Annotated in this window: 49 protein-coding genes, 1 tRNA gene and 1 pseudogene (2 of these 51 running past the window's edge); 3 read left to right on the forward strand and 48 right to left on the reverse strand. The window is 40.2% G+C overall.

Annotation, left to right across the window (positions count from 1 at the left end; translation table 11 throughout):
• Both GT641_RS07925 and GT641_RS07930 read left to right on the forward strand, forming a co-directional pair.
• Positions 1 to 34: the end of a GTP pyrophosphokinase family protein gene (locus GT641_RS07925; RefSeq protein ID WP_347562872.1), read on the forward strand. The gene continues 707 nt to the left of window position 1, outside the view; the window shows 34 of its 741 coding nt (coding positions 708-741); its start codon lies beyond the left edge, outside the window; the stop codon is at positions 32 to 34.
• A 69-nt stretch (positions 35 to 103) separates the two neighbouring features.
• Positions 104 to 177: transfer RNA gene (locus GT641_RS07930), tRNA-Arg, on the forward strand.
• Positions 178 to 330: 153 nt separating this feature from the next.
• On the opposite strand, the gene GT641_RS07935 is transcribed toward GT641_RS07930, so the two are convergent.
• The 19 genes and pseudogenes from GT641_RS07935 to GT641_RS08025 form a co-directional block, all read right to left on the reverse strand.
• Positions 331 to 4,143 (reverse strand): EAL domain-containing protein, encoded by a 3,813-nt coding sequence (locus GT641_RS07935; RefSeq protein WP_161117251.1) that lies wholly within the window; start codon positions 4,141 to 4,143, stop codon positions 331 to 333.
• Positions 4,144 to 4,433: 290 nt separating this feature from the next.
• The gene (locus tag GT641_RS07940) at positions 4,434 to 6,272 is read right to left on the reverse strand and encodes an ABC transporter ATP-binding protein (RefSeq protein ID WP_119962609.1); all 1,839 of its coding nucleotides are present in this window, start codon (positions 6,270 to 6,272) and stop codon (positions 4,434 to 4,436) included.
• 38 nt (positions 6,273 to 6,310) lie between these two features.
• Positions 6,311 to 8,470, reverse strand: a pseudogene (locus tag GT641_RS07945) (ABC transporter ATP-binding protein); the annotation flags it as partial.
• Between the two features lie 156 nt (positions 8,471 to 8,626).
• Entirely contained in the window at positions 8,627 to 12,235 is a 3,609-nt protein-coding gene (locus GT641_RS07950; protein ID WP_161117253.1) for a chitobiase/beta-hexosaminidase C-terminal domain-containing protein, read from the reverse strand.
• A gap of 28 nt (positions 12,236 to 12,263) precedes the next feature.
• The gene (locus GT641_RS07955; protein WP_161117254.1) at positions 12,264 to 14,537 is read right to left on the reverse strand and encodes a chitobiase/beta-hexosaminidase C-terminal domain-containing protein; all 2,274 of its coding nucleotides are present in this window, start codon (positions 14,535 to 14,537) and stop codon (positions 12,264 to 12,266) included.
• Positions 14,538 to 15,191: 654 nt separating this feature from the next.
• A complete protein-coding gene (locus GT641_RS07960) occupies positions 15,192 to 16,223 on the reverse strand; it encodes a branched-chain amino acid aminotransferase (RefSeq protein WP_008401102.1) in 1,032 nt (343 codons plus the stop codon).
• Positions 16,224 to 16,322: 99 nt separating this feature from the next.
• A complete protein-coding gene (locus GT641_RS07965; RefSeq protein ID WP_161117255.1) occupies positions 16,323 to 18,116 on the reverse strand; it encodes a glycerophosphodiester phosphodiesterase family protein in 1,794 nt (597 codons plus the stop codon).
• A 415-nt stretch (positions 18,117 to 18,531) separates the two neighbouring features.
• Positions 18,532 to 19,857 (reverse strand): phenylacetate--CoA ligase, encoded by a 1,326-nt coding sequence (locus GT641_RS07970; RefSeq protein ID WP_161117256.1) that lies wholly within the window; start codon positions 19,855 to 19,857, stop codon positions 18,532 to 18,534.
• Positions 19,858 to 20,071: 214 nt separating this feature from the next.
• The gene (gene rplA / locus GT641_RS07975) at positions 20,072 to 20,764 is read right to left on the reverse strand and encodes a 50S ribosomal protein L1 (RefSeq protein ID WP_008401097.1); all 693 of its coding nucleotides are present in this window, start codon (positions 20,762 to 20,764) and stop codon (positions 20,072 to 20,074) included.
• Between the two features lie 60 nt (positions 20,765 to 20,824).
• Positions 20,825 to 21,250 (reverse strand): 50S ribosomal protein L11, encoded by a 426-nt coding sequence (gene rplK, locus GT641_RS07980; protein ID WP_008401096.1) that lies wholly within the window; start codon positions 21,248 to 21,250, stop codon positions 20,825 to 20,827.
• 57 nt (positions 21,251 to 21,307) lie between these two features.
• The gene (nusG, locus tag GT641_RS07985; protein WP_008401095.1) at positions 21,308 to 21,832 is read right to left on the reverse strand and encodes a transcription termination/antitermination protein NusG; all 525 of its coding nucleotides are present in this window, start codon (positions 21,830 to 21,832) and stop codon (positions 21,308 to 21,310) included.
• Between the two features lie 22 nt (positions 21,833 to 21,854).
• The gene (gene secE, locus GT641_RS07990; RefSeq protein WP_008401094.1) at positions 21,855 to 22,058 is read right to left on the reverse strand and encodes a preprotein translocase subunit SecE; all 204 of its coding nucleotides are present in this window, start codon (positions 22,056 to 22,058) and stop codon (positions 21,855 to 21,857) included.
• Between the two features lie 29 nt (positions 22,059 to 22,087).
• Positions 22,088 to 22,237, reverse strand: a complete 150-nt coding sequence (gene rpmG / locus GT641_RS07995; RefSeq protein WP_008401093.1) for a 50S ribosomal protein L33 — start codon at positions 22,235 to 22,237, stop codon at positions 22,088 to 22,090.
• Positions 22,238 to 22,412: 175 nt separating this feature from the next.
• Positions 22,413 to 22,643, reverse strand: coding sequence for a hypothetical protein (locus GT641_RS08000; protein ID WP_021943590.1), 231 nt, complete (start codon positions 22,641 to 22,643; stop codon positions 22,413 to 22,415).
• 89 nt (positions 22,644 to 22,732) lie between these two features.
• Positions 22,733 to 23,209: a small multi-drug export protein gene (locus GT641_RS08005; RefSeq protein WP_119962601.1), complete on the reverse strand. Its 477-nt coding sequence runs from the start codon at positions 23,207 to 23,209 to the stop codon at positions 22,733 to 22,735.
• Between the two features lie 9 nt (positions 23,210 to 23,218).
• Positions 23,219 to 24,016, reverse strand: coding sequence for an enhanced serine sensitivity protein SseB (locus GT641_RS08010; RefSeq protein ID WP_008401089.1), 798 nt, complete (start codon positions 24,014 to 24,016; stop codon positions 23,219 to 23,221).
• 2 nt (positions 24,017 to 24,018) lie between these two features.
• Positions 24,019 to 24,840, reverse strand: coding sequence for a zinc ribbon domain-containing protein (locus GT641_RS08015; RefSeq protein WP_243143720.1), 822 nt, complete (start codon positions 24,838 to 24,840; stop codon positions 24,019 to 24,021).
• A gap of 95 nt (positions 24,841 to 24,935) precedes the next feature.
• On the reverse strand, positions 24,936 to 26,219 hold the full coding sequence (locus tag GT641_RS08020) for an O-acetylhomoserine aminocarboxypropyltransferase/cysteine synthase family protein (RefSeq protein WP_161117258.1): 1,284 nt from the start codon (positions 26,217 to 26,219) through the stop codon (positions 24,936 to 24,938).
• A 208-nt stretch (positions 26,220 to 26,427) separates the two neighbouring features.
• Entirely contained in the window at positions 26,428 to 26,952 is a 525-nt protein-coding gene (locus tag GT641_RS08025; protein ID WP_008401085.1) for an HD domain-containing protein, read from the reverse strand.
• Positions 26,953 to 27,227: 275 nt separating this feature from the next.
• On the opposite strand from GT641_RS08025, the gene murI reads away from it, so the two are divergent.
• The gene (murI, locus tag GT641_RS08030; protein ID WP_119962597.1) at positions 27,228 to 28,007 is read left to right on the forward strand and encodes a glutamate racemase; all 780 of its coding nucleotides are present in this window, start codon (positions 27,228 to 27,230) and stop codon (positions 28,005 to 28,007) included.
• Positions 28,008 to 28,287: 280 nt separating this feature from the next.
• On the opposite strand, the gene GT641_RS08035 is transcribed toward murI, so the two are convergent.
• The 29 genes from GT641_RS08035 to GT641_RS08185 form a co-directional block, all read right to left on the reverse strand.
• Positions 28,288 to 29,454, reverse strand: coding sequence for a DUF3810 domain-containing protein (locus GT641_RS08035; RefSeq protein WP_161117259.1), 1,167 nt, complete (start codon positions 29,452 to 29,454; stop codon positions 28,288 to 28,290).
• A gap of 258 nt (positions 29,455 to 29,712) precedes the next feature.
• The gene (locus GT641_RS08040; protein WP_008401081.1) at positions 29,713 to 29,934 is read right to left on the reverse strand and encodes a phosphopantetheine-binding protein; all 222 of its coding nucleotides are present in this window, start codon (positions 29,932 to 29,934) and stop codon (positions 29,713 to 29,715) included.
• Between the two features lie 4 nt (positions 29,935 to 29,938).
• Positions 29,939 to 31,414 carry a class I adenylate-forming enzyme family protein gene (locus tag GT641_RS08045; protein WP_008401079.1) on the reverse strand — a complete coding sequence of 492 codons (1,476 nt, stop codon included), beginning with the start codon at positions 31,412 to 31,414 and terminating at the stop codon, positions 29,939 to 29,941.
• Between the two features lie 7 nt (positions 31,415 to 31,421).
• Entirely contained in the window at positions 31,422 to 32,507 is a 1,086-nt protein-coding gene (locus tag GT641_RS08050) for a hypothetical protein (protein ID WP_119962594.1), read from the reverse strand.
• Positions 32,508 to 32,518: 11 nt separating this feature from the next.
• Positions 32,519 to 34,060 carry an MBOAT family O-acyltransferase gene (locus GT641_RS08055; protein ID WP_243143721.1) on the reverse strand — a complete coding sequence of 514 codons (1,542 nt, stop codon included), beginning with the start codon at positions 34,058 to 34,060 and terminating at the stop codon, positions 32,519 to 32,521.
• 102 nt (positions 34,061 to 34,162) lie between these two features.
• Positions 34,163 to 35,584 carry an SLC13 family permease gene (locus GT641_RS08060; RefSeq protein ID WP_008401075.1) on the reverse strand — a complete coding sequence of 474 codons (1,422 nt, stop codon included), beginning with the start codon at positions 35,582 to 35,584 and terminating at the stop codon, positions 34,163 to 34,165.
• Positions 35,585 to 35,710: 126 nt separating this feature from the next.
• Entirely contained in the window at positions 35,711 to 37,099 is a 1,389-nt protein-coding gene (locus GT641_RS08065; protein WP_161117260.1) for a HAMP domain-containing sensor histidine kinase, read from the reverse strand.
• The gene (locus GT641_RS08070; RefSeq protein ID WP_161117261.1) at positions 37,093 to 37,761 is read right to left on the reverse strand and encodes a response regulator transcription factor; all 669 of its coding nucleotides are present in this window, start codon (positions 37,759 to 37,761) and stop codon (positions 37,093 to 37,095) included. The genes GT641_RS08065 and GT641_RS08070 overlap by 7 nt, the downstream gene beginning before the upstream one ends.
• A gap of 148 nt (positions 37,762 to 37,909) precedes the next feature.
• A complete protein-coding gene (gene clpB, locus GT641_RS08075; protein WP_044945146.1) occupies positions 37,910 to 40,486 on the reverse strand; it encodes an ATP-dependent chaperone ClpB in 2,577 nt (858 codons plus the stop codon).
• A 228-nt stretch (positions 40,487 to 40,714) separates the two neighbouring features.
• Positions 40,715 to 41,935, reverse strand: coding sequence for a tyrosine-type recombinase/integrase (locus tag GT641_RS08080; RefSeq protein ID WP_055157120.1), 1,221 nt, complete (start codon positions 41,933 to 41,935; stop codon positions 40,715 to 40,717).
• A 104-nt stretch (positions 41,936 to 42,039) separates the two neighbouring features.
• A complete protein-coding gene (locus GT641_RS08085) occupies positions 42,040 to 42,234 on the reverse strand; it encodes a hypothetical protein (RefSeq protein WP_004614488.1) in 195 nt (64 codons plus the stop codon).
• 434 nt (positions 42,235 to 42,668) lie between these two features.
• On the reverse strand, positions 42,669 to 42,917 hold the full coding sequence (locus GT641_RS08095; RefSeq protein ID WP_004613734.1) for a helix-turn-helix domain-containing protein: 249 nt from the start codon (positions 42,915 to 42,917) through the stop codon (positions 42,669 to 42,671).
• 1 nt (position 42,918) lies between these two features.
• Positions 42,919 to 43,338: a sigma-70 family RNA polymerase sigma factor gene (locus GT641_RS08100; RefSeq protein WP_054752756.1), complete on the reverse strand. Its 420-nt coding sequence runs from the start codon at positions 43,336 to 43,338 to the stop codon at positions 42,919 to 42,921.
• A gap of 293 nt (positions 43,339 to 43,631) precedes the next feature.
• Positions 43,632 to 44,636 (reverse strand): sensor histidine kinase, encoded by a 1,005-nt coding sequence (locus tag GT641_RS08105; RefSeq protein ID WP_055267763.1) that lies wholly within the window; start codon positions 44,634 to 44,636, stop codon positions 43,632 to 43,634.
• Positions 44,633 to 45,292 carry a DNA-binding response regulator gene (locus GT641_RS08110; protein ID WP_015530206.1) on the reverse strand — a complete coding sequence of 220 codons (660 nt, stop codon included), beginning with the start codon at positions 45,290 to 45,292 and terminating at the stop codon, positions 44,633 to 44,635. The genes GT641_RS08105 and GT641_RS08110 overlap by 4 nt, the downstream gene beginning before the upstream one ends.
• A gap of 58 nt (positions 45,293 to 45,350) precedes the next feature.
• A complete protein-coding gene (locus GT641_RS08115) occupies positions 45,351 to 47,318 on the reverse strand; it encodes an ABC transporter permease (RefSeq protein WP_161117262.1) in 1,968 nt (655 codons plus the stop codon).
• Positions 47,308 to 48,078 carry an ABC transporter ATP-binding protein gene (locus tag GT641_RS08120; protein ID WP_055056266.1) on the reverse strand — a complete coding sequence of 257 codons (771 nt, stop codon included), beginning with the start codon at positions 48,076 to 48,078 and terminating at the stop codon, positions 47,308 to 47,310. Before GT641_RS08120 ends, GT641_RS08115 begins: the two co-directional genes overlap by 11 nt.
• 166 nt (positions 48,079 to 48,244) lie before the next feature.
• On the reverse strand, positions 48,245 to 48,475 hold the full coding sequence (locus GT641_RS08130; RefSeq protein ID WP_054752748.1) for a hypothetical protein: 231 nt from the start codon (positions 48,473 to 48,475) through the stop codon (positions 48,245 to 48,247).
• 15 nt (positions 48,476 to 48,490) lie between these two features.
• Entirely contained in the window at positions 48,491 to 48,820 is a 330-nt protein-coding gene (locus tag GT641_RS08135; RefSeq protein WP_003061243.1) for a DUF3784 domain-containing protein, read from the reverse strand.
• Between the two features lie 14 nt (positions 48,821 to 48,834).
• Complete coding sequence (locus GT641_RS08140; RefSeq protein ID WP_005342572.1) at positions 48,835 to 49,044, reverse strand: helix-turn-helix transcriptional regulator; 210 nt, start codon at positions 49,042 to 49,044, stop codon at positions 48,835 to 48,837.
• 1 nt (position 49,045) lies between these two features.
• Complete coding sequence (locus GT641_RS08145; RefSeq protein ID WP_055267761.1) at positions 49,046 to 49,360, reverse strand: DUF6442 family protein; 315 nt, start codon at positions 49,358 to 49,360, stop codon at positions 49,046 to 49,048.
• A gap of 144 nt (positions 49,361 to 49,504) precedes the next feature.
• Entirely contained in the window at positions 49,505 to 50,407 is a 903-nt protein-coding gene (locus GT641_RS08150; RefSeq protein ID WP_161117263.1) for a conjugal transfer protein, read from the reverse strand.
• Between the two features lie 16 nt (positions 50,408 to 50,423).
• Positions 50,424 to 51,431 carry a bifunctional lysozyme/C40 family peptidase gene (locus tag GT641_RS08155; RefSeq protein ID WP_117628732.1) on the reverse strand — a complete coding sequence of 336 codons (1,008 nt, stop codon included), beginning with the start codon at positions 51,429 to 51,431 and terminating at the stop codon, positions 50,424 to 50,426.
• Positions 51,428 to 53,623, reverse strand: coding sequence for a YtxH domain-containing protein (locus GT641_RS08160; RefSeq protein WP_117628731.1), 2,196 nt, complete (start codon positions 53,621 to 53,623; stop codon positions 51,428 to 51,430). The genes GT641_RS08155 and GT641_RS08160 overlap by 4 nt, the downstream gene beginning before the upstream one ends.
• Complete coding sequence (locus tag GT641_RS08165) at positions 53,623 to 56,073, reverse strand: ATP-binding protein (RefSeq protein WP_117628730.1); 2,451 nt, start codon at positions 56,071 to 56,073, stop codon at positions 53,623 to 53,625. Before GT641_RS08165 ends, GT641_RS08160 begins: the two co-directional genes overlap by 1 nt.
• Complete coding sequence (locus tag GT641_RS08170; protein ID WP_003061368.1) at positions 56,051 to 56,449, reverse strand: conjugal transfer protein; 399 nt, start codon at positions 56,447 to 56,449, stop codon at positions 56,051 to 56,053. The genes GT641_RS08165 and GT641_RS08170 overlap by 23 nt, the downstream gene beginning before the upstream one ends.
• A gap of 118 nt (positions 56,450 to 56,567) precedes the next feature.
• The gene (locus GT641_RS08175) at positions 56,568 to 57,071 is read right to left on the reverse strand and encodes an antirestriction protein ArdA (RefSeq protein ID WP_002323345.1); all 504 of its coding nucleotides are present in this window, start codon (positions 57,069 to 57,071) and stop codon (positions 56,568 to 56,570) included.
• Between the two features lie 17 nt (positions 57,072 to 57,088).
• Positions 57,089 to 57,592, reverse strand: a complete 504-nt coding sequence (locus GT641_RS08180) for an antirestriction protein ArdA (RefSeq protein WP_161117264.1) — start codon at positions 57,590 to 57,592, stop codon at positions 57,089 to 57,091.
• A protein-coding gene (locus GT641_RS08185) for a hypothetical protein (protein ID WP_054752736.1) crosses the window boundary here: on the reverse strand, positions 57,511 to 57,671 show its 3' portion. It continues 136 nt past the right edge of the window; only the last 161 of its 297 coding nucleotides appear in the window; its start codon lies off the right edge, out of view; its stop codon occupies positions 57,511 to 57,513. The genes GT641_RS08180 and GT641_RS08185 overlap by 82 nt, the downstream gene beginning before the upstream one ends.

The raw sequence follows: 57,671 nt of genomic DNA on the forward strand, positions 1-57,671 counted from the left end.
ATTGTGTCTTGAAAAAAATACAGAAATTTTTTAAGAAAATCTTAGATTTTGTTTGACAAATTTATAGAACTGGTATAGAATACTATCTGTTGTTGAACAACGTGTGTATGTAGCTCAGCTGGATAGAGCACTTGGCTACGGACCAAGGTGTCGGGGGTTCGAATCCTCTCATGCACGTAGAAAAAGACAAAACCATTTCGGTTTTGTCTTTTTTATTTACTACATATGCTCATCGGGTAGAAACGAAATGTGTCATTGTTTATTATATGCACAATCAATCTGTAGGGGTGTATTTTTTACAGCCCTCGCTTTTTGGCTGTGTATATCCTCTTATAACCTTGCCGCAAGAATCTGACGTTTGACCTCCTGTCCATTCAGGATAAACTCTGCACGACCGTTCTCCAGTTGTATATTCTTTTCAAGTGCTCCGATATCTGAATTGAACTCTGTAACGGCATTCGTTCCAATATCAGCATTGGAACAGTACAGCTTGGCAGACATGACCGAATTACCAAAGGCAACCGCCGCCTTGCCCTGTACCACGCTTTTAACTGCCGCATATCCGATATAGATATTCGTTCTTCCTGCACGGCATCCGATGCCATAACATTCCTTTGCACGGATATTCGACGAGATATTTACATTTTCCAGACGAACGATACAGCTGTTACCGGCAATCGTTCCGATACCGGTTATAATATTACCTGCCCCCTGAAGCTTTGCCGATATATTCTCAAGCTTAATATCTGCATCACCATTTACAGATCCAATGATCGTACCGTTTGATATACCTGAATAAATATCCATATCGCAGTATTCTATAAACAATTCGGAATCACCATTTACAGATCCGATACAGGCTCCTTCCTGACCTTTCATATCAAACTCATAATGTCCGCGTTTGATGTTGATAACACCGCCAAGTCCGGAACCAATACCAATGCCCTTCATACCATTTGCATTAATGATGATTCCACCATCCTGATAGAAGTTGAGTTCGCCATGATACTCATCCAATGAATTACCAATGCCAAAGTATTTTCCCGAATTCAGATTGATCGTCAGATTACCGTCTCCTACAACCGTAAGCACTGAACTATCCGGAACTCTGATACCTCCTGTACGTAGTTCGTTTTCTCCGGTAATCTGAAGATTTACATTACACTTCTTACCGATATCAATACACGGAATTCCGCGTTCTCCCGCAAGACTGACATTCTCAAGTATGATGGTGCCACGGAATCCATCTTCTACAGACATCAGTATATTCGGCTGGAAACCGACAGAACCTTTGATTATGATCTTTTTATTGATTCCCCGTGCTTTCTTAACCTTAATGCTTGTATATTTATTAGCGGCAAGCTGAACCATGGAAACCGTATCATTATAATCCGTCTCATATTCTTTCTTATACATTCTGGCATTCAGACTCTGATTATATTGAACAATTTCATTCATCACACGTTCATCGATCGAACGCACAACATACGGCTGCGGCCTTGATGTATAATAACCCTGAATCAGATCAACGCCCAACTTAATAACCTCCCGCAGCTCCTGCGTCAATTCAATTCCCTCTGCCAGGGTCAGAATATCATTATCATGCGCAAATTCTATAATATCCTTTACAAAATGCTGTTTCTGGATATCTTTGTGTATATCTGTCATAAGCATACGATCGATTTTTACAAACCGAGGCATGTATCGAAGCAGATTATTTACATTGGAATAACCGGAACCATAATCATCAATGGCAGTCTCAATGTTCATCTTTGCAAAGGAGTTCTTCAGCTCCTTTAACTGAACATCCCCCATCTCTGTTTCTTCTGTAAATTCAACAACAAGCTCTCCTGCATGCTGTTCCATAATCTCAGTTAATTTCTTCTTATCCTTACCTGTCAGCTGACACCCCGGAATACTGTTAATAAATACTTTCTTACCCTCAAAATCCTGAGAGTGTTCCTCTATGTAATCAACCACATTAAAAAATGTCGCTTTTTCTATATCATATAAACGGTTCAGACGATCTGCACTTTCCAGCATATCAAGCGGCGAAATCTTACGCTCTGTGTCCGCACGCATTAGAGCCTCATATGCATAAACATCTCCTGTTCTGGCATTGATAATTGGCTGGAAATGATAAACAAACCGGTTATTATCCAGAATAAATTCCATCAAATGGTCATCCGCTTTCTGTTTATCCGTCAGAACACCTGCCCTTTCCTCTTTTCCTTGCTCTATGGCCTTCTTATTGTTCTTCACATTGATAGTTTCATTGATCAGATGATCCAGGGCTTCCGAACCGGAGATCATATCACAACGGATACCCGTGCAGATTTCAATCTCATATGCCTCTTTGCGCAATTCATTATACTGCTTTATCTTATCCGACAGACGTTTGATAAACGCCTCTCCGCATGTTTCATCAGATGCTTCAACCGGGAATGCAACAACGAATTCATCATTACTGATACGGGCACATATAGCATCATCATCCTGACTTTCCGATATCAGCTGCGCCAATTTCAAAATAGCGGCATCCCCTGCCTTTCTTCCATAGCTTGCATTGATATCCTTTAATTTATTAATATCAATCGCGATCACTGCTATTGATTTACCATCAAATGTCGCATTTTCGCAAAGCTCATTTCCCTTCTGTAAGAAGCCCTTATAATTATACAAGCCGGTCATTGCATCACGAATCTGTGTTGCTTCCATCTGACGCAACAACTCCCGCAGACCATTCTGACGATAAAACGCTTCCATACTCTGCATAATACTCTTTAACCAGTTTATGTAAACCTCTGTAAACTGTGCTTCTGTATCTGTAAAACCAATAACTGCATAACCAAAGCTTCGGTTATCAAAATACAATGGTGTAAAGAAAAATGTCTCCGGACACTCTCTTTGCTCAGATAGTTCCGGTATCATCTCTTTCATTTCAAATATGTCATCAAAGCTGATACGATTGTCTGTGTGTTCACTCGGTCCACATTTTATGATACGATATATCTTGTCCGTATAGCCGTTAGAACGCATTGCATCCTCACTGATCATAACCTCCGATGAATTCCAGTAATCATTCATGCATATACTAAGCGAATGGAATGGCCGCACCTGATATACATGCTGAAATATTGTATTGAAAAAACTTCTGTGATCCCGTTCAGATAACAAATCCTCCATAAACTTGTTATAATAAGAAGAGTATCCCGTCTTCGCATGATCCGTATTCCAGAAATTCTCTTTTTCATCAAAATATTTTTCTGGCTGCATTTTCCTTTCGCATCCGCAGCTTGTCCCCTGAAAGATCACGGATTCTGATTCAAATTCCGGTATCGGTTCTTTCTCAAAGGATGCATGGATATATTTCGCACAATATCTGCCGCATTCTCTGGCCGGAATATCAGCGGATGTTAACTTGCATTTCAGGTTTTTCCCTTCTTCGGTAGAATCGTAACCGATCACTGCTACCTGCTCCGGTACATGAATATGATTACTGAATAATTCCGCCGCTACCCCGATCGCCATACAGTCATTTGCACATGCGATCGCCTCCGGAAGTTTCTCTCTGGAATCCAGAATCAGCTTCACAACCTCTTTGCCGGAATCATACCAGTAATTTCCATAATAAATATTATTCGGATCAACCGGAATTCCATGCTCCGTCAGACTGTCTCTATATGCCTGTTCTCTCTGTATGGAATGAACATGATTCTTCCACCCGTCTAAAAACATAATATCGGAATAATGATGAACCTCGATCAAATGATCGATCAATTTCTTATATGGTTTATAATGATTTATCTTTACAGTTGGGAAATAACGACTGTCCTTATCTACGAAAAGAACAACTCCTGAGAATACCTCGTGAATTTTGTCTTCTAACCGGGTTGCTATATCGGTTGCCTGAATGGTATCCGGAAGAACAATGATCGCATCAAATGCATCCCATTGAATCAGATTATAAATATTCGAATCCCCAATCTGCCTATACAGCGTATCCTGAAATCTTAAGTACATGGAAAATACACATATATCGTATCCATAGACATATGCCTCCTCCATTAATCCTTTCATAAACAGGCTCTGTGAATTCTCTTCCGCCTGCGCGATAATAACTCCAATTTTTCTGCGCTCCATACATGCTCCCCTCTAAAATACAAAATCCTTTTTTCAGTTTAGCATAATTAGGCAGAAAAGTATATAAAAATGACTAAAAAAAGTTTACACCGCGTTATTTTCTGTACATTTTATACAATTTCGACATATTGTCATACAAAAAAACATTTTTATCATATTATAAACAACAGTCCTGCAAAGTAAAAACAGTCCTGTTCTTATCCGAATAAAAGAAGTTCTTATAATCAGATAAGAAAAGCAAGACTGTTCTGTACTTGTTCATATTTTGTTGTTATATCTTATATACTACACTAAGATACCTGTTCAAACTGTGAATTATATAGCTCTGCATAAAATCCGTTCTGTGCCATCAATTCCTCATGATTACCCTGTTCAATGATATCGCCATCCTTCATGACCAGAATAATATCTGCATTCTTGATCGTAGATAACCGGTGCGCAATAACAAAGCTTGTTCTGCCCTTCATCAGATTATCCATCGCGCGCTGAATGCTGTGTTCTGTTCTGGTATCAACGGAAGAGGTCGCTTCATCCAGGATCAGAACCGGATTATTTGCAAGGATTGCTCTTGCAATCGTAAGAAGCTGTTTCTGTCCCTGTGAAATATTCGTCACTTCTTCATTTAACTCCATCTGATAACCACCCGGAAGTGCCGAGATAAATCGATGTGCATGAGCTGCCTTTGCTGCCGCAATTACTTCCTCATCCGTCGCATCCAGTCTTCCATAACGGATATTCTCCATGATCGTCCCCTTAAACAGCCATGTTTCCTGAAGAACCATACCGAGAGCATCACGAAGCTCTCTTCGATTATATTCTTTAACATTGTGACCATCTAACAGGATGGCTCCTTCATTTACATCATAGAACCGCATCAGCAGCTTAACCATAGTGGTCTTACCTGCTCCGGTCGGACCAACGATCGCTACCTGTTTGCCCGGATCAACATGAACACTGAAATCATGTATAATGATCTTCTCAGGATCGTATCCGAACTTTACATGACGGAAATCTACTTCACCCTTTATATCCTCGACAGAAGCAGGATGCTCAACAACCTGAACCTCCTCTTCTTCCTCTAACAGTTCAAATACACGTTCCGCCGCTGCTGCCATCTGCTGCATCATATTTGTAACCTGTGCTACCTGCTGGATCGGCTGTGTAAAATTCTTCACATATTGGATAAATGCCTGAATATCACCGATCGTGATCGTACCACGAATGGCAAGAGCCGCACCAGAAATAGCTACGCCTACATATCCGAGATTGCCGACAAACATCATAACCGGTTGCATCAGACCGGAAAAGAACTGGGCTTTCCATGCGGATTTGTATAAGACTTCATTTGTCTCATGGAATTCCTTTAAGGTTGTTTCCTCTTTGTTAAATGCTTTGATTACCGTATGTCCGCCATAAACTTCTTCAACCTGTCCGTTGATATGTCCGACATACTCCTGCTGCTGTTTAAAGAAACGCTGTGACTTCTTAATGATGATACCCATTAATGCCACACTGATCGGCAGGATGATAATTGCGATCATCGTCATAAGCGGGCTGATCGTAAGCATCATGATAAATACACCGATAACAGTCGATACCGAAGTAATAAGCTGTGTGATACTCTGATTTAATCCGTTTCCCATCGTATCAATATCATTTGTAATACGAGATAATACCTCACCATAGGTTCTGGATTCAAAATACTTAAGTGGCATACGGTTGATCTTCTCAGATACATCCTTACGCATCTTGTAACATAGCTTCTGGGTTACACCTGTCATGATGATACCCTGTGTAAAGTTAAATAATACACTTAACAGATACAGTCCCATACAGAACAGGAGAATCTTACCGATATAGGTGAAATCGATTCCACCGATTCCGTTTATCTTCCGCATAATGCCTTCTGATAATGCTGTCGTTGCCTTACCGAGTACCTTCGGGCAGACAACATTGAATACTGTACTGAACACCGCAATGACCATGACCACGATCACTGCCGGCAGATATTTCCTTGAATAACGAACCAACTTCGATATGGTTCCTTTAAAATCCTTTGCTTTCTCGCCGCCTCCCATTCCAGGAGGTCCCATATGTCGTCCACCACGTCTTGGTCTGTTTCCTTCCATGTCTGTTACCTTCCTTTCCTGAGTTCTTACGCTATGCTCGCCGCAATCTCTTTTTCAGATAATTGCGAACGGGCGATCTGTTCATATACCGGACAATTCTCCATCAGCTCTTTGTGTGTACCCTTGCCTACGATCTTTCCTTCATCCAGTACCAAGATCTGGTCTGCATGTAAGATCGTACTGACACGCTGGGCAACGATGAATACCGTACTGTCTGTCATATCTTCACGAAGTGCTTTTCTGACTGCTACATCCGTCTTGAAATCAAGAGCGGAGAAGCTGTCGTCAAATATATATATCTTTGCATTCCGGGCTACTGCTCTGGCGATCGCAAGTCTCTGCTTCTGACCGCCGGAAACATTTGTACCACCCTGTGAAATGCTGCTGTCATACTGTTTATCCTTTTTCTCGATGAAATCTGTTGCCTGTGCGATCGCTGCCGCTTTCTTCATCTGTTCATCGCTTGCATCCTCTGCACCAAACCGAATATTAGATGCGATCGTGCCGGAGAACAGCACACCCTTCTGCGGCACATAACCGATATTCTCCCGAAGGCTCTCAATTGATACATCCCGGATATCCGTTCCGTCGATCGTGATCTTACCACCTGTGACATCATAGAATCTTGGCATAAGCTGCACCAGGGAAGATTTACCGCAGCCGGTACTTCCTATGATTGCTGTCGTCTCGCCCGGTCTTGCTTCAAAATCAAGATCTGTCAGAACATCTTCATCCGCTCCCGGATATGCGAAGCTTACATGTTCGTAACGGACAACACCCTTTACAGCTTCTAACTTCTTACAATCCGGCTTGTCACAGATCGTACTCTCTGTATCAATAACTTCCTTGATTCGGTCTGCTGCCACACCTGCCCTTGGAAGCATAACGGATAACATACCGATCATTAAGAAGGACATAATGATCATCATCGTATAAGTAATAAACGCTGTCATGGATCCAACCTGAAGCTCACCCGAATCGATTCTGTGAGCCGCAACCCACTCGATCAGGATCGTAACCGCATACATAATAAACATCAGAACCGGCATCATAAATGTCATTACGCGGTTTACAAATAATGATGTCTTTGTCAGATCCTTATTCGCCTTATCAAAACGTTCTTCTTCGAACTTCTCTCTGCCAAATGCCCGGATAACCGGAATACCGGTCAGGATCTCTCTGGACACAAGATTAACACGGTCAACCAGATCCTGCATGATCTTGAACTTTGGAAGTGCAATTGCCATTAACACTCCGAGAACAACCAGGATGCCTGCTACCGCAACTACGATCACCCATCCCATGCTGGCGCCGCTCTCTACAACCTTTATGATACCGCCAACTGCCAGAACCGGTGCATATAAGACCATGCGGAGCAACATAACCGTAACCATCTGAATCTGTTGAACGTCATTTGTCGAACGCGTGATCAGGGATGCAGTCGAGAACCGATTGATCTCTGCATCTGAGAATGAAATAACCCGTTTAAAAATGCTTTCTCGCAGATCACAGCCCACACCTGCAGCTACTCTTGCGGCTACCAGACCGGTAAGTATCGCCGATGCAACCATCAACAATGTCATAAGGATCATCTCTACACCAACACGTTTCAGATAGGACATCTGGATATCCTTATAATTATAATCCATACTGTCATAACAGGTTCTTGTACAGGTAATGGCAGATGACATCATCATATCATCCCCCATACTGTCACGCATGGAATCGATCATCTGCTTCATCTGCGTTCCCATCTGACTCCACATCTCAGGCGGCAGCTCGTCCAATGTCATACCGCTTGCTGCAAGCATCTGCTTTAACTGATTATCTTCATCTGAATCCACCATCGTATATGGATAATAATACATCATCATCGGCTCCATACACGCCTGATCGATCTCATCTATATGATCCTTGCCGTCATCTGTCATATGGTATATGCCATCATCCGACTGCTCATAATACTTTTCCCACACCGTCACATCATCTTCATCCATAAACCCTTTAATAATGGTATACGCTTTTTCCGGAATCTGCAACGGACTACAATGTTCAATGCCGTAATTCTGGATACCGGTATCGATCAGCTTCGACGTATAATCCGGTAATGCCAGATCACAATATGCCTGAACGATCAATAACAGAACAATGATCAGAACCGATTTCCAATATGGCTTCAAATTCTTAATTATCTGCATAGTTTCACCTCTCTATAATTTTCGCATGTAGAGGTATTCTATCACTACCTATATAAAAGTCAATTAAATTCCCATAAAAAATGAATGAAAAAAGACCCGCCTGCCGATTGACAAACGGGTCTTCCTGTATATTAATACTTTGTATATTGGGAGGCTTTATTTTACTGTAACCTTTAAGACCTTACGCGCACCATTCTGTGCTATGGCATATACATAGCATTTTCCTTTCTTCTTGCCCTTGATCCTACCGGCCTGAGTAACTGTAGCTATCTTCTTATTTGTTGAAAACCAGCGAATCTTCTCGCAATGTCTCTTTAATTTTTTGCCCTTTGGCATTTTTACAGTTGCTTCAAGCAGTACAGATTTCTTCTTTTTCACTGTTACCTTTGAAACAGTCTTTTTCTTAGTTGTTTTAACTACAACAGCTGTCGGATTGCTGTATTTGTACTTTTTGGTAGCAGTAATTGTATGAAGCTGGTATGATTTACCAATTGCCTTCTTTACAGTCTTTCCTGTTTTGGCATCCTTCACATTCTTGTATGCTATTACCTTAAACTTATAGAATGTATTTTTCTTTAATTTCTTACCACCTGCAATTTTGGTAACCTTACAGCTGACATTCTTTTTGTTCTTAAATTTCTTAGCGCTTACAGTTTTAATCTTGTTGTATTTGTATACTTTCTTTTTGGTATTACAGTAATTACCATAAATTATATATCCATCTGCTCCCTTTACATTTTCCCAACGTAAAGTAACTGTCTTTGTTGTGGCAGATGCTCTACCGGTTAACTGTCCCATTGTATACTTATCAACAGCATCGCTCTTAACCCAGTTATCAAATTTCTTTGTTCCCGGTACATAAGAACTTACCGAAGTTGTCTCCTGCTTCTGAGCAGGTGTATCAGGCTTTGATTCACCCGGCTTCGGATCTTCAACAACTGTAATCTGTGTAATCTTGCCTGCAACCTTCAGAACAATAACCTGAACGATCTTACTGTTGTTCATTCCGTCTTTTCCGGCTATTGCCGTAATTGTAGTACTGTCTTTTGTTAATTTAATCGGTCCGTTATATACTGTTCCGTTTGAGGCTGATGGTGTTGTTCCATCTATTGTATATATAATTGTAGCACCTGCCGTCTTACTTGACAGAATCAACGAGGTACCATCTGCTGATTTTTCTGCAACCGGCATCTCAACCTGCTGCTGTTTGCTATCATCTGCCGATACCGGATTTGATAAGATCACCGGCATACTTGCATAATCTGTAAATAAGGATTCATCGATTCCCATAGTCGCCGGATCATCCGTACTAATATCTTCTGCAACAATATATACTTTATAACTCTGGAACAGATTATCTGCTGTACATCCATTTCCAATCTTTGCGGCAACTGATGCAAGATCCATCTGCAGGCTTCCTGTCTGGTTAGATGATACATCTGTTAGCTTACCATATGCCTTAATCTTTGCTCCGTCGGCATTATATACCTTATCGGTAACAAAATACGAAAGCTGTGAAACATTATCTTTTTTCTTTCCTGTTATCTCGTATGGAATAGTAATCGTATTACCTGTCTTTGTAATTACACTGTCGGTAATTTGTACATTCATGCCGGAATCCAGTAATGTAAATTTGTAAGAAGCGCCGGTCTTACCTGCTGTTCCGTCTACAAGGGTTGTAAATAAAATATCTTTCTTATCTATATTGAAAGCAGGTGACGGATAAAATGGTGACGCCGTTACACTCATGCTTACAGCACCTGTATTTGAATATCCAAAAGCATATGGGAATGAATTTGTAGAACTGGCACTTATCCAACGATAAGATGTACGACATCCCCAGCCATTTCCCGGTTTACTTCTCTGAGCAGCATTTTTATAAGTATTTGGATAACCGTAGCTTGTGTTTGCTGCTTCCGTAAGGTCAAGAGCAAATACCTTTTCGTTTGTAATCGGCATATAGCTGATCTCATCTTTATTCCAGAAATATGTATCTCCATCCTTAGCATTTTTGCCGGTTTTTGTAGATGCAACAATCGTCTCCTTCTCTGTATCCGAGAAGCCATACAGGAATCCGTCTATCTTATCCGAGATACAGTTAACCGGTGCATTCGCATCATTTTTGGATGATTCGTTATTTAACCATTTATACATATTACTGTCTTCCCATGAAACAGTACCTGATGAGAACAGGATCGGAACTTTAATGAGCTGTTCGTCACAGTCAAGAAGCATACTATCTGTTCCTGTCTTAAAATCTTCTCCTGATGCTGTATCAAGTACACGATATTTTACAGGTTCTCCATTATACTGACCATAGTATACATAACTGCCCTTCCATTCCTCATTCACATCAAGCGTTTCTCCCGGATGTGAACCATATGGTGTATCGATACCTGAAGTACCATTCTCTATTACAGTCTTATCATCATCTGCTACCATACCTTCATTTGCCGGTTTTGACAATAATACCGGTGTACTGGCCAGATCAGTAAATAAACCTTCGTTTATATCTGTTGTACGATCCCTATCTGTCTGTACACTCTCTGCAACAAGATAAACCATATAATTATCAAAGAGTGTATCAGCTGTACATCCACCGCCAACCTGTTCTGCAATAGCTGCAAGATTCAACTTTGCATTACCGGCTTTACCGCCACTGACAGAAGCAATCTTGCCATATGCTCTTATCTTTGCACCCTCAGCATCAAACTGCTTATTTGTGACAAGATAAGACAACTGATTTACACTTGTGCCATTTGATCCATAGATATTATATGGAACAGCCACAATATTGCCTGATTTCGTTGTACTGCTTGATGTAACAGCAAGCTTAATGTTATTATCAAGCATTGTTAACTTATAGGTCGCACCATATTTTCCGGCAGTTCCTTCTACAAGTGAATTGAACAACACCTTATTGGTGTCAATATTAAATGCCGGATTTGCATAACCAAAAGTTTTACCGTCTGCTGCGCCTGTTAAGGTTACATCACAAAAAGCTCCCTCACACTCTACACAATTTACCTGATCATAAAAATGATACTTTGTTGATGTGCTTCCGTATCCTGATCGAAGAAAATACCAACCGACATTATTTTTGCCTCGTTGTTTCATGGTTGAAAGTGAATTCGGATATCCATACGATTTATTTGTTATCTCTGCTTCATCTAATGCAAATACTTTTTCGCCTGTCAATGGTACAAATTTATAGTATTTGATCGCACCGGGAGCAAACTCACCCTTTCCGTCTTCACCGGAACGTACCTGCTTGTTACTGCTTACAATCGCAGCTTGCTCTGCATCTGAAAAGTATCTTAAAAATCCACTCATATTTCCCTGAGTATATGCATTATATATCGCTGGGTCTGTGCTATTCATCCACTTATAAACATCACTGTTTTTCCAGTCATTCGTATACGCATCTACATCATAATAGAGAATCTCAACTCCGGATTCGCAGTCAAGAAGCATACTGTCTGTTCCTGTCTGGAAGTCTTTTTTCGAATCTGTATCTAATACACGATAACGGATAGGACTTTCCTTGTATTTTCCGTAGTATACATAGTTGCCCTTCCAGTCGTCAGAACTTGTATCTGAACCATATGGATTGATGATGCCATCAATTCCAAGACCCGAAACCGTTTTTGTCTTCTGTACAGCGGCTTCTACCTTTGGTATCGAAGCAAGCGGCGGTAAGATGCTGATAGTCATAACAGCTCCCAGCACAAGCGCTGCACCTCGCTTAAATATTTCTTTTTTCATAATTTCCTCCATGTGAATTTAATCATTTCTACTTAACTGTAACTTTGATCTTCTTTCTTGCCCCATTCTGCGCAAGCGCATATACGTAACACTTACCCTTCTTTTTAGCTTTGATCCTTCCGGCCTGTGTTACGGTTGCAATCTTCTTATTTGTTGAAATCCAACGGATTTCCTCACAATGTTTTTTCAGCTTCTTTCTCTTCGGCATACTTGCACGGGCATCTAAAAGAACAGATTTCTTTTTCTTTAATGTGACAGCTGATATCTTCTTATTCTTTGTGGTTGTCACAATAACGCCCTTTGGATTTCCGTATTTACCGGACTTAGTCTCAATAATTGTATGAAGCTGATATGATTTTCCTATTGCTTTTTTTACTGTTTTTCCGCTCTTGGAATCTTTAACATTCTTATATGCAACTACCTTAAATTTGTAAAATGTATTCTTTTTAAGCTTCTGTTTGCCAACTACTTTTGTAAGCTTACAGCTGGCAGTGCTCTTATTCTTAAATTTTTTTGCACTAATTGTTTTAATCTTTTTGTATTTGTATTTCTTAGCCTTTGTATTGCAGTAATTACCATAAATAATATAACCGTCTGCATCCTTCAGATTCTCCCAACGAAGCGTAACTGCCTTTGTTGTTGCAGATGCTCTACCGGTCAACTGCCCCTTTGTCAGAGAATCTACCTTATCACTGGTCAGCCATTTTTCATATTCGACTGTTCCTGGCTTATACTGTTCTTCTGTTTTTTTCTGATCAGTAGATGGTGTCGGATTTGGTGTTGGTGTCGGATCTGATGTTCCATCAGTCTTAATTACAATAGTACCATCTGCTCCCTTGATAACGATCAACTGTATAACCATACTGTTATCCATACCATCCTTTGCAGCAATGGCTGTTATAGTGCTGGTTCCGGTCGGAAAAGATATTGGCCCTGTATATTTGGTTCCGTTTTTCTGATCAGGAATGCTTCCATCCAAAGTATAATAAATATCTGCGCCCTCTGTTCCTGATGAGATTATCAAAGAGGTCTTATCATCCGAAACTTTAGCAACCGGCTGTTTTACGGTCTCGCGCACCCCTGTCTCCTTACTAACAGAAGTCAGACAATATGGCAGGCTTGCATAATCAGAATAATTTCCATCTGTTACACACTCAGCAAGAAGATATACCTGATAATCTGTTCCCCAAGTACCTGTCAATGTCTGTGGTAAAGTAAATGTACCGGTGCCTATTGACTGTGTTGTATTTCCGGATAATGCTCCATAATATAACACCTTGGCATCCTTATCGGTATATGCCTTATCCGTTATTAATACAGATACCTGATTAACCGGATTTTGTGAATTTCTACTATCTGAATATGTGTATGGAATCGTTACTGTTCCATCAGCAGCAAGAACCGCTTCTTTTCCTGATGTTAACTGTATTGTTTTATTTGTATCTTTCAAAGTCAAAGTCCAATCATTTACCGCACTCTCTTTTATCTGTGCGGAAGATGCTGTTATTGCTTTCTTCTTATCAAATCCGACTGCAGTTGAAAACAGGGCTCCACTTGTATTCATATTAAATGCCGGACAAACACCAATGTTACCATCCATACATTCGGCATCTATCTGAAAATTACCCACTGAATCCAACCATACCACTTTCATTGAATTAGCCCTAGAAGACCGTAACCACCAATAATCTCCCGATACATTCTTATTGGTAGACTGCTTGTCTGCATATAGATTCCGAATCTCCTTTGCCGAAAGAATAAAGATATAATCTTCAGCTGCCTCATCCTTTACAGATTCAGTTCCTGATTCACCTTCCAGATAAGTTCGTATCGTATATGTATTTTCTTTTAATGTCGTAGGCATAAGCAGATTCGCTTCTACTTTTGAAAACAACGCACCCTGCTCTGCATTTCTTGAATCAACATATTTGCTGTTCAATAATCTCTCCAGATAACTACCATTCCATCCACCCGATGATTCATCAAAATAACTACGGTATAAAATAGAATCTGAATCAAGCAATACATAATCCTGTGCAGCACCTACACTCTGTGTCTCAGTACTTTTTCCAAGCACACGATATGCAACAGGACTTTTACCGGTCGCATCAGTAAGATTTCCATAATATACCTTTGCTCCTGTTGATTTACTCCATGATGTTGAATCCGTATACAAAGATGACATACCGAGATTCACTTCATTCTTCACCGGGCTTGCATCCGAAGCAGCTCTTGCTGTTGATCCTGTTCCCAATGGCGGCACAATGCTGACTGCAACTGCAGTACTTAATGCAAATGCCATTCCTCTCCTGAAAACATTTTTTTCATAATTAAATTCATTTTTCTGCTCCTTTATTGTAATTTTAAAGATATCAATCTACATATTTGAAGTATATATTGTCATATTTTAAATATCAAGTGTTATCAAGCATATATTTTCATTTTTGTATATATGCACAGAAAATATATGCTTTCTACAAAAAACTGAGACACTTTTATGTAAGTCAACTAACCATATGGTTAGATTAAGCCCTTTCTATAATTATCGTTTTTATCTTTGTATTTTAAATGTCATATTTTTAATATCAGTTGTTATATCATGTGCTTCGCACATTCTATGCATTCCGCAAAATCAGCACCCTTGCAAGCAAATAATTTTGCGTTCATTATATCATGTCTAATTTATATTTTATAGAAATATACATAAAATATATGGTTGAGGTGATTAAAAGAGCTTGCAGAAAAACTGGACATTTCAAGACAACATCCGGGAGCCGTCGAAGGCCCTAACATCGTTCGATCCGTTTCGCTGGATCCGCTGTTTAATATTACAGATGCACTTGAGGTAGACGTTCGTGAGCTTCTGGATTTTCATGGAAATGCCTAAAAAAAGATATGACGTAGATTCCGAATGGAACTTACGCCATATCTTTTTATTTATAAGAACTCTTTATAATTAGTCTACTTTGATCTCTTTGATCCATCCTTCTGGAGCTTCGATTCTGCCCATCTGGATACCTGTTAATGTATCATAGAGCTTCTGAATAACCGGTCCCATCTTCTCCATTCCACTTGGGAAGCAGATCTCTTTGCCATGATCAACAATCTTACCTACCGGCGAAATAACGGCTGCTGTACCACACAGACCACACTCTGCAAAATCTTTTACCTCATCGAAGTATACTTCTCTGTGCTCAACCTTCAGTCCGAGGTACTTCTCAGCAACTACCATAAGAGAACGTCTTGTAATAGATGGAAGGATACTGTTTGATTTAGGTGTTACAACTGTGCCATCCTTTGTTACGAAGATGAAGTTTGCTCCACCTGTCTCCTCTACCTTTGTTCTGGTTGCTGCATCCAAGTACATATTCTCATCATAACCTTCCTGATGAGCTGTAACGATTGCATGAAGGCTCATTGCATAGTTCAGACCGGCCTTGATATGACCTGTTCCATGAGGTGCTGCACGATCGAAATCAGAAACCTTAATTGTAATCGGCTTTGCACCACCCTTAAAGTAAGGACCTACAGGTGTACAGAACATTCTGAACTGATACTCGTCTGCCGGCTTAACACCGATTACAGGATTTGTACCAAACATATATGGTCTGATATAAAGTGTTGCTCCTGAACCATATGGTGGAACAAAACCAGCATTTGCTCTTACTGTCTCTTCTACTGCCTTTACAAATCTATCTTCCGGGAATGCAGGCATCTCAAGTCTCTTTGCTGAATCTGCCATTCTGCTTGCATTCAGGTCAGGACGGAAACATACGATCCTGCCATCCTCTGTTGTATATGCCTTTAATCCCTCAAATACTGTCTGGGCATACTGGAGAACACCTGCACATTCGCTTAATACGATATTGGCATCATCTGTTAATGTTCCTTCATCCCATGCACCATTCTTAAAGTTTGATACATATCTCTTATCTGTCTTGATATACCCAAAACCGATATTAGACCAGTCAATGTTTTTCTTTTCCATAACTACTCATCCTTTCAGTTTCTGTTTCGTAAAAAATAATATTCATAGTTTCTGTTATAGCACATTCTTTTCTCAATTTCTATAGTATTGATAATTTTTTTACTGTTCAAATATATATTTTACCATATCTGATACGGCATTGCTGTCCTTATGCTTTAAGGTTCGTTTTGCAAGAGGCACGCGATCCGTAATAATATTATCCACACCGATCGCCATCATACGACGCATCTCACTGCTGGTATTTACCGTCCATGCACACACCATGATACCTTTCTTATGCGCTCCGGCTACCACCTGCCTGGTCAGATATCTGGCATCAATACTTAATACATCCATGGCCTCATAATTCGTCCGATTGCTGTATCCGAAGCTGTATATATAGCCGGTTACAATATCAGGATCATCCTTCTTGATCCGCACAAGAGATCGTTGCTTAAAAGATGTGACAATACATTGCTCTTCCATATGATTCTCCCGGAGCAGTTCAGCAACTTTTTTCTCCAGTTCACCATCATTCCGAACTGTTTTCAGTTCTATATTCATCATTACTTTACCTTTGCAGGTGTCGATCGCATCCTTCAAAGTCGGAATCTTGGTTCCGGCATATTCTTCCGGATATTCTGCTCCGGCATCTAACTGCTGCAGTTCCTCATATGTACTGTCACAGACTAACTTATCAACGCCTGTCGTCCGTTCCGTCGACGGATCATGCATTAGCACCAATTCTCCATCCGAAGTCAACCGGACATCCATCTCCACATAGTCTGCCCCTTCTTCGATCGCCTTCTCAAATGCCGGGATCGTATTTTCAGGAGCTTCACTGCTGGAACCTCTGTGTGCGGTGATCAACGTTGCCCCAAGGGAAGCATATGTCGGTGTAGCACCGGCAGACAAAAAACGAACATTCAGATATACTGCAAGCATACAGGCTACAGCAACCAGACTTACAAGTACATAATGAGTCTGCTTTTTCAGATCTGCATCATCCACATGATACATAAGCATCTTCGGTCGAGCAAGCTGCAATACCGCCGATATATTGAACATACCGCAGATAAAAAGCAGCAAAGCACCTACCACGATATTGATATTATTATATACCTCATAGAACAGAATAAGCACATTATCTCCATCGGATTTTGCTTTTATCACCAATACACTTACAACGATAAAGATCGCATATAACAATACGCAGAATAATCCGACAAATATCTCCCATAACGCCTGGAATATAAAATGATGCACCGATTCCCGACAGGTCAGTCTGGTCTGTTCCGCTGCCTTTGCAGTCTCCTCATTCCCCAGTATCAACAAACGGATATATGGAATTTTTACCGACATAATCCAGATACTGATCAGATAGATTACTATAAATCCTATCCAAAATGCCTTCTTGCCTGTTTCTCTGATACAAAGCTTCAGCAGATATTTGGTAACTGTGTTATTATTCAACGCCATCAAAAACGGCGGCATATATACCGCAAATGCAAATGGAAGCATATAAAAGATACGACCAATCTTCTTTTTACCGAAGAAACGAAAGAAATACTTCTCAACCTGTACCAGATATCCGAACAGCCCTTGTCTGCTGTGCCTGAGTGCCGCATCAAACAGCACAACATACATCGTAAGGTTCAATAACATGAACACCATGAGCAATACGATCAAAAGCAGCATATATATGATCGTTCCCGGTTTTACCAGAACATCTAAAAAGTTCTCCTTCGTGACAGAACTGTAACCGGATAATTTAATTGCAAGATAAAATCCTCGAAATACAACAGGAATCAGGATAAATGACGAAACGACCAGAAACGCAAGCTGGCACAGCACCACCCTTATTTTATTATGTGCCAGAAAATATCTGACTCGGAGTATATATCCCGCTTTCATATCTGTCTGCCTCCCTGAAGTCCGTTCCATTTAGTTATCTTTATTATAGGCACAATTGAAACACTCTGCAAGCATTCTATACCACAATAAACCGACAAATCCAGTAAACTTCATATTACCTGTCTGAGTCCGAAGGACGAGTTGACACAGAAGCATTTACAGATAAGGCATATGCGGAAATTAAAAAGCATGAGATTACTTCTTGCTATTAGCTCTGTCATCAAAAAATGACATAAGTGAGGCTTCCGTTATGAGCTGCATATTGTCAGTAAATGCGAGTGCCTGTCTGAGTCCGAAGGACGAGTTGGCACAGGAGCATTTACGAAACAGACATATGCAGCGAATAGGAACCGCAACGAGTCATTTATGATGACAGAACTATAGCAGGAACTAATCTCATGCTACATCAACCATTTTAGAAGCCGGTGTTTCGGTTATCGATGATACGCTTTGCCTTACCCTCGGAACGAGCAATAGACTTCGGCGGAAGCAGTTCTACCTTGGCACTGATCAGTAGAGTCTGCTTGATCTGTGTCTTGATATATGCAGCCAGCTTCTCAAGCTTATCTGCATCGTTTATATCAACATCATCCTTTAATTCCACCTGAACAGTAAGCTTATCCTGTGAATTCACACGATCAACTACCAACATATAATGTGCAGATGCTTCTTTCACACCCATCAGTACAGCTTCAATCTGACTTGGGAATACATTGACGCCACGAACAACAAGCATATCATCGGTACGTCCTGTGATACGGCTCATCTTAACTGTTGTTCTTCCACAAGCACATGTTCCGTGATGTAAAGTACAGATATCATGTGTTCTGTAACGGATCATAGGCGCACCTGTCTTGGTCAGTGTCGTAAATACCAGTTCACCCGGTGTATCGTCCGGAAGCGGTTCTTCTGTTATCGGATCGATGATCTCTGCAAGCACATGATCTTCATTGATATGCATACCATGCTTTTCCATACATTCAAATGCAACACCCGGTCCACCAATCTCAGTCAGTCCGTAAATATCAAGTGCATCAAAATCAAGAAGCTCTTCCAGATGCTGTCTCATTTCCTCTGTCCATGGCTCTGCACCAAAACAACCGGATTTCAGTTTTAATTCTTCCGGCTTGATTCCCATTTCATGGATGGTTTCTGCCAGATATGTTGCATAAGATGGTGTACAGCAAAGCATCGTAGCACCAAGCTCTTTCATCATTATAATCTGTCTCTGTGTATTACCGGATGACATTGGAATTACTGTAGCCCCAATCTCTGTTGCACCCTGATGTGCCCCCAGTCCGCCAGTAAATAAACCATAACCATAAGCAATCTGAATGATATCATCCTTTGTACCGCCTGCAGCAGTCAGTGCTCTGGCAACCATCTCTGTCCATACCTTAATATCATTTTCCGTATATCCTGATACGATCGGCTTTCCGGTTGTTCCTGAAGAACCCTGAATACGTACAATATCTTTAAGATCTGCAGCAAATAGTCCATATGGGAAATTATCTCTCAAATCGGTTTTCTGCGTAAATGGAAGCTTTACGATATCTTCAATTCCATTAATATCTTCCGGTTTTACTCCGGCTTCGTCCATTCTCTTTCTGTAAGCCGGAACATTATTATATTCCAACTCTACGGTAGCTCTCAGTCTCTCTCCCTGAAGCTTTTTTCTTTCATCAAAATCCATACATTCCATTGCATCGTTATAGATGTAATGAATCTTCTTCTGTCTCATATGTGACTATCCTCCATGTCTGATCTTGGCTTTACTTTTTCGCTTTTATGTTTTTCCACACTAAAGCGTTTACCCATAAAAATTTTAGCTGAGCAGCCTGTATATGTCAAGGAAGTTTTTACCTTCCCTTAAAGATTTTATATAGCACAAAACGACCACCACACAGGCGCGTCCTGCATGATGGTCGTTTTGTCAATATATTGGTATATAAGATTTACGCAAATCTTGTTGTGTTAATCTTAACACCAGGACCCATTGTTGAAGCAATTACAACGCTCTTAAGGTACTGTCCCTTAGCAGCTGATGGCTTTGCTTTTACAATAGCATCCATTAAGGTCTGGAAGTTTTCGTCTAACTGTTCCTCTGTAAAGGAAGCTTTTCCCACTGGCACATGGATAATATTGGCTTTGTCAAGTCTGTACTCTATCTTACCGGCTTTGATATCGTTAACAGCTTTTGTTACGTCCATTGTAACTGTACCAGCCTTAGGGTTTGGCATTAAGCCCTTAGGTCCAAGTACACGACCAAGACGTCCAACAACACCCATCATATCAGGTGTAGCTACAACAACATCGAAATCTAACCATCCGTCTTTCTGGATCTTTGGAACTAATTCCTCACCACCTGCGTAATCAGCACCGGCAGCAAGAGCTTCGTCTACCTTAGCTCCCTTAGCGAATACGAGAACCTTAACTGTCTTACCTGTTCCATGAGGTAATACAACTGCACCACGTACCTGCTGATCTGCGTGACGTCCATCAACGCCCAGTCTTAAGTGAGCTTCGATTGTCTCATCAAATTTAGCTGTAGCCATCTTCTTTACCAAAGCAACTGCCTCTTCGAATTCGTAAACGGCTGTTTTGTCATAGAGCTTGCTTGCATCTATATATTTCTTACTCTTCTTCATTATAAACCTCCTGTGGTCTTATCGGGAGCGACCCTCCCACCAAAATGTTTTTATTCTTAATTACTCTTCAACTGTAACGCCCATTGAACGAGCTGTTCCAGCGATCATGCTCATAGCAGTTTCAAGGCTTGCAGCATTTAAATCTTTCATCTTAAGTTCGGCAATTTCCTGAACCTTAGCCTTTGAGATAGTTGCAACCTTTGTCTTCTTTGAGTTAGCTGAACCGGATTTGATATTACAAGCCTTCTTGATCAGAAGTGCTGCAGGAGGAGTCTTAGTGATAAAGCTAAAGCTCTTATCCTGATAAACTGTAATAACAACAGGAATGATCATATCTCCTTCGTTAGCAGTTCTAGCATTGAATTCTTTTGTAAATGCAACGATATTAACACCATGCTGACCAAGAGCCGGTCCAACAGGTGGTGCAGGTGTTGCCTTTCCTGCAGGAATCTGTAATTTGATATATCCTTCTACTTTCTTCGCCATCTTAGCGCACCTCCAAAAATATTGTGGTAATAACGGGGGATACCCTTCCACTCACTCTTACAATTTCTTGATATCAGCGAATGCAATCTCTACAGATGTTGCACGGCCAAATATTTCTACATCGATGGTAATGGTCTGTTTACTTGGGTTAATTGCCTTAATACTACCCACGGTACCTTCCCAGGCACCTGCTGTAACCTCAACCATATCGCCTACTTCCGCATCGATCACGATTGTCTCCTTGTTGATTCCAAGGTACTTCATCTCATCATCTGATAACGGAACCGGTTTTGATCCCGGTCCTACGAATCCTGTAACACCTCTTGTATTACGAACTACATACCATGTAGCATCGTTCATAATCATATTGAGCAGGACATAGCCGGGAAACAGTTTTCTGGTAACAGCTTTCTGTACACCGTTCTTAACCTCAATGGATTCTTCTACGGGTACAGATACTTCTAATATCTGGTCCTGTAATTTTCTGTTTTCAATTGTTTTCTCAATATCAGCTTTAACCTTATTTTCATAACCTGAGTAGGTATGGACTACATACCATTTTGCGCTTTCTGCATCTGCCATATAATTCACCAACCTTTACTCATTATATTATGAAATTCAAGCCTATTTGTATAAGCCAGTCAACGACTGCAATAATAGCTCCGAGGATTACCGTTGAAACGATTACTACGGCTGACTGCTTAAACAGGGTTGTTCTGTCAAGCCATGTGATTTTCTTGAATTCACCCTTTAGTTCCTGGGTCCAGCTTTTCTTGAGAGCTGTTGATTTTTCTTCACTTTTTGCCATTAAACCAATCCTCCTTCACTGGTCCGGAACTATTTTGTTTCCTTGTGTACTGTATGCTTCTTGCAGAATCTGCAGTACTTCTTTGTTTCCATTCTGTCTGGATGCGTTTTCTTATCCTTTGTCATATTGTAATTACGCTGTTTACAATCCTGACATGCCAATGTTATTTTAACGCGCACTTCCATCTACCTCCATTACTTATTTTAAGGCATAAAAAAAAGACCTCTTTCATCGCACGTTTAACAATAACACAAGTATACAGTGCAAGTCAAGAAATCTTTTTCTGTTTTTAGACATATTCTCTATTTTTTAATTTTATAAAGAAATATGCCGCATTTATTGGATTGTCTGCATTTACCCCTTCAGATCCTTTAAGGTATGGAATAATTCCATATCCGATTCTGTCAGTTTTACATTTGTACAGATCTGCTTTCCCTCCGGATCCGTGATCTTTACTTCTATAATATAGTCTTCTTTGATCCCGCTTGCCATCGCAGCCTGTAAAAACATCGGAAACTTCGGATGATTGGATGCAAATTTCTCCCATGCGGATTTTATCTTAAAAATTGATGCCGGATTTACCATATCTATCTCCTTATCTACCTGTAGTTTCCCCGGATTCACTCACCCTGCAGGCATATCTTCTGTCCATTTATTCTATATTATTTGCAGCATCAGAATAATGCTGCGATCGCGCCAAGCAGTCCATAACTTACAACTCCCACGATCAGGCCTGCAAGTACAACACCACCCATAACGGCAAGTGCGCTCTTCTTCCAGTCAAGATCTAAGAAACTGGCTGCCAGAGTACCCGTCCAGGCTCCTGTACCCGGAAGTGGGATTCCTACAAACAACATCAGTGCGATATAGACTCCACCGCCTGTCTTCTCAAGCAGCTTCTGTCCGCCTTTTTCACCCTTCTGAATACACCATGTAAAAAATTTTCCGATATATTTTTTGTCTTTTCCCCACATCAAAACCCGTCTGGCAAACCAGAAGATCACCGGAACCGGAAGTATGTTTCCGAGCATACAGATGATCAATGCCCGCAATGTCGGTATTCCGAATACCGCTGCATATGGAATTGCTCCTCGCAGCTCTACGATCGGAACCATAGATATCAGGAACATGATAAGATATTTTTTAACCATTATTGTCTCCTAATTTTCTTTTTTATAGAACGGCTCTGCATTTTCCAGAACTTTTTTTCCAAGTCCGTTATCTGTCCCGGTAAGTGCGATCGGAATACCGAACGCAAGCGGTTTTATCTTCGGAAGAAGTGAATCAAATAAATCTTCTTCGTCACCTTCAAAATCAATTGTGATCAGATATTCTTCATCTGAATTTTCTTTTTCCATCATCTGAATATAAGCCGCCTTTATATTTGGGCGTTCCACAAAGAATTTCTTTGCTTCCTCTAACATATCAACCGGCATATATTTCGGGCTCCTCAAACGGATCTTTGTATTTGCAGGAATAGTGTGTTTCTTGATATTTGTATTCTTTTGTTCTTCAAGAACACTCTTTCTGCTCTCATCAACTGTCTTAATCAGAGCATCCGGCACCTGCATTCCAACTGTATACGGATCGATCACGATACCCTGAATCTGTCCTTTTGAATTCAGAACCAGCGGAGCAACCTCTTTATAAGTGAGTGCCATCTTCTCAACTTCCACTTCTTTGATCGCATGCTCGAATTCTTCATCATTTGTAAAGCATGGGAAGAAATTCTTTCCTGTATTATCTGTGATAACCCGGAAGTTCACTTTGAATTTTCCGTCTCCCATGATCCTGCCCTGATCGTCTTTCACCGGCTTGGGATCCAGTGTCGCCGGCAGGATAAATCTTGCCTGTAATAACTTCTCAATAAAATTCTTTAGATTCTGCTGATTATTTTCGGCCTTAAAAACCTCAATTGCCTCCAACAATGCTTCATTCTTTATCTTGCCGCTTTCCATACTTAATTTTCACCTTTCTCTTTTATACTGTCCTTATAGGCTCTGTATTTAACTTCTGCCTTCTTGCCTTCTTCACTTCTCTTGGATGCCACCATCTCAGGCATAATATCCACCATAGGCTCGTTAATATATTCCGTCAGCTTCTGAAGGAATTCCTTTCCACCTTTATAAGTAGCTACCGGAATGGTCACGACACCCTGATTGGTCATCATAACATACCCTCTTACCACATGGTAAAACGGCTTATGCAGCTTTGCCTGTTCCTTTATATCAGAAATATCATAACATTTCCATCTTCCGGGGATCTTACTGTAATACAGATGTTCTTTATCAAGCTTCGCAGCTGACCCTACGATACATCTGCACATCATACCGATCAAAAATCCAAGCGCCAGTGCCGCAAGAATCAGGATCCGTCCAGTTCCTTTAAATACACTGTCAAATCCCAGAAGTGCTACAACGATAAATAATACGATTGCTGTACCAACAATAAATGCCAGATACCCAACTGTAGTATATGCCTGATACTGTCCATTCTTATTTTTTTTGCATTTTGAATAATAACTGAACGGTGAATCAATAAGGCCAAGGTCAGCCCCACATAACGGACAATATTTCTGATTCAGTGTCGCATTTGCAGGAATTGACTTTCCACAGTGCGGACAACGGAAAAAAAACTGATTGATAATACCCGATAATAACAGCATGATAACAAACAGTCCCCATCCGTATATGATCTTTCCGACAAATGTAAATATAAACAGTCCCAGCGTACCGATCACAGGCATAATTACAATACAGCCCTTGGCAATTCTTAACTTCATCTCTTCCTCCATCCGCAACAGAGTATTCCATCTGTTATTCTGTATAACAGCTCTGCTGTGGCTTTCTTCTTTCTATTTTCAGACCGGATCAGATCCTAGATCTGTGCAAATGCCTGTTCCAGATCCGCAATCAGATCTTCCGCATCTTCCAGTCCACATGAATAACGAACAAGATCCGGATATACACCACATGCTGTCAGTTCCTCATCATTCATCTGCCTGTGTGTTGCACTTGCCGGATGCAGACAACAGGTTCTTGCATCAGCTACATGTGTCTCGATTGAGCCAAGTTTTAAGTGCTTCATGAATTCTTCCGCTGCTTTTCTTCCGCCCTTTACACCGAAGCTTACAACACCGCAGGAGCCGTTTGGCAGATATTTTTCTGCAAGTGCGTGATATTTGTCATTTTCCAGTCCACAGTAATTCACATAAGCAACCTTATCATTCTGTTCCAGATATTTTGCAACTGCGAGTGCATTCTCACAATGACGCTTTACTCTGACATGCAGACTCTCCAGTCCGAGATTCAGGATAAATGCACTCTGCGGAGACTGTACAGAACCGAAATCACGCATCAGCTGTGCAGTTGCCTTTGTGATAAATGCGCCCTCTTTTCCGAACTTCTCTGCATATGTAATTCCATGATAACTGTCATCCGGTGTGGTAAGTCCCGGGAATTTGTCTGCATATTTCATCCAGTCGAACTTTCCGGCATCTACGATACATCCACCGACAGCTGCTCCATGTCCGTCCATGTATTTGGTTGTGGAATGGGTTACGATATCTGCTCCCCATTCGATCGGACGACAGTTGATCGGAGTCGGGAATGTATTATCTACGATAAGCGGTACGCCTTGCTCGTGAGCTACCTTTGCGAACTTCTCAATATCTAATACAGTCAGAGCCGGATTTGCTATGATCTCACCAAATAACGCCTTGGTATTCGGGCGGAAGGCTGCACGGATCTCATCTTCGGATGCATCCGGATCAACAAATGTGAAATCGATTCCCATCTTCTTCATGGTTACAGCAAATAAGTTGTAAGTTCCGCCATAGATAGAATTCGATGCAACAACATGATCGCCGCAATTTGCAATATTGAATACTGCATAGAAGTTTGCAGCCTGACCGGAACCGGTAAGCATTGCAGCTGCACCACCCTCTAACTGACAGATCTTCTTTGCAACCAGATCATTTGTAGGATTCTGAAGTCGGGAATAAAAATATCCGTCTGCCTCCAGATCGAATAATTTACCCATATCCTCACTTGTTGCATATTTGAATGTCGTGCTCTGGTAGATCGGAACCTGTCGTGGTTCTCCATTTCCCGGTTCATAACCTCCCTGTACACATGTTGTATTAATCTTGTATTTACTCATTACGTCCTCCTAATAACCATATATCTTCTGTGTTTTATAATCTGTTTCAGGCTTCTGTATCCATATCTTTTCTCAATATTTCCGGTCATATGAATATTACCTTTTCCTGTAACATTCAGCACATCATCTCATTATATATAATTTATCCCATTCCTGCAAGCACATGAACTACGGCAATAATTAAAAATCGGTTAAGATTTTCTTATATTTATGACAGTTCAAAAATCTCCCTGCAAAGCTTTCTTCCCGACCGTGTCCGGAAAATCTTCTCATAGGCAGACCAGACTGCCTTAATATGTTCTTTATCCTCATACAGATTAACAAGAAAATCTGCTTCTACCAGTATCTGATAATCCGTTCCGTCAATATTCGAATAAGTATGGTGATGACCGACCAGATAGCATACTCTTTCAATAAATGCAGTATCATCCGTCAAAGACAAAAGCAGCTTTTCTGCTTCCGGCGGTCCTTCCTTCTCCTGCGTTTTCCCTGTATTATATCCATATTTCTTTTCTGAATTCTTTATTCCTATATCATGCACAAGTGCGGCTACTTCCAGTATTTCCATCTCTTTTCCTGCAATGCCTTCCATCTCACCGATCAGCTTGGCAAAAGAATGAACCTTCAGAAAATGATGGATCCGTCTGGCATCTCCTGTATAATATTCGATCATTTTTTCTTTAACCCGAGATTCCAAATCCCGGCTTATAGGGATTATGTGTTCTGCTTCCATTCTTTTCCTCCTGACTGTCTGCCGACTGTTTTGAATTATATGATCCGACCGTTTACTGTCTTTTTATTTATTTTATATCTCTGTTCACTCCCCGATTATATATGGCAACTGCAGAATACGCAACTTTTTTTCCAGTTTCTTCCGATTCTGAAGATTTTCACCTTATTCTTTTGCCTTATTAAAATGTTTTATATCGTTTTTTACTTATAGGTTGTCTTTTCTTTTCATATAGTAGTATAATTTTCAAATGCAGGTATTTTTAGGAGGTTTTACAAATGAAAGATAATTCCCGTCCAATCGGTATATTTGATTCCGGCATTGGCGGTATCAGCGTCTTAAAAGAAATCGTTGCACTGATGCCGGAGGAAAATTATATATATTATGGTGATTCTGCACATGCTCCATATGGTACACGTTCAGTCACCGACATTCAGAACCTAAGTCGGAGCTGTGTAGAATTTCTGCTTGAACATGATGCAAAAGCGATCGTGATTGCCTGCAATACAGCAACCAGTGCCGCTGCCACCATGCTCCGTACCGACCATCCCGATATCCCGGTAATCGGTATTGAACCGGCATTAAAACCAGCCGTTCTCTGGAAGGAACATGACCGGATCGCGGTTATGGCTACCCCTATGACATTAAAACAGGATAAGTTTCTGTCACTGATGCATACATACGAAGACCGATCCGTAATCTACCGTGTACCATGTCCAAAGCTGGTTGGCTTTGTGGAAAACGGAGATCTGGACAGTCCGAAGCTTCATGATTATCTGCAAGAGGTTCTCTCGCCTTATCTGGAAAAGGGAATTGATGCGATCGTGCTTGGCTGTACACACTATCCGTTTGTGGAAAAAATGATCCGAACCGTTGTCGGTCCGGACATCAAGATTTTTGTCGGGAGCCACGGAACTGCCGTAGAACTGCGTCGCCGCCTGATCGCAGCAGGCTTAAAATCAGATTCTACCGGAGATGGAACAGTCGAGATCTATAACAGCTGTACGACTGACGGGGACGCGCATGTTGCCCTTTGCAGGAAGCTGCTGGCATTATAATGTACCGTACGGAAGAAGTTAGCTGCTATCATTCATTTCGCAAATCATTCTCGTTCTATTTCGCAAAAGATTAACAGGTATCCGGTTTTATATACCCTTTATTTCACAGAACGCTCGCGCTCTATTTTTCACGTAACGGTACTAACCTCACTGCTTTTAGCAGTTCGCTAAGGACCGACGTGAAAAAAGGTCTGTTACATAAAGGTATATAAAACCGGATACCTGTTAATCTTTTTCTATGATCCTGTTAGAGATTGCCGAATTCTTATGAACATACCATTTAATACAACTCTTCATCGTAGTATCGTAATAACAGTCCGGTCACGCGGTCATAGGCTGCGAAACCGTCTGAGACACCGTTCAGGTTCAGACTTGTTTCAGTGAAGGTATTGGATGCCTGATTGACGGTATCCGTCGATAGAATGGCCTTATCCTCCACCTTTTCCCATGTCTCCGGGAGTAGAAAGATATCATCTGACAGCACCTGTTCGGATATCCTCTCATTTGCCAGATATAGCTCCGCGTCCTTCCCGACAGCCTCATAATAGGCATTATCTACATAAGATAATACACTCAGATACCCGGAATAAATAAAGAATGGATCTTCGCTGCCGATACAGGCAAGATAAGATATAAAGTTTGCCTCATCCTCATAGATATACCCATGCAGATGCGCCAGCTCATGGCAATAGGTTGCCGGATAATTTGTGATATACATATTTGCATTACAGTTTGCTTCCATCGAAAATGGGAAATAATATCCCGCCATATAGCTCTGGCTCATCAGCCCGGAGAACATCATATGCTTGACATTCGGATAGTACCCGGATAACCGTGGATACCGTCCGGACAGTTTCCGAAGTGCATTTCTCGCCTGCTCCTGCATATCTCCATCATATGTTATGTATCCGTTTTCATCCCGCTCTACTTTTGTACTGTATTCGTTGCACTGCTTTACGATATAATTGCGAAGCGCCTGCAGCTCTTCTACTTTATACTGTCGTTCCTCCGTTTCTCCGTTTACAGGAAGCGATGAACAGTGATAATAGATCGTACAGTTTCCGGTCATAATAAGGCAGACCACAACCGTTATATATGCAATAACAAGATCATAGATCCTGCAAAATCTCCGATATCTCTTATGTTTTCTTAAAAAGATCAACAGAATATTCAGGATCAGGAATGCAAGGATCAGCAGGATCGCCGTAACGATCATAATCTCCCCGATCGAAAAGGAAAACAGATTGCCAAATCTTGCAAATACTGCAACAATAACAGGATTCACATGTTCAGCATACCAGTCGCACCAGTTTCCCCATCCTGTCTTTCTACTGACCCACGGAGCAGCCCACGCCGCTGCATTTATCACTATGACCAGAATCACCCCTGTAAGAAGAAGCGTTCTGTGGATATGCATTTTTTTCTCGTTCTTTTCCATCTTACTCATAATCTTATTCTTTCTACCAGATAGTGTATTTTTTAATATGCGTCCTGTCGGCCTCTCATACATAGAGGCAAATAACATCTGTAATTTACCTGTTCAGTATAACATCCTGCTTTACTTTTTACGACGCACTTCACAGATTTATAACAAAAACTCCCTCAAAGTTTGACATCTTCTCTGCCTGCTGGCAGACCTGTCATTCTTTGAGGGCATTCTATTTCCTGTTATACTTTTTACTATCAGCACATATTTACGATAAAATTATTTCAGATCTTCTACCAGCTCATACAAGGCTTCTGCAGAATTGAAATTATCAGATGTGATCTCATCACTTGGGATGATAACATCGTATTTGTCTGCAATCTCCGCAATGATCGTTATAATATCCAGAGATTCCAGTATCCCATCATCTACCAATGCATCTTCATTTTCAAAGTCAACATTTGGCTTGATCTTTTTTAACATTGCAATAAAATCATTCATAATCTTATTCTCCTTTGTTCTTTGATTCTGCTATCTTTTTTATTTCTTTTCGAAGAAGCGAGCCCTTAAATGTCTTCGGTACTTCTTCAATATAAAATATCTTCTGTGGTAGCTTATAGCTTTCTACCTGTTGCTGCATATAGATCAAGAATGCAGCTTCGTCAAAACCATTCTCTTGTACAATCAGCATAACCGGTAATTCTCCGGTAATCGGATCATGAACGGAACTGTAGGCACAATCTGCCACACCCGGATACCGGATCGCAACAGCTTCTACCTCTGCCGGCGAGATCTTGCTTCCGCCATAGTTGATAACATCATCTGCCCGTCCAACCAGAATAATACTGCCATCTTCATCCATATAGCCAAGATCATTTGTCATAACATAACCATCCACTACCGTTTTCGCAGTAAGCTCCGGATCATTGTAATAGCCCTCCATAACAATCGTACCACCCCAACCCAGTAAAGCAGGCTGTTTCTCGGATCCATTCTCTATAACATTTCCTTCTCCATCTATAAAACGCACCAGAGAATTGACGGTCGGATATCCGATACAACCATTCTTATTCTGTCGGCTAAATTCCAGAATACATGAACAGCCGGCTTCTGATGATCCATAAAAATTATAGAGTCTTGTATTCGGAAGATACCGGAGTAATTTTTCCTTATCTGTTTCCGGAAGTGGTGCTGACCCCACCTGTATATAATCAATCTGATCCGCATATTCGGAGATCCTGTCACCTGACAGGTGAAAGATCATTCCGAGCGTTGCCGGAGAAATCGCCATAGATGTTGCATGATACTGCTCGAGCATCTTCCAGAGATTGCCGATCAGCGCCATGCCATTCATCAGACAAACGGTTCCGCCATTAATCATATCCGACTGATACCGTCTTATACCAAAGGAATGATTAAGCGGCATCGGTATGATCTCCACATTTCCCGGTTTCATCTGTGTTCCTTCCATGACATTTCCGGCGATAGCAACGTCATTCTTATGATACATGACAACACCTTTTGAGTTCCCAGTCGTACCAGTCGTGAATAACAACATTGACCATGTATCTGAATTCGGAAGTGGATATTCCAGTTCTTCTGCACTTTTCATCTGCTCCACCAGCTTCTTTGTGGATAACCAGCACATTCCCTCTGACTCTCTATTTGAGATCAGCCATTCTGCATCCACCTTATCCCGAATCTCCTGTATACGCTCCGGTGAAGTGGATCGCTCTACAGGAATCACAAGTGCCTGTATATATTGCAAAGCCGAAAACAAAACCATATAATTAATATCCTGAGTACATCGCAAAATAACATGTGCGTCCTTTTTTATACCATTTCGGACCAGCACATTTGCCATCTTTCTGATCGCTGTCCAATACTCCGAATATGTCAGATATTTTTTTAACTCACAGACAGCCGGTGTATCCGGCTGTGTCTCCGAATATTTTTTTATATAATGAAGCACTGTTTCCATTTCTATATTATTTCTCCTTTACAATATTATCTTCCCATTTCTGCATAAGTGTAGTTCTCTCTTCGTGCCATAGTTCACAGGCATGCTGCCATTCAGCTTTTTGTTTTTTATCCAAATCAGCACTCAATCCATATTGTTGTTTCATGTATTCTGCCAGATATGTTGTCACTTTCTGCGAACCTGCAACATTGGTATGTTTGCCATTGTATAAATCCGTTGAAAAGTCAAGCCCTATGTCATCCACATAAAGATTCATATCCAGATAATCATATCCCTGTTTCTTACAGTATTCACCGATCTGCTTTTGTTCAACGATCTGATCTTTGCGTGGTTTATATGGGGTAAATATTAAAAGCACCTTTTTATCCAGCTCTTTTGCCTTGTCCTCAATTGCATCTATATAAGTTTTAGATTTCTCCGATAATATCGTATCATCATCTGACTCATATACCAGTTTTTTCTTTGCTTTTACATCTGCTCTTACATTTACATATTTGTCTGAAACCGGTTCATTTTTTAATCGCTCGATCAAATAGTCTCTGTCGTATTCCATTAAATTATTATGATACTTTAATACCGAGAACATCATTTCCATCTTACTTATCAAATCTTCATCATATAAATCATTGATCATTTTTAAACGTGTAATTGACGGATTCATTCCGGATGTTACAACCTCAAATCGATATTTCTGTTCTTCCGGACTAATCGCATCATACTGATCTCTCGCTACTATATTTCTAAGCTCTACCACGATCAAATCTGCATCCTGACTTTTGACTGCTTCCTCCATAATATATGGTATCTGACAGATATCCTGACTGGCACTTCCTATAACCGTGGACGTAAACCCCTGTTCTTCATATGCCTGCGGAGCTATCCAATAACGATACAAGGCACTTGAACCAATCATGATCACATCAATAGTATTTTTATCTTCCGCATAATATGTTGCCCACATATCTGTATCATTATCATCCGGTCTTGCAAACTGACCAGTCTTAGAAACCAAATATACTAATATAACGAAAAATATTATAACAGATATTATTTTCTTTATAATCTGAAATCCTTTTGTGTTTATTAATTTCATTTTAGCTCCTTTTAGAATTGCTCATATATAAATACAATCTGGCTGCCGGTTCCATATACTCCAAATATCAGCACGCATAAAATACCGGCAATAAGAACCGTCCATCGCAGCCAAAGATTCTGACGCAGCAGCCAGTCTCTGATATCTTCCTTTATTCCTATTTGCTCCCGAATCTCCTGTGCAATTGATACACATAACAAAATCAGTACACCGATAAAGATTACTCCCCACTCCCGCTGAGATATAGAAAAATCATTTACCAGATCATAAATTTTTCTGTAATCTACTATACAGGATGTAATCATTTGAAAACTCGCACGGATTCCCTTTCCCATAAAAATGATACGTCCGATCACACATAATAAAAATGTCCGAAGCATCCGGAATATATTCCAGCTTATACAGTTTGTCCGTATATTCAGTTTCTCTGTTAATTTAGCGACCGGCTGCTCAAATAATGTCGATAAGCAGATCAGGATTCCGTGAAACAATCCCCAGCCGATATAATTCCACTTTGCCCCATGCCAGAGTCCGGTCAGGATCCATACGCACAGGATCGGTACACAAGAGGCAAATCCGGTTCCTATGGTATTTCCCAGATATTTCCGCACCTTGGTATTCCATTTCAACAGGATCTTTGAAGTCGATACCGGATAGAATACATATTCTCTGAAGAACGCTCCGAGTGAAATATGCCATCTTCTCCAGAACTCCGGCAACGTCTGGGAAAAATATGGCCGCCTGAAATTTTCTCCAAGCGTAATGCCAAAGCACTCCGATGCGCCACGTACGATATCCATGCATCCGGAGAAATCACAGTAAATCTGGATGGAGTACATAACCGCCGCCAGAAAGAAGATCATACCTTCATACTGATCAGAATGTTTAAATACTTCTGTCACAAATGGACTGATACGGTCTGCCATCACCATTTTCTTAAGTGCTCCCCACAGAATCAACCATGTACCTTTTATCACCGTATCATAATCAAACTTATGCTTTTCCCATAGTTGATGCGCAACCAGTTCATATCGCGCAATCGGTCCCTGCGTAATATGTGGAAAATATAATACATACGACAGATATTTCAGAAAATTCTTCTGTGCATGGATCCTTCCGTTATAGACATCAACCAGATAAGAGATCATCATAAAGGAATAAAAAGAAACTCCAAGCGGTGCAGGGAAATGCCAGTCCGGAATCCGCTGTATCGCTTCGTATGGAAGAAAACGTTTGATGTTCTCGATGGCAAATCCTGTCACCTTGAATACAATAAGCGCACCTATTACGATCAGCAATGCTAGCACCAGATATTTCTTTCGTTTCTTTTTCTGTGCTGTTTTTATCTTTCTTGCAGTTCTCTTATCTGCATCCAGAAGCAGCCGGTCCTGTTCCTCCAGATTTTTCTCCATCAACATTGTCAACGGATATACCAGAAATGCGGTTCCAACTACGATCAGGAGATCATCAATCCCACTATAAGCATAGAAAACCACACTTGCGGCAAGGAGCACCCACCACTGGATTTTCTTTGGTACTATATAATATATCAAAACTGTAACTGCTAAGAATACTATAAATATGTATGATACGACAGACATGCCTTCTCTCCATTTCTTTCTCTTTGTTTCACGCCCGTTTCTGTATGGCTTTTTTTACACCGTACTGAATGTGCTCCAGTATTTTAACAGCAATGTGCAAATGATCGACATTACAAGAATAATGATAAGGGAAATCTTCCAGCCTTCCCGGAACATATACTTTGGTTCCAGTCCATATCCCACCGGAATCGCACGAATCGACGTTGGCAGCATATAAGACAGGTTCACACCAATGGATGCTACGTATATATACGGAATCGGATTCAGCCCACATCCCTGTGTGATTGAGATCACAAGTGGAATCGCAACCGCTGCCGTAGCTGTATTTGAGGTCACATCCGACAACAGTAGTGTTGCAGTCAGAATGATCAGGATCGTTACAAAACCACCCTTCATATCAAGGGAAGAAATCACTTCTCCAAGTGCTTTTGCAACACCTGTTGCATTGATCAGGCTTCCAAGTGCCAGACCTCCGGCAAATATATACATCAGATCCCAGACGATCTTTCCCTGCACCTGTTTCCAGACCATGATCCGTTTTCCCTCTTTATTTGTAAAAAGAAAGGCGATGATCGCACAGATGATAAATACATATGCAGGCTTTAATCCCGGCAATATATCCTGATAAAGCTGTCTGGTAAATGCCAGACCTGTTGCCACTACAAACAGCACAAGTGCGGATTTTTCTTCAAAGCTCATCTTTGGAAGCTTCCGGTACTGTTCCGCAAAATATTCACTGGAACCACCTAACAGATCTGTCTTCTTTACATCACGAAGAATAAATACTACATTGATCAGCATTAAAATCAGCATAACCGGAAGGAACCGGATAACCCAGGAGGAATACATATATTCTTTTCCGGTCAACTGCTGGATATATTCCACCGTTACCAGATTCATAGCCCCACCAAGTGGAGATGCCAGACCACCAAGTCCTGTCGCATAAGCGATCGTCAGCAGGATCTTCGATGCCGTCTTGCTGTTTTTCACGTCATCCATTCCAATATATTTCAGCATAGAAACTGCGATCGGCGTGATCGTTGCGCATACTACTGCATTCGGAAGCACCGCAGATAATACCATTGACAACGCAAACCAGAACACAAGCTGCATTCTAAGACTGTTTCCGATCAGACGCAGAAACGTGATCGCAATTCGTTTGTCCAGTCCTGTATTTTCCCATAATACTGTTATGATCGAAGCTCCAAGCAGCAGCAGAATCGTTTCGTCCGCATAATTCGATATTATGACCTTCATCTCCGCCATAGGAACTACTGCATTGATCGCAATCGGCAAAAACGCCGTTACTGCATAATCTACCGGACCTGTTACCCACCAGTATGCCATCCAGAATACCGTTCCAACTGCTGCCCGTTCTGCAAATGTCGGCAGAACTGAATGCGGTAAAAGAAAGCATGCCAACAGGAATAGAACCGGTCCAAGTAACAAATGAATCAATCGTTTATAATTTCTCATATAATCCTCCAAGCAAGTCCTACTCGATATATTGTTCTTTCTACATAAAAAAAAGAACCCTAATATCGGATTATAAAAATCCAATATTAAAGCTCTATTAAAAATTCGACATTCTTCTATTTATTTTTAAGGTTTTGGAATAAAAAATGTGAAAATACTTCCTTTATTCTTTGTACTTTCAACATAAATCCCTCCCCCATATAACTCAGCAATCTTCATTGCCTGTGAAAGTCCCAGACCAAAGCCTTCCGCATTACGATCTTTTTTTTCTCGATAAAAGCTTTCAAATATTTTGGATATATTTTCTTTCTCTATTCCACAGCCTTCATCCTGAATACGAATATACGACTTTCCGTCTTTCTCTCCACAGGACACATAGATTTTAGCTCCTTCATTGCTATACTTTACAGCATTTGAAAGAAAGTTATTTATAACAATATAGATAAGATTCATATTTGCCTGTATGATAGTCGGCTGAAGGGAATATTCAAATGTAATGTGTTTCGTATCAATATATGCTATATCATCACATGCAGATTCAATTACATCCCGAACATCAATATCTTCTATACTGAATGTTGTCCCCTTTCTATCTATTGCAGTCATCTGAAGCAATTGATCAACCAGATTCTTCATACGGTTTGTCTGTCGCTCAAATACCTCTATACTTTTTATTGCTTCTTTATCCTGCTTCTTTTCTGCCACCTCTCTCGACACCTGGCATTGTGCATGCATAACAGCAATAGGCGTACGAAGTTCATGGGATACATTCGCATTAAATTCTTCCTGACGTTCCAACTCCTGCTGCACTCTCTGGTACAAATGATTATTTGCATCTGTTAACATCTGAAGTTCTTTAAAACATCCTTTATATTCCAGACTATCCGTAAAATCCAGATTCTCCCCGCTCTTTTTTATCGATTCATTCAACTGTCTCATTGGTACAGCGATCAGATATCTTAATAAAAGGGCAAATAAAATAAAAAATGCGCCAACAACTCCTATCACCAAATATGACTGATGCCACAGTTCGCGATAATTGTCTTTCACCGCCTGTTCCGATATCATAGCACATACCAGATAAAAACTGTCATCCTCCGTTCCATTCTTCATTTTTCCACGTCTGGTTGCTACGTAATAACGCTCTCCCTGAAAGGTTACTTTTGTAAGACTCTGTAATCCGATATCAAGCCCGGTTCTGAAATCATCCGGCATTCTGCCATCAAGAAAACTTCCGTCTCTTGACTGTAAAAACACATATACATTTTCGTTATAAGTATCTTTCTCTTCCAGATCGTAAAAATCGCTTTTTATATACGGATTCTCACTCTCATCAAATCCTATATTTTTTTTTGCACGTTTCACTTCCTGCGCCAGTTCTGTATAAGCCAGATATTTAGTATCCTCTGTGATCAGATTCTTCTGCATCAATAAAAGACATATCGTTCCTGCTGCAATGATAAGTCCACAAACAATAACAGTAAAATTAATAAATGAGATTTTCCTTTTTAACATTCCAGTCTATAACCTACTCCCCGGATCGTATGTATCAGGTTTTCCTCAAATGGATCATCGATTTTTCTGCGAAGATATCGAATATATACATCATCTACATTTGAATTGATATCATCATCAATGCTCCATATATTTGCACGAATCTGTTCTCTTGTGACAACAATGTTCCTGTTTCGCACCAGATATTCCAGGATTGCATATTCCCGGACTGTAAGATCGACAGTCACACCATCCCGGACAACCCGGTGATTATTTGTATCAATCTGTAATGACCCATAATTCAAAATGCTGTCATTACTTATATGTACAGTACGAAGCATTACCCTTAACCTTGCGAGCAATTCCGAAAACTCAAACGGTTTTGTCATATAGTCACTGGCTCCTGCATCCAGTCCCCTGACAATATCCTGCGTTTCGGACTTTGCAGTCAAAAAAAGCACCGGAACCTGTATTCCTTCTGCCCGGATTGTTTTTAAAACCGACATACCATCTTTCTTCGGAATCATAATATCCATTATAACTCCATCGTAACTTGCTGTCTCCAGATAATCAAGTGCTGCCTGTCCGTCAAAACAGGCATCTACATTGTAGCCTTCTTTTGTCAGTTTATTACATATTATATGATTCAGATCCAATCCATCTTCAACAACCAAAATGCGCATGGACACAACCTCCCTATCCTAATATACAATGGCATACCATCATTAAAATAAGATTAAAGGGACTGACACCGAAAAATATTTTCAATGCCAATCCCTTTTATCATGCTTATTTTAGTTGTTACCAGGCATTTACTACCTGTTTATATTACTACTTCTCATTTCTCGCTGTCAATTTCTGACCGTCATAGTCAATGATGATCGCTGACTGGGTGGACACTTCACCTGCAAGGATCATACGGGCAACCAGCGTCTCGACATTCTTCTGAATAAAACGCTTCAATGGTCTTGCACCATAGACCGGATCATAGCCCTGATCGATGATCGCACTCTTGGCCTCATCTGTAAGCTTGATCGTAATCTCCTGTCCGGCCAGACGTTTGTTCAGATCCTTGACCATAAGATCAACGATACTGCCGATGTTCTCTTTGCTTAATGACTTAAAGATGATCGTCTCATCGATACGGTTCAGGAACTCCGGACGGAAGTGCTGTTTCAGTTTATTCATAACTGTCTCCCGTATCTCATCAGTAATCTCGCCACCGCCTTCTGCGATATCCACACCACCGATATTCGATGTCATAATGATGATCGTATTCTTAAAGTCTACCGTTCTACCCTGTGAGTCCGTGATACGTCCATCATCCAATACCTGTAATAATACATTGAATACATCCGGATGTGCCTTCTCAACTTCATCGAATAAGACAACCGAATATGGTTTCCTACGAACTGCCTCGGTAAGCTGTCCGCCTTCATCGTAGCCTACATATCCAGGAGGCGCTCCGATCAGTCTGGATACACTGTATTTCTCCATATATTCACTCATATCGATACGAACCATGTTCTGTTCATTATCAAATAAAGCTTCTGCCAGTGTCTTTGCAAGCTCTGTCTTACCTACACCGGTTGGTCCAAGGAACAGGAATGAGCCGATTGGCTTGCTTGGATCCTTGATTCCTGCTTTGGAACGGATGATCGCATCGCTGACATATTCAACAGCTTCATCCTGACCGACAACCCTCTTATGAAGTTCATCTGCAAGATTCAGTGTCTTACTCTTTTCACTCGCCGTCAGTTTGGCTACCGGAATACCGGTCCACTTGGATACAATCTCCGAAATTTCTTCTTCTGATACGACCTCATGTACCAGCTTTCGTTCTTTCTCCGATGCGGACTGCTCTGCCAGTTCCAGCTCTTTCTGAGCTGCCGGAAGTTTGCCATACTGCAATTCGGCTGCTTTGTTCAGATCGTAATTTCTCTGGGCAACCTGAATATCATTCTTGATCTTCTCGATCTCCTCTTTCAGGTTACGGATCTTCTCAACGCCTGCCTTTTCATTCTCCCATTTGGCTTTCAGATTATTTGCTTTATCCTTTAACTCTGCAAGCTCTAACTGTATATCCGCCAGTCTCTGCTTGCTCAGGTGGTCTTCCTCTTTCTTCAGTGCGGCTTCCTCGATCTCAAGCTGCATGATTTTTCTTGTGATCTCATCGACTTCGGCCGGCATGGAATCCAACTCCGTCTTGATCATCGCACAGGCTTCATCGACAAGGTCGATCGCTTTATCCGGAAGGAAACGATCTGTAATGTACCGATTGGAAAGTACCGCTGCACTTACCAATGCACCATCCGAGATCTTAACTCCATGGAACACCTCATATCTTTCCTTGATACCACGAAGAATGGAGATCGTATCTTCTACCGTCGGCTCATCGATCTGTACCGGTTGGAAACGACGTTCCAGAGCGGCATCCTTTTCAATGTACTGTCTGTATTCGTCAAGTGTCGTTGCACCGATACAATGCAGTTCGCCACGGGCAAGCATAGGCTTTAACATATTGCCTGCATCCATTGCGCCATCTGTCTTACCGGCTCCAACAATCGTATGCAGCTCATCAATAAAGAGGATTATCTCACCTTCTGATTTCTTTACTTCATCCAGAACTGTCTTCAGACGTTCCTCAAATTCACCACGATACTTGGCACCGGCAACCAGCGCACCCATATCCAGTGCGAATATCTTCTTATTCTTCAAGCCTTCCGGCACATCACCTCTGACAATACGCTGTGCCAGACCTTCTGCAACCGCTGTCTTACCTACACCAGGTTCACCGATCAGAACCGGGTTATTCTTGGTCTTACGGGAAAGGATCCGGATCACGTTTCGTATCTCAGCATCTCGTCCGATAACCGGATCGATCTTCTGCTCTCTTGCCCGTTCCACCAGATCGTATCCGAACTTCTCCATTGCTTCATAGGAATCTTCCGGATTCTCACTGTCTACCTTTTTATTTCCTCTGATATCTGCCAGAGCCTTTAAAAATGTGTTCCGATCGATCGCCCATGTTTTAAGCAATGGCTTCACATCGGAATCGGCTTTTTCAATCAGTCCAAGGAACAAATGCTCAACCGATACAAAGCTGTCTCCCATCTGCTTTGCTTCCTTTTCAGCCTGAATGAGCGCCTTTGAAAAATTATTTCCGGCGTACAGATTTCCGCCACTTACTTTTGGCAGTGATGCAAGCTTATCTTCCACCCTATTTACCGCTGCTGTTACATCTATATCGAGTTTTTCAAAAATCTTCGAAATAAGGCTTTCGTCTATCTCAAGCAATCCTGCAAGTAAATGAATCTGTGCAAGCTCCTGATTATCATATTCCAGGGCTTTATCTTTCGCTTTTTCTATTACTTCAAGCGACTTTCTTGTGTATTTGTCCATATCCATAATCATTTACCTCCTGACATATAAAAACTACTGTAATTCAAGATACACTTTCATTACAGTAGTTAACATAACACTTTTTGTTAGCACTGTCAAGAGGTGAGTGCTAATTTTTTGAGATTTTTTTTGCAAACCCTTTAAAATCAATGGTTTGCAGTATCTTATTTCTTTTGAAATTGTGATTTTTTCTGTTTTGACACCAATTTGACACCAATTTCTCTTTTTGTGGTGTCAAGCATTTAACACCATACTATCTAGTCTTGCAATCTCATTTTCAATCCTTGTCAGCTCTCCAATATGGTTATACACTTCCATTGTTACATCTATATGAGCGTGTCCCATAATATATTGAAGAACTTTTACATCCATACGGCACTCTGCCATTCTGGTACAAGCTGTGTGACGCATTACATGAGCTGAAAACTTTGGTAACAGCTCTGCTTTCCTATGCTCTTTTTTTGCTCTCTCTACTTCGGTTTTGTTATATGCGTCTACAATGTTGTATAAAACACTATTTACGCCATTCGGCATAAGCGGTCTGCCCGATTTTGCTGTAAAGACAAACCCCGAATACCCGTCCACCTCAATGCTCTTATCCTTTGCAAGCATAAAATTGATTTTCCTTTGTTCCTCAAAGGCTTTTGCAACTTCTTGTGTCATAGGTATAATACGAATACCCGACTCCGTTTTTGGTGTAGAGATATGGAACTTGCAACCGTCGCCTAAATTCTTATAAATGAGCTGGTGGTCTACATTAACCGTTTTTGCCTTGATGTTTATATCTTTCCATGTAAGACCAATAAGCTCCCCACACCTTAACCCCGTACCAATCATTATGGTAAACATAGGATAATATGTGTTATAGACATTGCTCTGTTTTACAAACTCCATAAACTTTTCTTGTTGAGAAACTGTTAAGGCTTCTTTTTCCTCTGCTGTTTTTCCATAATCACTAATGGAACTTTTTGCAGGGTTCTTTCGGATAATATCATCATCAACAGCCATTTCTAATGCAGGATAAAGCAGGTTGTGAATATACTTGATTGTAGAATAAGCATATCCAGCTTTGGAAAGTTTCGCATAATACGCTTTAATATGTGAGGGTAAAAGCTGAACAACTTTAATATTTCCAATCTCGTCTTTTACTCTGTTTTCCCAAGCACGAACATAACTAACTCTTGTAGTATCAGCCAGCTCACGAGTTTCCATATAACGCTCAAATAACGTGTTGAGCGTCATTTTTTTGATTGCTCCGTCTGTCAATATGTTATCTTCCATATCTTTTGCAATCTGCTTCTCTTTTTCTCGAAGCTCTGGTAAATCTTGTGCATAGACTGTCAATCTCTTGCCTGTTCTTACATCTGTATAACGATAACTGTATCTTCCATCATTACGCCAGTTTTCGCCCTCTCTTAATTTTCTTCCTTTTGGGTCTTTTCTACTAATTGCCATGAGAACCATTCCTTTCTGAAAAAGCCTCTTTTCTTGTTCTCACAGCGTGCTTTGTCCTTTCTTATTATACTACACACGCCAGAGAACATAAATAGAAAATCGCTCTATTCTTCCAAATATAACAAGTATTTCTTGACTTTTTCTATGGAATAAAGAACCCTGCGACCTATCACAATTTTTGCTCCTGCCTGCTCGCCAATCTTTCTTGCAGTAGCACGACCACAAGATAACATAGCAGACAGTCCCTCTATATCAACAGCAATCGGCTGTTCCGTTGCTCTTATCTTCGTTTTATTCATATTCCAACACCTTACCTCGCTGGAACATCACATCATTTAACACATCAGTATTTAACATAATGTAACACCCCCTTTACTGTGTGTCTATTTATAAGTTACATAAGCAGACAGACGGCTTTGGAAAGCTCCATTAGTATCTCAACTATTCCCATTCTTGTGGGCAGAACCGCACCATGCGGACGTATCATTATTCTGTGAGGATAGGTCATGGCAAAACGACTTTTCCAACAGTCGCTCTCGGATCACTGCGTGGGTCGCTCGCTTTCTTTTGGAAAGGTCGTGGCGTACAGTCCCCGTGGCTCGCTATCTCACAAACGTATCTGTCTGCTTTATTCAGTTGTCAAAGAGCTGTGGCGAAAGCGTGTTGCTTTCATGTAAAAGCAGGGCAGAGCAGGAAAGAGGGGGACATTAAACCATGGTCTGCTAAAAACTGCTTATTCTTCTTCGATTTCTAAGGCAATATCAAACCCTAAAATCATTTTGATAAGTGCTTCTCGGATAAGTCCCTTTAACTCCATATCTACAACAATATAGACATTGCCGTATTCATCATAAAGTGGGCGCAAACAGCACTTTGATATGTACGGGTCATAAAATGCCAGTATTTTTTCAATCGCTTTTTCGTCCCCGTCCATTGCTTGCGAAAGCAAATAGTAGGACGGCTTCTTAAATGTTTGCTTCATTTTACTGCTTCTCCTTTAGTATTTTTTTCATAGTTTCCAAAGCATGATGTCGGTTTCTAAATACACCGCTTTGCGTAATCTTTTGTAAGTTGGCAATTTCACTTTCTGTCATTTCCAAGAAGTAATACATTAACAGAGTATTTCTCTTTCTTTCTGGAAGTTTTTTCAAGGCTTCTGCCAGCTCATCATCAAGGACACGAATATCAATGCCACATACTGAAAAGATTGTATAATCTGTTTCGTAGTCGTCCCTCACAGCAAAATTTTCAACGAAAATTTCTGGAAGTTCACAGAATGGAATTTCTTTATCTTTTCGTCGTTTCAATCCTTGTTGGTAGTCCTTTACAACATGACGGACAACTTTCTTCAAACAACTTTCAAAGCGACATTGAACTGTTTTCTGGAAGTCAGACGGTTTCATCAATCTCACCCCCTTTCCACTATGATTTGAAAAGTGTTTATCCCTCTTTCCGCACCATATAGGGAATGAAAGGTGTGATTTAATGACCTCTTTTGAAAAATTTTTAAATTTTTTTCGGGTATGAAAAAAGCCCGCACAAAACATATAGTCTGTACGAGCCTTTAAAGCTAAAACATATTCAATTTTTAATAGTGTGCTATTAGGTGGAATTTGATTGCAAATAATTGTACTTAAAGTTTTCCATAATGCAAGCCCCCTTAAAGCACCGTATCAATGTTGGCATGGTTTTCAAATTACTCTGAAAAATTATGAACTGTTCCTTTTGGAAATGTAATGGTCAGTCTTGTATATTCTTTTTCCGTAGAAGCAATATCCAATTTCAAGCCCAACCTATCGCATAATTTTTTCGATAGATACAGTCCCATACCCGTTGCATTTGCCTTGTTTCTATTTGAACCCGTAAAACCTTTTTCAAATACACGGGATAAATCAGACGCTTTTATTCCACAACCATTATCTTCAATCACAAACAATATATTTGTACCATTGTCTTGACTGTATATCGTCAGTTTATTTTCTTGCTTATCAAAATACTTAATCGCATTTTGCACGATTTGAGATAGAATGAATGTCAGCCATTTTTCATCAGTATAAATGACATTTTCTATGTCATGGATATTGATAATTGTTTTTCTTTCCATAAGCGAATGACGGAATTTCAGAATGACATTATGTATCACTTCGTCTAACTGCAACTGTTTTACAAAATAGTCCTTTTCCGTATTTTCGCTTCTTGCATAGTAGAGCATTTGTTCCACTAACTGAAATATTTTGTCTGTTTCTTTTTTTAATGTGTAATTTTTTGTATTGTCAAACGTCAAAGACAATGCTCCTATCGGTATTTTAATTTCATGGACGAAACTTTCCACATATTCTTGATAGTCCTGCTTTTCCTCTGTGATTTTGCCGATTTCATCATTCATAGATTTGCAGGCTTTTTTTAGTGCGTAGCAATAGGCTTTATTTTGAAATTCTTTTGGCTTTGGTAAAACGTCTGCAATATAATAGGTTTCTTCCAGTCCGTCTACTAAATCAATAATATGTTGTGAAACGTTACGTTTCTTCCGATACAAACACCATTGAAAAAGCCCTTGTATGCTGATGAACAGAATTACCAACGATACAACAAACAGCGTATCTACACCGTAGAAAATCAAGAGAAATGCTACTACGGCAAGAAAGAAAAGCTGAAACAATATCTCTGTTATTTTTTCTTCTAAGAATGTAAAAAAACTCACAGTTTCCAACCCTTTCCTCGTATATTTTCCAATAAATGAACAATACCGATTTCTTTCATTTTCTTTTTTAGACGGGTCATATTAACCAATAATACATTTTCGTCTATATAATATTTGTCATTCCACAGCTTTTCCAATAGTTCTTCTTTGCTAATAACTTTATCTTCGTTCATAAAGAAGTAGTACAAAATACGAAATTCATTTCTTGTCAGTTCAATGCTTTGCTCTTGATACTTCAAAATGGATAAATGTAAATCAAGGGTACAATCTTTTTTGACAAGCTCACGGAAATTATTCGGGTTTGACAACTGCAATGCACGCTTGATCTTCTCAAGAAGAATAAGCGTGTCATACGGCTTTGTTATGAAGTCAATTCCGCCCACTTGAATACTTTTCAATTCGTCAGCATTTGTATCTCTGCTTGTTACAAAGATAATCGGTACTGGCATGACTTGTTTTATTTTCCTGCATACTTCATAGCCATTCTCATACGGCAGGTTAATATCAAGCAGAACCAGTTCTATGGAATATTGCTTTAATTCATCTGTCAGGTTTCCAAAGTCAGTCAATAAAACTGTTTCATATCCTTGTGTGTTCAATAATTTAGAAAGCTCCAAACGAGTGATTTCATCATCTTCGATAATTGCTATTCTCATTTCAACACCCCCTTGATTTATCATTATAATAATTCCACAGCAGGAGAGCTAGAAAAGTCTAACTCTCCTCGTTGATATTTCGTTTAAAACCAATATACGTTGCAATCCAGTAAATACTATAAATTAGGAAGAAGATAATTAAATTCAAGCCAAAGTAGATTAGATAAAGGTGTTTATCTCCCAAAATTTGTTGATACACATTATTCAATGACGACATCATCACAAAAGAACATAATATTGCTGATATTGCAGGGACACAAAATAATATCAATAATTGTTTTCTGATTGTCTTAAATAGCGACTTATCATTTATTCCTAATCTTCGCAAGGTCAGGTAGCGATATTTGTATTTAGTAGAGTCGCTCAATGATTGAACTGCCAAAATTGTCCCTACTGCGGAAATCAAGATAAATGCAATGTACATAAACAGACTGGCTACTATTGCAACCATTGCTTTTTGTTGTTCTATTTCTGCACCTCTTACATTTACTCTATACGATTCGTCATTTATTTCTCCATTTTTATCAACCTTTACTAATTGATGTTGCATATCTTCTTTTATCTTGTTTTCTAATTCTGCATCTGTTTCTTCTTTTGTATCTATAATCAAATGATTTTCTGATACTTCAAGTCCTTGAACATATTTATCTGGAAGTACAACAACAAATCTGCCAGTATTAGTTATAGAGTTCCAATAAGACTTAGTGTCATATCCTTTTAATTTCAAATTTTTATTTGCTACTGTTATAGTTTCAATGTCTTTGTTATCTTCAACCTCATATGCAAACTTGCTATTTGTAACTATATAGTATTCGTTATCATTTAAAGAAAGCAACGGCATCTTTCTTAATTCTAGTAACCTATTATAATCACTTAACTTCAAGACTGGGTCAAAATCATAATATTCTGATTGGAAGAAATTTTGTACCTGATGATTCGGCTCTTTATAAATGTCGTACTCAATGGTATTATCAATCGTATATTCTTCTTCAATTACTCGAATATATTCATCAAATACCTGCTTATCATCAAAGAGTTGTACATCATATGGTGCATTTAAATTCACGCTGATATCATACGAAGCTTTGTTGATACTAGAATAATTCAGAGCCAGCAGTGAAGTTAAAATCAACATAGACAATGTACCAAATGTGAAGCTCATTGTTCTTGCTTTAGAAGCAAATGTTCTTGCTACAAACAGATTGTCATTTTGATATTTCATTTTTTTATTCTTTAACAAAACAGTCAAGAACATATCTGCACAAGTTGTAGATATACCATAAATGCTGATAATCAACATGATTACGCTCACCATCAAACAGGTAAGTGTTTCTTGCTTATTAAAATTATCCATAGTACAACGTGAATTCCAGAGAAAAAGAGAAATCGCACCAAGAATAATACTTAAAACAAAAATGACATTTCTTTTTTTACTGTCACGGAACATTTTCTTTTCATTTTGTTTATCAAAGTAAAGAAAATCACGTATCGTCATTTTACTTATTCTTCTTAATAGATTAAGTAAAACCAAAACATAAATAGTTAAAAAACAAATTATCAATAGTCCAATAGAAACAAAATTCAAAGAAATAAAGAGAGTTTTTGGAATACCCAGTAAGTTTACAATTACTAACGACACAAACTGGCTGAATAAAAAGCCAATAGGAATAGCTAATACAAATGCTAAAATTCCCAACAGTATATTTTCAATTATAACTAAGTGGGCAATTTCTTTTTTCTTAATGCCAAGAAGCATATATGTTCCTAATTCTTTACTTCTTTTTTCAAACATAAATTTCGTTGTATAGTTGATCAAAAAGCATATCACAAAAATAATAAGGATATTTACAGCGAACAATGAATTCTTAAATGCATCCATACTGGAACATAACTTTACAATTTCATCAGAGCTTGCCACCAAATTAAAAGCAAATATAAGAGAAACGGATGCAGTAACGGTTATCAGATAAATCAAATAATCTTTAATATTTCTTTTTGTATTTCTATACGCTAACTTACCTAACATTTCCCACTTCACCTCCAAGCAAGGTTAATATATCCAGTATTTCATTGAAGAAATCTTTTCTGCTTTTTTCCCCTCTGAAAATTTCATTGAATATTTTACCGTCTTTCAAGAACAAAATACGTTCACAGAAAGACGCACTAAACGGGTCATGTGTTACCATTAAAATAGTAGCCTGCATTTTCTTGTTGATTTCAGACATTGTTTCCAGTAATAATCTGGAAGCTTTTGAGTCCAAAGCTCCCGTCGGTTCATCAGCTAATATCAGTTTCGGTTCATTGATTAAGGCTCTTGCACAAGCACAACGCTGTTTTTGTCCGCCAGAAACTTCATAAGGAAATTTCGATAAAATATCACGAATACCCAATTTATCAGCGATAGCATGAACTCGTTTGTCAATATCAGCAGGGTTCTGTTTGTTGATTACCAATGACAAAGAAATGTTTTCTTCAATCGTTAAAGTATCTAAAAGGTTGAAATCTTGAAAAATGAACCCTAGATTTTCACGTCTGAAATCAGCAAAATCTTTATCCTTGATTTTTGTAATATCTTGATTATTGACTGTAATGTGTCCACTGGTTACAGTATCAATCGTAGAGATACAGTTTAATAGGGTAGTCTTTCCAGAACCACTAGCTCCCATGATTGCGACAAATTCGCCCTTGTCTACATACATAGAAATACCGTCTACTGCCTTTGTGATATTTCCAGAATTACCCCCATAGTATTTTTTTACTTGCTCTAAATTTAAAATGTGTTCCATTAAAAATCGCTCCTTTCTTCCTGCCACATTTATTTGTTTTGGAATACAATTAAATTATAGCAAGGGCAGTATTCAATTACACTTACAGTTTTGAAAGTAAACAGAGAGTAAAAGAGCCGTGATAATGCAGATCACAATTCTGTGAAGCATTTCCACGACCCTTTTATTATAATTTTACCTTTGTCTTTTTCGTAATGGTATAAATGTATTCCTCTGGTGTAGGGCGTTTATTTCCAAAATACTTTTTGAAATTTGCCTGCACTTCTGGGTCGGTGCTGTTAATAGCTTCATCAATCGTAGCTTCTATATCCGCCCGAACATCAGCCAATGATACACCGCCAGCCTTTGCACCAGCTTTCAATGCCTTTTTTATATCTCTTTTGTTCAGTCCTATCATATTCATACCTCAATTCTACTTTTTAAAGCTAATAAGTTTTCCGTTGTATTTTACAATGATGAATATGATATAAAACACTCCTACAACAATCAAAATAAGACCTATGTAATAGCCTAATTCAGAATGAGAGATTAAATTGATAATCGGCATAACAAGAATACCAATACTAACCAGTAAAGTGCCTATTCCTATTTTTTTTGTAAACACCTTTTTATCTTTAGGGTCAAGTTGTGTATAATGATAACCATGTAATAAAGTAATATTCTCTTTTATTCCTATTTGATAAGATGTAAAAAGTAAAAACAATCCTATAACTATTTCAACAATCAATTCCTCTAATTCCATAATCGTTCTCTCCTTTAATCAAAATAAAATAATTCTTCAAATTTTTTATCTAAAGCTATACAAAGCACTAATGCCAATTTTGCTGTTGGATTGAATTGTCCAGTTTCAATAGAACTAATTGTATTCCGAGAAACCCCGACTAGTTCAGCTAATTCTGTTTGTGATAATTTTTTTTCTTTTCGTACAGTTTTTAATCTGTTTCGCAAAATTAAATGTTCGTCCATTCTATAAACCTATCATTAAAAATTTATAAAAGTAATACCCCATAAATAGAAGAAAGAATAAAGCAATAACAAATTTGGATTTATTTTTTGAAATATGTGCTTCATAACCCATAGAGCCAAATGCCACAGACCCAATAATTGTCATTATGTCATAGTAAGGTTCTTTACAAACTGCTTTAATGAAAAGAATTAAAATGCAGATAAATAAAACAAACATTAAGCCAAAAGATTTCCCTTGAAGTTTAATATGTTTTTCGTATTCATCAAGATATAGATTCTCTTTTTTGTTTTGTGATAGTATTTTTTCTTTATCCATTATATAACGCTCCTTTCAAATAATACCAAGTACACTTGTCATTTATATTATAGCATTCGGTCATTACAAGTCAATATTTTTGCACAGTTTTCTTGTCGTTTTGTAAAAGCGTGCAAATCTGATAGGAAATGCACGCTATATCATTTATCCTACAATCTTCCAGTTACTATCCTTATGTAGCACAAGCTCATACTGCGATACCTGCGTCGCTTTTGTCTGATTATCAATGAATTTTACCGCAACCTTGACTTTCACATTGTCGCCGTCCTTTATAAAGATAGGGTTTACCAGTTCAGAATAAATGTAGTCCCTGCCGATAGGTTCAATCACATTTCCCAATACATAGTAAGCAAGCTCTTTTTCCGTCGCTGTTGGGTACAGCTTAAAGAATGTTTCCAGAAATGCGGTAGCGTCGTTTACAGTATCAGCGTCTACACTTGCGTCTGCTTCTGATGTCTTAGGCTCATAGTCTGATTTTTCGATTGCTGGTGCAAGGGTAGGGTTCTGAACGATTACCATATCCCCGTCAGCGTCTATATGGACTTTTACGGTATAGGTTGCTTTCACATTGCTTGTCTGTTCTCCCTCTTTTATCTGCTGATCTACTTCGTAGGTAGCAGAAAAAGTGTCCATTCCCGACTGTTCGATACTCCACACAATCACATCTGTAACTGTGGAGCTGGTCGGTATATCCGTTCTGATTGTATCACCATTCAAGTCCTGCAATTCCTTTGTCAGATAACCGCTGATTGCCTGCGTCCTTGCTTCAATCGCTTCTTTGCTGTTATTCCATATGTAATAGGACTTTGCGAAGTTCTTCACAAAATTTTCAATCCCGTTGGTGTCCTGCAAGCGAAGCTCAATGATTTCTTTTTCGTGGGTCGTGTGCTGGTCGATAGCGGTAAAATTCTTATATACCCCAAAGCTCACGCTTGCGATAAGCACCACCCATAACGCAATCACGGTTTTCTTATATATGCCTACCTTGACAGTACGCACCTTTTTTTCTTTGACATTTTCTGTCTGTTTCTTATTCTTCTTAAACATATTTTTCAAGTCCTTTCTATTGTTTTACTCGTCCTGCACCGATTAAGTGCTGTTGCCAGTAACTACTACTTAGGTCTGCATATCCTATCGGGTCGCCTGCATGGTACATTTTGTTATTTCCCACATATATTCCCACATGGGTTACATACGAACCAGCGTTATAGGTAGAATGAAAAAACACCAAGTCCCCAGCCTTTGCCTGCGAAAGCGGAAGATGTTGGGTAGCGTCATACTGTGCTTGTGCGGTTCTCGGTAAGGAGATACCAACTTTTCCATAGCACCATTGCACAAGTCCGCTACAATCAAAGGAAGTGTTCGGGTTACTGCCACCATACACATACTTCCAGCCTTGATATTTCAACGCTTCATTCATAATCGCTTGTGCTGTCGCATTATCAAAGTGTGCCACAGTCAAATATTGATTGACTAATTCCACATAGAACATATTTCCATAGCCATACCGCCAGCCCCCGTTCTTCGCAACGGCTATCGGGTTGGTGTAGGTTACTTTTTTACCGCCCGACTTCTCACGGGCAAAATTTTCTGCAAGATTAAAGGTATGCTTTTTCCCGTTTCCAGCCACATATCCCACATAGCCACCGCCGTAATTATAGGACTGTATCGCTACATTCAAATCGTCGATACCTTGATTTTTGCAGGAAGAAAGCAGGGACGCAAAATATTTACACCCCTGCTTGATTGAGCTTTCCGTATCTAAAGAGTTGGGCGGTAAGCCAAGACTTTCCGAACTCTGCATAACATCTTCTGCCGTACCGCCACTTTCTACTTGAATGATAGCCAATAGCACATTGACATACTCGGAAATGCCGTATTCTCTGGCGTATTTTTCTACCATAGGCTGATGTTTCAAGACTTCTGCGGACAAATTCATACCCGTAATGCCAGAAGAAAAGTTGCTGTTCTCGTCGTCGCTGTCCGCACTAATCAACACACCAAAGAAAAGCACCATAGAAAAGAGGATAGGAAACAGACTGCCAATGATAGCGATATGTTTCAGTTTCATTTTTTCTTCTGTCCTTTCTTCATCACAAGGTTACGAGTTTTCTCTGTTGTCTGCTGGTTCTTTTGGACGGTTTGCGTCTGCTGAACCTTTGTCCTACGGTCTTTTGTGTAATTCTGGCGTGTTTCCTGCGATACCACTTTTTCTACATTCTGCCTATGTACTGGCTGTGCAGACTGGGTCGCTTTCCTATCAGAAGCACCAGAAGATAATGGACGCTCTTTGATAACATTTGTCTTGACTGGCTCGCTTGCTTTTGAAGTGGTCGCTGTGGCAGGACGTTTGACTTCCTGCGTTTTTTCAACACTCGGCTTTGGAATGGTTGAAGCTGTGGCTGGTCGCTCATGGGGACGGGTAGCTCCCGTTGTCGCTGATCCGTCAGCCTTTCGCTGTGCCTGCCTTGTTTCTTGTGCCTTTTGAAGCTCCATACGCTTGTCAGCGATATTTTGTCTATGCTGTTCCTGCTTTTCCAATCGTCCCGTCTGTCTGGACTGCTGTTCCTGCACCATGCCACGCTTGAAGTCGGACACGCTGGACTTTGCCTTTTCCTTTGCGGAATACACCGCATAAGCGGTCTGTGTCGGCATATCCTTGATATTTTCTTTGACAGCATTTGCCTTGTCTTTCACTTTATTTTTCGTATCTAAGACAGCACCCACCTTTGAGCCTGCACGCTGTCCCATGCTGGAAGTGGTATTGCCCCGACTGTCTTTTGTAGCTGTGTTCCTTGTCGGTTTTCTGTTTGAAATCGTGCTACCTGCCACCGCACCAGCGACACCGCCAGCAGTAACCGCACCAGCAAGCCGTCTTTCCATACGTCTAGCCCTATGTGCCAAGTATAGATATGGTCTGCGGAAAATTCTTCGTCCCATGCTTTGACTGTCGTTAGCATTCAAAGAGAACATACTCATTAAGTCGCCCAGCTTCATGTAGATACCAGCGAAACACACTATCTGCAAGAACGCCACCATGAAAAACGGATAGTCCGTAGATATGTTATAAAACATACTGGAAATGCTGAACGCCACCGTTACAATGAGCGTTATTCCTGCCCGTGTCATTATGGTATTAAACACCCTTACGATTGCCTGCTTTGCCATGCTTTCATAACTCGGTATCATGGAGAGTAGAAAACTGATAGGCAGAAACATAGCGAAGATAATAAAAAGTATCTGGCTAAATAACATCATGCCCGTAAGCAAGAATACAAATATCGTTATCCCTAGGTTAAAAAACAATAGGAAGAACACCATGCCTAAACGGTTCACGACCTGCGGTATCGTCAGATTGTTGTTGTCGTTGTCCTCGATTTCTGTTTTCACGACTTCCTCTCTGGTCTTGCCGTCCTCGTCCTCTGGGCTTGCCGATACGAGAGCTTCCACACGGTCTGTCCCGATTTCCTCTGCGTTGCTGTTCCCGAATTGTAAGAGTAACCACGGCTGTTCCACTTGAATGGAAAATAAGCTGTCCCGTATCAAGTCCACGCTGTCCTTGCCCTCACTGTCAGAGTTGGGGAGCATGATTTTTGTTCCCAAGTCAAGTGAAGCGGTACTGATGTCTGATGAAAACTCATTTATCTTTTTGATGTAATCGGGAGCATAGGCAATAAATGAAGCAGACAACACGAATACCACCACAAAGTTGATAACGGCGTGAAGTGCCTTGCTGGTTTCTCTTTTTATCAGTCCCGTATAGGCAACATAAAGTCCCACCACTAAGATAATGAGAAGCAGAAAACCGATATAGAAGCCCGTAGAAGAAAAGCCGTTCTGTGTTACACCTGCAAGGGTCTGTATGCTTTTTCCGATACTGTCTGCCATATCGTTAATAAAATCAAGTTTGTAGGCTTCCTGCACCACATAGCCCGTAGCATTGCTTAAATAAAGGCTTATCGTCCAGACAAAGTTGGTAATGCAGTAAAGCCCGTATTGCACCGATTTTCCGATACCGTCCAGCCAGTTCCACGGAAGCCACGACCAGCTATTATCCACATAAAAATCAAGCTGGTAGTTGGAAAGGGGATATTTTGAGTAAAGATTTTCTGCGTTTATGGTATCGTCCACAAGCCCCGTCGCATGAGCCACCGTCCCCAGAAGTGAAAGCAGGATAAGGGAGAGTGCCACCACGAACAGAGCCATTTTGAGAAAGTGGAAAATCTTCTTTTTTGTGAACGCACCTTTTATCCTTTCTTTCATCACTCCACCTCATTTCTCTGTACGGGCGGTCTGGTATCAAAGGCGTGTAGCAGTTCTTCAAAGACTGGGTGTATCTGCACCACACCGACACGCCCGTATAAGTCCTGCAATAAGCATTGTCCGTTCTCCAAATCACGAAGCCGTTTCTGGTTGTTCTCGTCGTCCTTGTCGATACCGAAAAATTCTAAGGTCTGTTTTATCTCGCCCAAGTCGGTACTACGAAATGCAAACTTCAAGCCGATATTGTTTTTCAGACTTTCCTTTGACACGTCATAGGCAGACTGGGTAACAAAATAAACGCCTGCCTGCATAGCTCGTCCAGCACGCACCAGCTTATTTGATAAGGTTTCGCCTTGTGCCACATTTAAAAACGCCCACGCTTCGTCCAAATCGACAATCTTAAAAATGCTTCTGTCCGAATGGATAAAATCAAGGGCAAAGGTACTAATCACAATCAGCATAGACACCGACAATAATTCAATGGTCGTGTATTCCTCAAAAGTGGTATCTTTATCTGGCAGTACAAGGTCGGCTACTTGAATGATATTGAGCTGATTATCCAGACTGATAGCATTTTCTACCGTACCGTCCGAAAACAGCAGGTGTGCAAAATCATAGTCCGTAAAACTGTCGATATGGTCTGCGATATTTCTTGATACTGGTGTATCTTCTTTTCGCAATTCTTCAATGACGTGTAACAGTCCTCCTTTTTCGCTTTGGGTAACGGAACGCACCGCCTTACGAAGTACGGGAAATTTTTCGCCGTCCCTAGAAGAAATACCCGTAAGGAATGTCAAGATGTCGATTGCCAGACTTTCAGCGTCTTTTACATTCTTCATAATCACGAATGGGTCAAGAAGTCCTGCATTGTCCTTGTCGCTGGTAAGGTTTACGATATTGATTTCATGGGCGATTTCTGGGAGTGTTTCTTTCCAGTTGCCACGCTCTGATTTTGGGTCTAAAATAACCGCTTGTCCCCCAAAGAGAACGGAGTAATACACCAGAAGATTGTTGCAGAACGACTTCCCACCGCCAAGCGAACCGACAAAAGCAGAAGCAAGGGCGTTTGTTACTGTACCTTTTACACCTTGACTGGCAAGGGACGGTTGCAGATACACATTTCTTCCCGTATCAACGGAATAACCCATATAGATACCCGTGTTTTCCCCTAACTGCTGGGTAGCACCAAACCCAAGCCCTGCCAAGAAGTCTGATTTTACATACTGCACATAATCATTGATATATCGCTTGCTGGCAGGAAGAAATTCAGAATGAAGCCCCAGCATATCCCCAGCAGGACGCACCAGCTTTACATTGAGGTCGTCGTAAAAGTCCTTGACTTCATCACAACGGCGTTTCAGCTCGTCAAGATCGGGTGCACACACCCGTATGACGTAGCTTAACTTATACATACTTTCTTTGCTCTGGTCTAAGTCCGTTTCCAGCTCGTCCACGCTGTCTAATGCGTCCACCACATTTGAGCTGGTTTCACTTCCTGCTTGATAGGCGTGGTTATCCAAATCTTTTAATTCCTTTTTCTTGTTGCGAACTGTCGTTAATGCTTTTCGGTTCTCCACGATTTCTACATTCATGGAAGTATCAACGGGAAAAGTAAATTGCTGTTGCTGGAAATAGAAGATTTCACTTGACGGAAAATCGAGCTCCCCGACAATCGCATTGACGGTAAAATAAGACACATAGCTTTCCTTGTCCTCATGCTCCAATCGTAAATACCGCTGGCATTCCTCAATCACACACCTTGTCGGACGGATAAGGTCGTAGTATTTTATCAGCGTTTCCTTTTTCAATTCTTTCTTTGGTAGCTGGTACTCATAATCTTCATAAGCGATACCGTCCCTGCCGTAAAGATGTTCCATGAGATACCCAAAATCATTGATTTCCAAGCGACGCACCTTAAAGCGACGGGAGATTTTATTTTCCAGTAACTTTTCCATTTTCATGTAACGGTTGATTTCATCATTCGGCATGGAAACAAAATCATTCATCAGCGTATGGTTCACTTCATGGAGAAATTCCGTGAACGTCAGCCACGCCGATTTTTTGATGTTCTTCAGATTGAGCTGTTCTTCCGTAACCATGAGCTTAAAGCCAAGAAAAAAGCGGTAGTCCACTTGATTATCCCCAATCATAGATACTAACGCTTCGGTCTGTTCGTCTATCTTCTGGTAGGCAACTTCCTTTAATTTTCCCGTTACCAGTTTCTTTGACTGCTCCTGCATACTTCGTATTGAGCTTTCTGTGGCAATCTGCAACGCATGAATTTTACCCTCACGGGACTGTGCAATGAGCTGTCGAAAGCTGTCATGCACGATAAATTTCTGCTCTGCGGATAAGAAAGAATAGTTGTACGGTATCAGCTCATAATAAGCAAACACCTCATTGTCCTTATTCCAGACAAGGTTATTGTCAATATATTTTATCGGGAACATAGTTCACACTCCTTACTGCCGTGATTGTTTCATTGAGTATCTGCTTATGCAGTTTTACGGCTTTTCCTGCATAAGTGATTTTAGGTCGCAGGGCATAGGTTATCTGTGATTTCAAAAAGCTGTACGGCTTCTTTCCGTCAAAGGTTTTCTGCGACATAAACCAAGTGAGAGCAACGGGAATACCAAAGTATTTGAGAAATGCTCCCTCAATCATGGAAAGTGGGGGAATATCCCCAAACAGAATGATGATAAATTCTGTAATCACAAACCATGTAATCTGTGTAAAAGTAACGGGAAAGGGCAAGTTAAAGTCATTGATTGCATACAAGACTTTTTCCACGTTCCAGATACCCGTATAAGATTTAATCTTTTTCAAGTTCTTTCAGCTCCTTTCGTAAATTCTTCAAAGAGAAAAGGACAGCCATTTTCAGACTGTCCCTTAAAAGAGAAATACGCTGTCAGTAGCAACAATGCTTGTCGCTGATCTTCCAGCGTTAATATGGTATCTCGCACATACCTCGGCTTGTTTCAATAAAGCAACCGCCCATATCCAAATCTCGCCCGTAGGCTTCATAGTCAATGTAGTTCTGCAAGCTGGGTGGAATATCCCCAAGTGCCTGCAATTCGTCTATGTAGTAGTAGGCAACGTCTGTCATGGTTTCACAGTCGGGATAATAATAAATATCGTCCTTGTGTTCCACGACTTCTTCCAGCGTCCCGTAGTGGCTGATAAATTCGTCCAGACACTCTACGATATAGTCGGGAAGTTCCTCTATCATTTCATACATCTCATTAAGTTCTTCAATGGAAACATACTCGCCAATCGCAATGGGGAAGTTGTCGGTATCATGGATTGCGTATTCCTCATACTGTTCATTCAAGCCGATTTTTTCTTTCACATCTTCTTCGTCAATGGGGAACGTGAACCAAGCACCGACTAAATAGCCCTCATTGTATTTGCCAAGATTAGCAATGTAAACCGCCATATCATCAATCATAAGCACCACCTCATTTCTTACTCTGGCAGTTCAAAGATACCGTGTTCTGTTACTAAAAATTTCCCGTGTTCCTGCAAGTGAGAAGCATAGGCTTCAAAGTCAAAGTAATATTCTTGACAGTCCTCGGATAAATGCTTAAATGTCGGGTCGTTCATCAACTTTTGCCTTGCAACATCAATCATGCTTTTGCAGTTGGGATAAACCGTAATCACGTTCCTGCAAATATAAAGTGCTTCTAAATTCTCAAACACCTTAAGTAGTGATACATATTCTTCCTGCATATCGCTTGAAAGCTGGCGGTACATAAAATCTAATTCGTTGAGCTGGTACACGCTTGTATGTTCGTGGACTTCATCAGCATAAGGCAACACCTTTTCGATAATACGGTAATCCCCACTTTCTGCACCGATACCTAACTTTTCTTCAAACTCGGCAACATCTATCGGCAAGTCGAACCAGTATGATATTGTTTCTTCGCCAGTTGTTCCTCTCGTTTCCACCAGTACCCTTGTTTCCTGCATTGTTCCTCACGTCCTTTCTGTTGTTTCATCACATCTTTTATGGTCTGGTACGACATACCAAACACATACTTTGAAAAAT

The organism is Clostridium sp. BIOML-A1, from assembly GCF_009874105.1.
Classification (GTDB): domain Bacteria; phylum Bacillota; class Clostridia; order Lachnospirales; family Lachnospiraceae; genus Coprococcus.

What these genes read in the sequence shown, in the direction of transcription:
- GT641_RS07935 (WP_161117251.1), bottom strand. Translation starts at nt 4,143, where the DNA reads ATGGAGCGCAGAAAAATTGGAGTTATTATCGCGCAGGCGGAAGAGAAT.
- GT641_RS07940 (WP_119962609.1), bottom strand. Translation starts at nt 6,272, where the DNA reads ATGGAAGGAAACAGACCAAGACGTGGTGGACGACATATGGGACCTCCT.
- GT641_RS07950 (WP_161117253.1), bottom strand. Translation starts at nt 12,235, where the DNA reads ATGAAAAAAGAAATATTTAAGCGAGGTGCAGCGCTTGTGCTGGGAGCT.
- GT641_RS07955 (WP_161117254.1), bottom strand. Translation starts at nt 14,537, where the DNA reads ATGGCATTTGCATTAAGTACTGCAGTTGCAGTCAGCATTGTGCCGCCA.
- GT641_RS07960 (WP_008401102.1), bottom strand. Translation starts at nt 16,223, where the DNA reads ATGGAAAAGAAAAACATTGACTGGTCTAATATCGGTTTTGGGTATATC.
- GT641_RS07965 (WP_161117255.1), bottom strand. Translation starts at nt 18,116, where the DNA reads ATGAAAGCGGGATATATACTCCGAGTCAGATATTTTCTGGCACATAAT.
- GT641_RS07970 (WP_161117256.1), bottom strand. Translation starts at nt 19,857, where the DNA reads ATGAGACAGAAGAAGATTCATTACATCTATAACGATGCAATGGAATGT.
- rplA (WP_008401097.1), bottom strand. Translation starts at nt 20,764, where the DNA reads ATGAAGAAGAGTAAGAAATATATAGATGCAAGCAAGCTCTATGACAAA.
- rplK (WP_008401096.1), bottom strand. Translation starts at nt 21,250, where the DNA reads ATGGCGAAGAAAGTAGAAGGATATATCAAATTACAGATTCCTGCAGGA.
- nusG (WP_008401095.1), bottom strand. Translation starts at nt 21,832, where the DNA reads ATGGCAGATGCAGAAAGCGCAAAATGGTATGTAGTCCATACCTACTCA.
- secE (WP_008401094.1), bottom strand. Translation starts at nt 22,058, where the DNA reads ATGGCAAAAAGTGAAGAAAAATCAACAGCTCTCAAGAAAAGCTGGACC.
- GT641_RS08000 (WP_021943590.1), bottom strand. Translation starts at nt 22,643, where the DNA reads ATGGTAAATCCGGCATCAATTTTTAAGATAAAATCCGCATGGGAGAAA.
- GT641_RS08005 (WP_119962601.1), bottom strand. Translation starts at nt 23,209, where the DNA reads ATGGTTAAAAAATATCTTATCATGTTCCTGATATCTATGGTTCCGATC.
- GT641_RS08010 (WP_008401089.1), bottom strand. Translation starts at nt 24,016, where the DNA reads ATGGAAAGCGGCAAGATAAAGAATGAAGCATTGTTGGAGGCAATTGAG.
- GT641_RS08015 (WP_243143720.1), bottom strand. Translation starts at nt 24,840, where the DNA reads ATGAAGTTAAGAATTGCCAAGGGCTGTATTGTAATTATGCCTGTGATC.
- GT641_RS08020 (WP_161117258.1), bottom strand. Translation starts at nt 26,219, where the DNA reads ATGAGTAAATACAAGATTAATACAACATGTGTACAGGGAGGTTATGAA.
- GT641_RS08025 (WP_008401085.1), bottom strand. Translation starts at nt 26,952, where the DNA reads ATGGAAGCAGAACACATAATCCCTATAAGCCGGGATTTGGAATCTCGG.
- murI (WP_119962597.1), top strand. Translation starts at nt 27,228, where the DNA reads ATGAAAGATAATTCCCGTCCAATCGGTATATTTGATTCCGGCATTGGC.
- GT641_RS08035 (WP_161117259.1), bottom strand. Translation starts at nt 29,454, where the DNA reads ATGAGTAAGATGGAAAAGAACGAGAAAAAAATGCATATCCACAGAACG.
- GT641_RS08040 (WP_008401081.1), bottom strand. Translation starts at nt 29,934, where the DNA reads ATGAATGATTTTATTGCAATGTTAAAAAAGATCAAGCCAAATGTTGAC.
- GT641_RS08045 (WP_008401079.1), bottom strand. Translation starts at nt 31,414, where the DNA reads ATGGAAACAGTGCTTCATTATATAAAAAAATATTCGGAGACACAGCCG.
- GT641_RS08050 (WP_119962594.1), bottom strand. Translation starts at nt 32,507, where the DNA reads ATGAAATTAATAAACACAAAAGGATTTCAGATTATAAAGAAAATAATA.
- GT641_RS08060 (WP_008401075.1), bottom strand. Translation starts at nt 35,584, where the DNA reads ATGAGAAATTATAAACGATTGATTCATTTGTTACTTGGACCGGTTCTA.
- GT641_RS08065 (WP_161117260.1), bottom strand. Translation starts at nt 37,099, where the DNA reads ATGTTAAAAAGGAAAATCTCATTTATTAATTTTACTGTTATTGTTTGT.
- GT641_RS08070 (WP_161117261.1), bottom strand. Translation starts at nt 37,761, where the DNA reads ATGCGCATTTTGGTTGTTGAAGATGGATTGGATCTGAATCATATAATA.
- clpB (WP_044945146.1), bottom strand. Translation starts at nt 40,486, where the DNA reads ATGGATATGGACAAATACACAAGAAAGTCGCTTGAAGTAATAGAAAAA.
- GT641_RS08080 (WP_055157120.1), bottom strand. Translation starts at nt 41,935, where the DNA reads ATGGCAATTAGTAGAAAAGACCCAAAAGGAAGAAAATTAAGAGAGGGC.
- GT641_RS08085 (WP_004614488.1), bottom strand. Translation starts at nt 42,234, where the DNA reads ATGAATAAAACGAAGATAAGAGCAACGGAACAGCCGATTGCTGTTGAT.
- GT641_RS08095 (WP_004613734.1), bottom strand. Translation starts at nt 42,917, where the DNA reads ATGAAGCAAACATTTAAGAAGCCGTCCTACTATTTGCTTTCGCAAGCA.
- GT641_RS08100 (WP_054752756.1), bottom strand. Translation starts at nt 43,338, where the DNA reads ATGAAACCGTCTGACTTCCAGAAAACAGTTCAATGTCGCTTTGAAAGT.
- GT641_RS08110 (WP_015530206.1), bottom strand. Translation starts at nt 45,292, where the DNA reads ATGAGAATAGCAATTATCGAAGATGATGAAATCACTCGTTTGGAGCTT.
- GT641_RS08115 (WP_161117262.1), bottom strand. Translation starts at nt 47,318, where the DNA reads ATGTTAGGTAAGTTAGCGTATAGAAATACAAAAAGAAATATTAAAGAT.
- GT641_RS08120 (WP_055056266.1), bottom strand. Translation starts at nt 48,078, where the DNA reads ATGGAACACATTTTAAATTTAGAGCAAGTAAAAAAATACTATGGGGGT.
- GT641_RS08130 (WP_054752748.1), bottom strand. Translation starts at nt 48,475, where the DNA reads ATGATAGGACTGAACAAAAGAGATATAAAAAAGGCATTGAAAGCTGGT.
- GT641_RS08135 (WP_003061243.1), bottom strand. Translation starts at nt 48,820, where the DNA reads ATGGAATTAGAGGAATTGATTGTTGAAATAGTTATAGGATTGTTTTTA.
- GT641_RS08140 (WP_005342572.1), bottom strand. Translation starts at nt 49,044, where the DNA reads ATGGACGAACATTTAATTTTGCGAAACAGATTAAAAACTGTACGAAAA.
- GT641_RS08145 (WP_055267761.1), bottom strand. Translation starts at nt 49,360, where the DNA reads ATGGATAAAGAAAAAATACTATCACAAAACAAAAAAGAGAATCTATAT.
- GT641_RS08150 (WP_161117263.1), bottom strand. Translation starts at nt 50,407, where the DNA reads ATGTTTAAGAAGAATAAGAAACAGACAGAAAATGTCAAAGAAAAAAAG.
- GT641_RS08155 (WP_117628732.1), bottom strand. Translation starts at nt 51,431, where the DNA reads ATGAAACTGAAACATATCGCTATCATTGGCAGTCTGTTTCCTATCCTC.
- GT641_RS08160 (WP_117628731.1), bottom strand. Translation starts at nt 53,623, where the DNA reads ATGAAAGAAAGGATAAAAGGTGCGTTCACAAAAAAGAAGATTTTCCAC.
- GT641_RS08165 (WP_117628730.1), bottom strand. Translation starts at nt 56,073, where the DNA reads ATGTTCCCGATAAAATATATTGACAATAACCTTGTCTGGAATAAGGAC.
- GT641_RS08175 (WP_002323345.1), bottom strand. Translation starts at nt 57,071, where the DNA reads ATGATTGATGATATGGCGGTTTACATTGCTAATCTTGGCAAATACAAT.
- GT641_RS08180 (WP_161117264.1), bottom strand. Translation starts at nt 57,592, where the DNA reads ATGCAGGAAACAAGGGTACTGGTGGAAACGAGAGGAACAACTGGCGAA.